We start from the raw sequence: 55,655 nt of genomic DNA on the forward strand, positions 1-55,655 counted from the left end.
CCGATGGTAATTTACACAGAGGTTGCAGGCTCGCAGCTTGAAACAGTTGTTCCCAAAATCTTTGTAGACCCCAACGACCCGACCCAGTCCTGCTTCTACAAAAAGGTTCGCTCTTTCTTAGACGCTGTGAAAGAAGGCGGAAAAGCGCCTGTTCCTACAAGCCAGATTCTTTACAACCAGGCAATTATCGATGGTATTGTAAAATCTGCTAAAATTGGCAAGGAAATTGCAATTGAACTTCCGGAGGTTTGATTGATATGGGAAACTTAAAAATTGGTTTGCAGCTGTATTCTGTGCGCGACGACATGGCGCAGGATATGTATGCCGCATTGAAAAAGGTTAAGGAAATCGGTTACGACTATGTTGAGTTTGCCGGCTACTTCGACCACAGCGCAGAGGAAGTAAGATCTATGCTGGACGAAATCGGCCTCACATGCGTTTCCGTTCACCAGGCTTATAACCTGTTTTTAGAAGAGGGGCAAAAGGCTGCCGACTATTTAAAAACCATTGGTGCAGACTATGCCGCAATTCCGTGGATGGCGGCGGAAGACCACAAGGGCTGTGACCACTATGACAACGTAATAGCAGACATTACAAAAGTGGGCCGGCTGTTAAAGGACAACGGCATTCAGCTTCTTTACCACAACCACGATTTTGAATTTCAGAAATATGACGACAAGTTCTTATTAGACTGGCTTTACGAGTCGGTTTCAGAGGATTTGCTCCAAACCGAGGTTGATACCTGCTGGGTGAAATATGCAGGCTACGACCCCTGTGAATATTTGAAGAAATATACCGGCAGAAGCCCGGTAGTGCATTTGAAGGACTTTACCTGCAAACGGTTTGCAGGCGGCCCTGCCTATGCGCTGATTGACGAAAACGGCAAGGAAATTAAAACCACAAGGGAAGACAATGGGTTTGAGTTCCGTCCCGTTGGCATGGGCCTGCAGGACTTCCCGGCGATCTTAAAAGCCGCCGAAGAAGCAGGAGCTGCCTATGCGATTGTTGAGCAGGATGCGTCGGTTGACCGTCCGCCAATGGAAGCAGCTAAGCTCAGCCGTGAATATTTAAAGAAAATCGGATATTAAAAACAGAACCGCCGGGCAATTTGCCCGGCGGTTTTTTTACTTCTTTTTGAAATCAATAATCAGCTTCCCGTCATGAAAGGATAAAAATTTGTTTTTCTCTTTCATCTGCCCGGTTTTTCTTTTTCCGGCAGGCACAATGTTGTTTCTGCGCCATACGCTGAGGATGATGCCGATAAGCGCCATCGTTACACAATAGTCCGCACCGCCGTAGGAAATGAGCGGAACGGAAAGGTCTGCAAAAGGAAACAAATTAAAATTCATTAAAATGCTGAACACAAATTTAATCGTCAGCACCAGGCAGGCAGAGAGGGAAAGGAAAAAACCAAATCTGTTTTTTACTTTGTTCACCGTTAAAAACAGCCGGATCAAAAACACGATTACCACAGCAACCAGAAAAAGTCCCGCAATCCAGCCGAATTTTGTAATAATGTTTACCAATACATATTCATTTGCGGCATTGGGCATAGTTCGGTCGATGGGCGCGCCTAAAATATCGAAATTTGTGGCGCCGATTGGCTTTGATGCCATGAGCCACTTCTGGGCCGTCATGGGCAGATATCCTGCGCCCAGCGGGTCGGCGTTATAGTCGATAAATGCCCAGAGTTTTGTCCTTAAATATTCCGGCATGAGAAAGAATCCAATCACTGCGGCGAGAAACAAAAACAGACAGCAAATAAAGATATATTGCTTTTTGTTTTGCAGCGTATTGCTTTTTAAAACCGCCACAGCTGCCGATACAAGGAGCATTACCGCAAAAATTAAAATGTTAATCATGGACGGATATAGGGCGGTGAGCACCATTGGCAAAGCGGCAAGCAAAAAAAGCTTGATAAAATCAGACCATCGCTCTGCCTGGCACAGCCACACAGACAGTGGAATAATGGTGAAGTGCAGAAGCCCCGCAGGTGAAAAACCATATCCTGCAAAATATACGACTCTGTGTGAGCCGTTTATCCGGGCGCCGAACAAGCCCAAAATCAATATAAGGTTAACGGCGGCATAGAAAAACCAGGATAATTTGAAAAGCTTTGTGTAGTCGAACATGGTAACGGAAAGAAGCACGGCTAAGCCCACACCGGAAAAGAATAAATAGCGGGGAAATTGAATTTGCCCGGAATCTTGACCGATGAAATACATGGCTGCCCCGCCGAAAAGCGCAATGAGAACCGTCAGCAGCAAAAGCGACCACTCAATTTGCGGACGGTGCTGTTTGTCCAGCCGCGTGCCGATTACATCTGCATCCCCCATGGCGGCAATGGCTTTGCCTAAAGCTTCGTCTTCGTTCAAGCCCTCAGACAGATAGGTGTCTTTTAATTCGTCAATATGCTCGGAAAGCTCCTGCCGGACTTCGCTGTGCACCGCCTTGCAAGAAATATGTAGACAGATTTGATCTAAAAAGGCGCTTATTTTATTCATAGCAGGCCCTCCTAAACGCGGTTATGCTGGAAACAGAGCCAATTATGGTGTTTACTGCATTGGAATAGGTTTTCCACTCTCTTTTTTTCTCAATTAACAGCTTTTTGCCCAGCGGCGTAATCTGATAATATTTTCTGCGCTTCCCGTTGTCTGCGTCAAACCAATAAGAGGCAATGGCGCTTTCATTTTCCAGACCGTGCAGCATGGGGTAGAGCGTGCCCTCCTTAAGCTCAAATATGTTTTCCGACTGCTTTTTCAGCTCTTGGGTTATCTGGTAGCCATACATATCCCTTTTCTCCAACAGCGACAAAATTAAAATGGAGGTGCTGCCTTTCATCAGTTCCTTGTTAATTTTCATGTGATCACTCCTATACATATAAATTCTATATACATAGATTTTCTATGTATTAAGTATAGCAGAATAAATATTTCTTGTCAAGAGAAAAATAAAAAAACTCCGGGCTTATATGCCCGGAGCTTTTTTTGGCGCTTACAGTAATGACTCATACAGTTTTATAATATCTTCCACACAGGTGTCCTTAGGGTTTCCCGGACGGCAGGCGTCGTCAAATGCAGACTGGGCCAGGAATGGAATGTCTTTGGGATTTACAATTTCTTTTAAATCAGCAGGAATGCCTACGTCTTTAGATAGCTGTTTCACTGCGTCAATTGCCGCTTTGCGATATTCCGAAGCGTCCATGGAATCCACGTTTTTCACACCCATAGCCCGGGCAATTTCCCGATATTTCTCGCCGGCGGCCTCTGCATTATATTCCATAACCGTAGGTAAAATGATAGCGTTCGCCACACCATGAGGCGTATCATACAGCGCGCCTAAGGGGTGCGCCATGGAATGAACAATGCCAAGCCCAACGTTGGAAAAGCCCATTCCGGCCACATACTGTCCCAGCGCCATGCCTTCCCGTCCCTCGGAGGTGTTTTCAACCGCTCCCCTTAAAGAGCGGGAAATGATTTCAATAGCCTTTAAGTGGAACATGTCGGAGAGCTCCCAGGCTCCCAAGGTGATGTAGCCCTCAATTGCGTGGGTAAGGGCATCCATGCCGGTAGCCGCGGTGAGGCCTTTCGGCATGGACTCCATCATGTCAGAGTCCACAAAGGCAACCACCGGAATATCGTGGGGGTCAACACAGACCATTTTACGGTTTTTTTCTGCATCAGTGATTACATAGTTAATGGTAACTTCAGCCGCTGTGCCCGCTGTGGTGGGAACGGCAAAAATGGGAATACATTTGTTCTTAGTGGGGGCAACCCCTTCCAGACTTCTCACGTCTGAAAATTCGGGGTTGGTAATAATAATGCCGATGGCCTTAGCCGTATCCATTGAGGAACCGCCGCCAATGGCAATGATATAGTCGGCCTGTGCTGCCTGAAATGCCTTAACTCCGTGCTGCACATTTTCAATGGTGGGGTTGGGCTTTATATCGCTGTAAACCTCATATGCGAGGCCTGCGCCCTCCAGAACATTCAGCACCTTTTTTGTCACGCCAAATTTGATAAGGTCCGGGTCGGAACATACAAAAGCCTTGTGAAATCCGCGGCCTTTGGCTTCTTGGGCAATTTCGTTAATTGCACCGGCGCCGTGATAGGATGTTTCGTTTAAAATAAATCTGTTTGCCATTTCACATTACTCCTTTATTATTTTATTGATAGTATATGCAGCTTTTCTGTTTCCAACCATATAGAGCCTGTGCTGTAAAGTTTTTCTTATGATACTGTGTTTTTCACAGGCCGCGTTATGTCTAAAATTTTGCTGACGTCAAACAAATCCTCCAGCTTGTCCGCGCTGTAATAAAGTTCACTGCCGCCGATTACCCGCCGGCCCTGGCGGAGATAGTCATTCCCCATGGTCACGCTGGACTGGTTTGAATTTGCCGGACAGAATATGTTAAACCCTTTTGTTTTTAAGTATTTAAACTTTTCGTTATCCTCTTTATATTCGCCGCTTTTCACAATGTCTGTCCCGCCGGCATATATTAAAATATTTGTACTGCCTACAATGGGTTCAACCTCGGTTTCCCAGCGGTCGGCGTCGGTTTTCAGCCTTTCCAAGCTGTTGTTGGCATATGATGTGTAGGCCCAGCTGTTGCTGGCAAAGGTGTAGCCCAGTTCTTTTAACCGGTTGGCCACGGTTTTTGCTTTCTCGATATCGCCTTCTTGATACCCCTCGCCATTTGGATTGGTGCGGTAGCCCAAAACGCCGTCATATCCAGTAACGGCCAGGGTTGCCCGGGCGCCTTGATAAGAAAAGTCCGGATGTTTATTGATAAAGTTTTCTAAAATCGGCACCAAATCGAAAGCACCGGTGGTAACAGTGCCGTTTTCGTCTGTATATTCGCAGGCCGGAAGCCCGTCTTCGCCGATAACGATTTTTGACGCAAACCCATCACCTTTTAAACTGGTGTAGTAAGAAACGTCTTCCTGAGAAAGAACAAGGGGCTTTTTGCCCTCGGGCAGATAGATATCGCAAAATTCAAAGCCGTCGCTGCTGCTTTTGGCGATGTCGTTTAAGTCCACCAAAACATATCCCCGGCTGTATAGACTGTCTAACATTTTCGAAAACTCCGTAACGGTAACCATATTGCGGTCATATTTATCCGCGCTTTCGTCTTTGTCGAAGGCTTTCGACGTGTCGTAAACAAGCGTGCGGAACGAAATGTGTGGAATTTTGGTGTTGTCTTCAAACTTTACCAGCTTTGCTTTCCCGTCCTCATATTTTAAAATCGCAGCCTTTAGTTCTTTCTTTTTTTCATATTTCTCGCCGTAGGATTGGATAATGTCAATGGCCTTGTCATAGTCGTAGCCCGCGGCGGCAAGGTCTGCACTGGAAACAAGCTGGGCAATGTCCGGCTTGTCCTTTTTACCGCCGCCAAACAAACCGGCGATGCCCCGCACCGCGGCGACAATACCTGTAATGACAAGTGTCAGCACAAGCAGAAAAGCCACAATGACAATGGAAAGGCGGGTGATAATCCGCTTTTTTCTGGCCTTACGCCGTTGAGCGGCAAGAGCGCGGCTACGCTCCGATTCACGGTTGGCGGTTTTTAAAATTCCCGCAATATCATCGTTATATTTTGTTTCTTTATATTTATCATCAAAGTCGTAAATACCTGTGTTGTTTAAATTTTCACCTTTGTTGTTTTCATCGAATGGTTCAGACATGGTTTAAGCCTCCCAAAATTTATCTTAAACTTTATTATATCAGAGGAAAGGGCAAAAAGCAACAAAGTGTGACGAAAAAAAGGCGGAACATTGTAAAAGTGCTGTAACGGCTTGAGAGGACTTCATGAAAAAGCCTTGATAAAACAAGAGGTTATCTTATATTTGAGTAAAAATTGTTGCATATTATATTATTTTACATACCGGATGCGCAGCAGGATATAGAAAATTACTGTGGGGATCACAGGAATGGTCCAGATTTGCAGTCCTTTCAAATACCATATGAGACATCCGCCGGCAATGCCTGACAGCCACGCGAAAAAGGGAATGGTGCTTTTAGGCGGCTCCAGTTTCTTGCGGAGCAGCATTTCTGCGACAGCCAGTCCCGCCAATAGCATGACGCTTAACACCAGCGAACGGGTAAAATGTGATAAATAATTCGACATTCTTGCCACACCAACGAGAATGGCCAGCCCTCCCATGAAAAACACCACTGTTTTATGGGAAAGGTTTCCACCCAAAAAGGTTCTTTTTACGAGACTCTGCAATGCAAGGCTGCCGTTATATAAATTTACGATCTGAGTAGTGTACGAACATAATGCCAACCAGATGATACTCGGAATTGCCATTTGCAAAAGTAAGATTCCATAGGTCAGGTTCTGCGCATCCATTGCACGGGCAATAAAAATACCGTACAGATTACCAAGTATAAGCGCAGCTGCATAGGCCAACACACACAATATAACGGAACGTCTGCTTTTCGCAAAACGGCAGATATCCGGCATAGTGGTGGCGGACATACAGAAATTTCCGACGATCAGCGTACATGCGGCGCCAAAAGACAGCTGAGCTTCCGGCTGGCCGTGCAGCAAAAAGCCAAAGCCGCCTTTTATGGTTCCGAGATGTATGATATTGTATATGGTCAAAACGATGATAATCGGGACAGCGATACCGCTGACAATAACCATGCCTTTCCAGCCGTTGCACGCTAAAAATATACTGATTGATAGGATGAACAGGGTAGTAATCACAGCCGGGAAAGGCCAGCTTGGGAAAAGGACAATGAAAATATTTGCCAGCCATTCCCCGTTTATGCCAACCCAGATGATCATTGCAAGTATAATCAATACGGAAAATACAGAAGCAACTTTACCGCCCAATATTTTTTGTATCAGATTTACACTGGTATAACCTGACTCGTAACCGGCCATACCCCAAAAAGCAGCAATAATGCATAAAACCACATTTCCGGTCAGGGAGGCAGCAATGGCATTCCAAAACGGCATGGCACTGCCCAGCTGAACGCCGATTGTTATCCCGGAGGTAGAAAGCGCAAAGCCGAACAGAATAAGCGCAAGCTTTGCGGTGGCTTTTCTTTTTTCTGAAGGAACAGGAGAAAAAGCATATTCATATGTTTCATTAAAAAAAGAAGTGATATTCTGAAATCCTTTCATATTTTACCTTCTCCCGTCATTCTGTTATGATCTGAATAGCATCTCTTCCTTGCTCTTTTACTGTATAAAGCGCCTTATCTGCCAATTGGAACGTTTCCTCGACAGAGCGGCTTCCGATGATTGCGCCTCCGATACTGAGCGTAGCAGGCAAAGAAGCGTTTTCATAGCTGCATTCTTTCATTGCTGTCTGCAAGGCCTCACATTTCTGCTCAATGGATTCCATATTTTCGGCAGCGTTTATGATATACAGCATAAATTCGTCGCCACCCCAACGGCAGAGAATGTCTTCTTTATAAAAAATACGTTTTAAATGGTATCCCATACACTTTAACACAGCATCGCCGCACTGATGTCCGTAAACATCATTGAAATGCTTAAAATGATCTACGTCTATCATCAGCAGCAAGTCGTTTGTGATGTCTGTTCCAGGCGTAAGCCGTTTCTTTATTTCCGACTCTGCACCGGCCCTGTTATAAAGCCCGGTGATATTGTCATACATGCCCAGCTTAATCAGCTGCTCTTTTTCCTGATATGCTTTTTCTGCATTGGTAAGAAAACCAAGTAAGCTAATCGGTCTGTGATAGGATTCTGCAGTAGAAACCACGGAGAAAGTCAAACGGAAGTGCTGCCATTTTCCGTTATTGAGCTTACAGGTCAATTCGACGTCATAGGCTTTCTGCTCCAGCCCATCGGAGAGCATTTTTTCAAATTGCTGATTGGTTAAGGATATTTCTTTGTCCGGTCTTTCCAAATAAGCGCTGAAATTGCTGATTTCAGAAGGCATGGCCAGTTTGTTTGCAGATTTACCGAACAGCGACAATTTGTCTGTCATATAGTCATATTTAAAGCCTGCCTCTCCCACGGTATCGGCAAACATTTGATAGCTTGCGGCGTATCCCTGTATGGAAACACTCTGACGGTTTTTAATCCGCATATAGATGACGATGCTCATAATTGTCAGAACAGAAATCGTTATAAGCACACAGATAATTTCAAAGGGGTAGGAATAAACAAAATCCCCTAGGCTTTTGCCGGAAATGGTTCGGTTATACGCCAGGCTTTCGTTGATATCATTTCTGTTGATGCCTGCAATGGTCTGGTTCAGCAGCGGTTTTAATACTGCACTTTCATTTGTGCAAATTCCAAACCTTAGCTGCACGCTGACATTGATGGGGATAGACACAAGTTCCCGGTTTGTATATCTCTGAGTATAACTGAGACCGGTATAAATATCGCAATACATGGCATCAACCTGTCCTGCACGGATCGCCGCCAGACATTCTGCCGGTGTGTGAAAGGGCTTATGTATAATGGAAGGATTTTGAGAAAGGATGGGATAGCCTTCTATTTCCGCTACCGTATATTTCGCTGCATCGCTCAAATCTGTATTTTTGCTGCGCAGCATCATCATTCCGGATTCTAAATAGGCGTCGGAAAGCTCTAACTGATAGGTGTTTTGTTCATCGGAATAGACTGCTGCTAAAACCGCAATATCAGCTTGACCGTTTTCTGCCATTTTTATGGCGTGCATATAGTCGTTTGCCTCAATATATTCTACTGTTAGGCCTGTTTCTTTCTCAAATCGTCTTATAATATCAACGGCAAGTCCCCGCGGCGCACCATATTTGCCGTCTAACGACGAAATGGGCTGCCAATCGTCTATCACAGCGGCCTTTACGGTTTTTTTTCGGGTAATATAGTCCTGTTCCTCCGGTGTAAAAGCTTCTCCGGCAATTCCATGTGCGTAGGTAATATTGCCTGCAAGTAAAACAACAAGTGCTGTCCAAACAGAAAGTATTTTTATTGTATCATATATTTTTCTGTTCATAACACCATCTGCCTTTCGCGATTGTTATTTGCAATAAGGTAACCGTACGCAAAACGTATCTCTTTTTATTATCAACATGAAGCGTATGATAATTTTTATCCGCAGCATATTGAAGTATTGTAATTATATCACTCATTTGTGCAAAAAGCAAGATTCTTATTTTTTCGTTTTGCAGGAAAGGCGAAATAATATAATTGCAGAACAGATAACTATGATAATAATTTTTATTGGAATTATTAGAGTTCATATTTAGATAGATTTATAAAATGGCATATAAATGAAAATAAAAAAATGTCTGAAAAAGCATTTTTCAGACATTTTTCATTGATTGGCAAAACAGATTATTCCGCCTGTAACATATTTTATTGATAGTCGCCCAAATAAGTTTTGTTTGCTTCAAACAGTTCGTCTGTCATCTGCTTAATTTCATCTAACGAGCACACGGCACTTGTTAAAGGATCCATGCAAACCGCCTGAAAAACCTTGCGCCTGTTTTTCTCCATTGCAGCTTCAACTACCAGGTTTTCCAAACGGGCGGTGGTGTTCACCAAAATTGCCAGATGGGCCGGAAGATTGCCCACATAAGTTTTGTGGTAGCCGGCCCGGTCAGCAAGCACAGGAATTTCCACACACGCGTCGCTTGGAAGATTGGGAATGCAGCCGTCGTTTATCACGTTTCCGTTAAATAGAAAAGGCGTGTGGTCGCCGATTCTGGCGTTAAAAATGTTTGCTGCATATTCTTCGCTTTTCTCCAATGAAATCTGATCCACCGGGTTCTCTTCAAGCCACTGGTCAATCTCGTCACGCCAGTGGCCCTCGCGCTCTAAGCGCAAATTTAGCGAAAAGGCATAAAGCCCGGGATTCCAGTTGGTGCTGTGGGTGCAATATGTTTCAATGAGATCCGGGCGCTTTCTAAACCATGGATTATATTCCGAGTTGTGGCCGGAGGATTCGGTTACATAATAATCTAAGTTTAAAAACATGTTATTTCTAACGATTTCCTTATTATAAAATTCTGTATTCTTTAATTTTTCACACAGAAGTGGGTAAAGGTCTTTGCCGCCTCTTTGCAGCTTTAAGTAAAAGGCCTGGTGGTTCACACCGGCGCACAGATAGTCAATTTCCTCTTTCGGAACCTCAAGCCATTCGGCCAGCATTTTCACCGTGCCCTGCACACTGTGGCACAGACCGGTAACCTCCACGTCTGTGTAGGTCTGCATGGCCTTGCACAGCATAGACATGGGATTTGTGTAGTTTAAAAACACTGCGTTGGGACAATATTTTTTTATATCCCCGCAAATTTCCAGCATTAAGGGAATGTTTCTTAGCGCTCTGAAAATTCCGGAAACGCTTCGGGTGTCGCCCACATTGATGTCCACCCCATATTTTTTGGGAATTTCAATGTCGTGCCGCCAAATGTCAATGCCGCCGTTAAACACGGTGCACAAAACACCGTCTGCTCCGGTTAACGCCTCTTCTCTGGATAAAGTTGTCGTAAGTTTTGCCGGTTTGTTCGATGCCGTTACAATTCTTTGGCAGCACTCACAAATTGCCTCAAGTCGCGCAGAGTCTGTGTCCATCAGGCAAAACTCCGCATCATGAAACGCCGGAAAGGTTAGAAGGTCGCGCACGATATTCCTTGTAAAAACAAAGCTTCCGGCGCCGATAAATGCAAATTTTTTCATGGTCTGTCACCCCTTTTTTTATTTAACTGCATCATATCACAGGAAGATGAAAAAAACAATGGAGCATTTTGCTAAATACCTGGACAATTATGCTAAAATGATGTATACTAACCCTGAGGTGGTTTTATGGCAGACGAAAAACTTTATATTGGCGAACAGCAAGATAAATTTAACCAAACATCCTCTGAATATCTTCATGTAAACAGCTGCGGAATTCAGCGGACAATGGGTGCTCCATACCGGGTAATACGCAAAAACGGGCGGGTGGACTATCACATTTTATATATTGTGACGGGAGAATGCCGCGCCTGTTACGGCGATAAAATTTATGTGCTTTCCCCCGGCGGCTTTGTTTTCTACGAGCCGGGGCACAAACAAGATTATCAGTTTGGAAAGGGCATTGACACAACCTCGTTCTGGGTGCACTTTCATGGCACAGGGGCACCCTCTGCCGTTGCAGACTGCGGCATTTCGCCCGGCCCTCATTTGAGGGCCAAAAACAGCAGTGCGGAACACTTTTTTCAGCTGATGGTGAAAACGTTTTATCCCGGCGGCAAAATTTTTAAAACACGCCTGAACGGGCTGCTGTTAATGCTGCTGTCTGAGCTGGGGGAAGCAAAGAAGCAAGCCGCTATTTTGGACAAAATTGCAGAGGCGGTAAGCTTTATCCATTTAAACTACTATCTTCCGATTGACATAAACATGCTAGCAAAAATGAGCAATTTGAGCCGCAGCAGGTTTTTGCATGTATTTAAAGAGCAAATGGGCACATCGCCGCTTCAGTATCAACAACGGTTTAAAATGGAAAAGGCCAAGGAGCTTCTTTCGGTTGGCAGCCTGTCCGTTTCCCAGGTGTCTGCCATGGTGGGATTTGATGACCCTTTTTATTTCAGCAGGGCGTTTAAAAACTGTGTCGGCATGCCCCCGTCTGCATTTCGGAAGGCGCACGGTGAGAAATAAAAAAAACGCCGGAGCAAATCAGCTCCGGCAGAGGAAGGGGTTACCTTAAAATTGTTTGTGATCTTCTGCCCGGCGCGTTTAATGACGGGCTGATGGTTTGGCCGCTTTGATTTGTGTTGGGAAACCCAGCATTTTGAGGAGCAGTTTGCATCTCGCTCTCTAAAACGGCTTCTCTTGCGTGCATAGGGTCTTTAAAAACGCGGATAAACAAAATGTTGTCAATGCACCCGGCGGTTAAATCACCGTTTACTTCTAAAACGATTGCATTTTCTGCAATTCCCACAATTTCGCCGATAACTTTTTCTTTCAGTCCTAAATTCGAGAAAATAATTTCTGCCGTACTGCCTACATTGCCACTTAAAAATCTGCGCATCACAATTTCCTTTCCTGGTTAATTTAGAATTTGTTTGCCTGAATGGTCTATGGTGTAATTGTCTTTATAAATCAGGTCTGAAGCTTTTACAAAGGTAAACCCATCGGCCTGAAGCTTTTCAATCACCTGCGGCAAAGCCTCCGGCGTGTTTTTGGCGCCGTTGTGGAACAGCATAACAGACCCGGGCTTCACCCGATTGGTAACGCGGGCGGTGATGTCAGCCGCAGAAAGATTTTTCCAGTCTAAACTGTCAACGTCCCACTGAAGCACAAACATGCTTTGGTTTTGCGCCTCTTTAATCACTGCGTTGTTATACTCGCCATAAGGTCCGCGGAACAAAATGGGGCGCGTGCCGGTTAAATTTTCTATTTTGTCATTGCATTTTGAAATTTCTTCTTTTATTTTTGTGTCGGAAAGCTGGTCAATGTGGGGGTGCGTGTCTGAATGGTTCATAATTTCGTGCCCCGCGTCATGAAATTTTTTTACTGATTCGGGATATTTTTCCACCCAGCTGCCCACCATGAAAAACGTAGCCGGCACGTTATATTTTTTTAAAATGTTAATTAAAACATCAGTATCGGCGTCGTCCCACGCGGCGTCGAAGGTGAGGGCACATACCTTTTCGTTCCCTTTTTCCACGCTGTAAATGGGCAAAAGCTTATCCCCGCCGTCATTCCACACGTCTGCGCTTTGCAGAGTGCCGATGGTAAGAATGCACACGGCGCAAAAAATCAGCGCCAGGTAAGACACCGCTCTTTTTTTGTTCATAACAAAAACTTTCATTTCTTCACACACCTTTTTTGAAAAGTAAAATAAAAATGTGCCATCAAATGACAGCACATTTTATCATTCGTATAGTTCATTTCTATTCGGTGTGGAAATGAATTATGCTTAATATTCTATTTTTCTTCCTGCCCTTTTGTCAAGCTTTGCTTTTACTGCAATGGGAAGGCCAAACAGGTTGATAAAGCCGGCAGAGTCCGCCTGGTTATAATCTTCGTCCTCGCCGAAGGAGGCCGTCAGCTCATCATAAAGCGTGTAGGGGCTTGTAACGCCTGCGTTTATGATGTTGCCCTTGTAAAGCTTTAGCTTTACATCGCCGGTAACGGTTTTCTGGGTTTCGTCAACAAAGGCGCAAATAGCCTTGCAAAGAGGCGTGAACCACTGGCCGTTGTAAACAATGTCCGCCATCTTCTGGCTTACCATTGCCTTAAAGTGCGTGGTTTCCTTGTCTAAGCAAATGGTTTCCAGCACTTCATGGGCGTGGTAAAGAATGGTGCCGCCTGGTGTTTCATACACGCCGCGGCTCTTCATGCCCACAAGCCTGTTTTCCACCACGTCGAAAATGCCAATGCCGTTTTTTCCGCCCAGTTCGTTCAACTTTTTAATCATTGAAACGCCGTCTAAGGCTTCGCCGTTTAACTTCACCGGAATGCCCTGTTCAAACGAAATGGTAACATAGGTGGGTTCGTCCGGCGCCTTTTCGGGGGAAACGCCCATCTCTAAAATTTTATCAAACATGGGCTCGTTGGCGGGGTCTTCTAAATCCAGCCCCTCGTGGGAGAGGTGCCAAAGGTTTTTATCCTTGGAATAGTTGGTTTCCCGGGTGATTTTTAAGGGAATATTGTGCGCCTCGGCATAGTCAATTTCGTCATCACGGGATTTAATATCCCAAATACGCCAGGGGGCGATGATGTCTAAATCCGGGTCGAACGCTTTTATGCCCAGCTCAAAACGCACCTGGTCGTTGCCCTTGCCGGTGCAGCCGTGGCAAATGGCGTCTGCGCCCTCTTTGTGGGCGATTTCTACCAGCCTTTTTGCAATGATGGGGCGGGCAAAAGACGTTCCCAAAAGATATCCCTCATATTTTGCGCCGGCCTTTAACGTGGGCCAGATAAAATCTTCTACAAATTCTTTATTTAAATCCTCTATGTAAAGTTTGCTAGCGCCGGTTTTAATGGCCTTTTCCTGCAATCCGTCCAGCTCGGTGCCCTGTCCCACATCCGCTGCCACGGCAATTACTTCGCAGCCATAGTTTTCTTTCAGCCACGGAATAATAATTGAGGTGTCCAGTCCGCCGGAATATGCCAAAACCACTTTGTTGTATTGTTTCATTTTTTTATTCTTCCTTTCAAGTTAAAAATCATTTTCTATTTATTATTATACAGTTTAAATTCAAATTGTCAAGGCTTTTTCCTGAGAAAATTGTATTTTTATGCATAATAACATGAATAATATGCATTTAAATTAACTGCTTGTGCATTTTTATGCAAAGGATCATTCAGTTGCGTCTTTTTTCCTTTTGTGATAAAATAGTAATAATTTGGAACTTATTTTATTTCGTTTCGTCTAAATTAGAGTAATGAAAAAAATTTGGAGGTACATAAAAATGAAAAAGTTATTTGCTTTGTGTTTGGCAGCCGTTTTGCTGCTGTCGTTGAGCATCCCTTGTTTAGCGGCAGAAACCATGCTTGCCCGCGGGGAAATCCCGCCTTTAAGAGAGAACAGCGTAGAGGCGGCGGGCTTAAAAAGGCTGGGCATTTTAAAAGGGACGGACAACGGTTTGGAATTAGAGCGCAATGTAACCCGGGCGGAAGCGGTGATGTTGATTTGGCGAACCACAGGCACAGCGTTTAACGACATTGGCTATCTAAAGCCGTCTTTTTCCGACATTAGCGGCCACTGGGCGGAGGACGCAATTGAAAAGTTTTACCATGCTGGATTTGTAGACGGCACCAGTAAAACTACCTTTGAGCCGGACCGGTTTGTGACGGGTCAGGAGTTTGTGAAAATTCTGCTCACGGTGATGGGCTATGAGGGCGTAACGCTGGAAAACGCTTATGAAAAGGGCAAGGAAATAGACTTTTTGTTAAACAACTTTACAAAAAGCGTGGTTTTTAACAACGAAACGCTTTTGCGCGGCGACACGGCCCGGCTGTGCTTCAGTGCCCTTACAGCAAAATTGCCGGAGGGGAAAATGCTTTACAAAAAGCTCATTGAAAACGGGCTGTATGAAGAAAGTGATTTTGTAGGTGTGCTCCACGGCGGAAGCCCGGCGGCATATCAGGAAAATTTCGTGGATAAGCTAAACGCTCAAATGCCGAAGGACAAAAATTACATGTTTTCTCCCTTGTCAATTAAGATGGCTTTCGCTATGGCGGCAAACGGCGCAGGCGGAGAAACAAAATCGCAGATTTTAAACACCCTGGAAATTGATGACTTAAACGCTTATAACCAGAAATCAAAAGAACTGATTGCACACTACAATCAATCGGAGCTTTTAAAATTTAACGTGGCAAATTCTATTTGGATTAACAAAGACAGAATGTCCCTTGACTTTACCGAAACCTTTAAAAAAACGGTTCAGGAGTTTTATAACGCCGAGGCAAATTCGGTGACAAACGACACGGCGTTAGCGGCCATTAACGGTTGGGTGGACCAGCAGACCAACGGAAAAATTAAAGAGATTATTACAACGAACGAAATTGAAGCGCTTTTGTTAAATGCAATTTATTTTAAAGGCACCTGGGAAAATGAATTTCATGAAAACGCTACGAAAAAAGATACATTTACCGACCGGAACGGACAGCAGTCCCAACTTGATTTTATGAACCGGACGGGCTATATGAAATATTATAAAAACGGTGATGTGGAGATTGTTGAACTGCCGTATAAAAACAGCGCGGCGCATTTAGATGAAAACGGCGAATATACAGGGGTTGACCGGTATGATTTTGACGTTTCCATGTATGCCGTAAAGGGAACTTACCGAGATGGGATACTGAAAGACTTAGCGGAAAACGAAAAGCTGAAATCGGAATTCGTAGCTTTAAGCATTCCCAAATTCAAAATTGAGTATGAAACAGAATTAAACAACTGCATGCAAAATTTGGGCATTAAAGACGCTTTTATTTATAAAACCGCCGATTTTGATCCAATGATTGAAAATGGTATGGGTGAATATTTTATTAAGGATTCTCTTCACAAAACCTATATTGAAATAGATGAAAAGGGTACCGAGGCCGCGGCGGTAACCTCAATTGGAATGGCAGGATCTTCACTTCCGCCGCAGCCGATCGACGTCAAATTCAACGAACCTTTCACCTTTGTAATTCGTGATAACATCAGCGGTGAAGTTTTGTTTTTGGGCGAATTCTCCTTTGCAAAATAAAGCCTATTTGAGAAAAGCGGTGGTTTCATGGAATTATTCCATCTGTTAGACATTTCAAAAAGCATCTCTGTTATGGAGGTGGGGAGACAGGAGTGTCCGCCGGGGCACGCTTGGTCGCTTTATCTGTTAGACCGCACGGTAATTCACTACGTTGAAAGCGGCAAGGGCACCTATGTTTGCAGCGGCAAGACCTTTCACCTAAAAAAAGGCGACGCATTTTACATCCCCACCCACACCCGGGGGCGCTATCAGGCGGATGAAGCCGACCCGTGGCGCTACACTTGGATTTATTTCGGCGGCAATACCGGCGATAAATTTTATGAGGATTTGGGACTATCAAAAGCAGCGCCCATTTACACCAGCAGCAATCCCGAGCTGGTGAATGAATCCATTGGCCGTTTGGAGCAGCAGGCAGCGGCCGGCGGCACCTACGCCGTTATGAGCGGCCTATACAGCGTTCTGGACGCAATGACGGTACATAATAGCAATAAGGCGTTGGGTAAAAGGAAAAGCGGGGAGGAATATGTCGCTGCCTGCAAAAGCTACATTATGTCCAAAAGCTGTGAAAAAATAACTGTAAGCGATTTGTGCGGTCTGGTGAAATTTGACAGAACGTATCTTTACCGTTTGTTTCAAGAACACTTTAAAATGGGGCCGAAGGAATATATTTTAAAAACAAAACTGGATATGGCCAGCCAGCTGCTGACGGAAAGCCCGCTTTCTGTTTCCGAAGTGGCGGGATTGGTGGGATATGAAGACCCCTTTGCGTTTTCTAAACAGTTTAAACAGCATTTTGGGGTTTCGCCGAAAGAGTATGGCGCAAAACATAAAAATTTAAAATAAAGGAAGGTAACACATGAAACGGTTTGAGGGACTTGTGCTGTGCAGCGATGTAGACGGCACGCTGATTGACGAACATAACAGCGTTCCAAAAGAAAATTTAGAGGCAATTCAATATTTCAGGGCCCACGGAGGGAAATTTACCCTTGCCACAGGCCGAATTCCTGAGGCGGTTACGCCGGTTTTGCACGGAATTACGCTGGACTTCCCCTGCATCTGCCATAATGGGTGCAGCATCTACGATTTTTACACAAACCGTTATATCGACACGGTGGAGCTTCCGAAGGAGGCACATAAAGCCGCAGAGCAAGTTTTGGAGCTGTCGCCGGACAGCGGCGTTGAGGTTATAACGCCTGAGGGCATTTTTGTGGTGAAGCAAACCTTCGCCACCGACAGGCACATTGCCTTTGAAAAAATTACAGCCCGGAGGGCGGACAGCTTAGAGGCGGTTCCCGCTCCATGGCTGAAAATTTTGTTTGCTCAGGAGCCGGACCAAACAGACCGTTTGAACGAACAAATGCGCAGCTCGGCCTATCATGCAAACTATACCATCATTAAAACGCACCAGTATTATTACGAAATATATCATAAAAACGCCAGCAAGGGAAACGCGCTTGAAACACTGTGCGCACACTTTAACATCGACTTAAAAAATGTGGCGGCCATCGGCGACAATGAAAACGATCTCTCTATGCTTTTAAAAGCCGGCATTAGCGCCGCTGCCGGCAACGCGCCGGGCAGCGTTAAAACGAAGGCTGGAATTGTGACCTGCGCCAACAGCCAGGGTGCTGTGGCGGATTTCATTTCAAAATTATAAAAGAAGCCTGCCGTATTGGCAGGCTTCTTTGTTTATTCCACATATACCCTTTTTATCATTCCGTACCCCGTGCCGCCTTTGGGCGTGGTTTTGGGATAATCGGGATTTACTTTCATGTGAACCTCGCGGGTGAGCAGGTTCAAATCGGTTATAGCTGTCCCCGCAAAACGGATATTTTTTAAATAAATTTCGTCCACCGAGCAAACTGCATCGGGGTCGAACACCTCGCCCCAGTCGTCAGGATTGTCAGACCCGTTTTTCCACACGGCAGAAAGCGGCCCTACGTTCATCAGCCGCAAATCAAGCTGCTCGCACTGTTGAACGGTGTTTTGAACGGAAATATCTTCTAAAAACAACCGCCTGCAGTCGGCACAAACTTCAAACAACCCCTTAACAGGCAAGCCGTGAAATCCGGCAGACGTTGCCTTTGCAAAGGTAATGTTTTGAAACAACACGTTTTCAACTTTTCCCACAGAGCCGGACACGTCATTAGCCCCTGTTTCAGCATTGGCAATGTTGGGCTGGGCATAGAGCTTAAAGGTATAAATGCCGGAAAGGTTTTCAATTACGCAGTTTCGAATGTCGCAGTCTGCCGCAGTTCCGTCATCAAACAGCTTTTGCCCGGGCAGAAGGCGAAACTCGTTGCCGCTGCCTGCCACATCTTCCACCACCAAATGTTCAATGGTGCCGAAGGTTATGGCCGACGTGTTCCAGTCCCATGCATTTAAGGCCACCATGTCGTCGCCCATTTTTTCGCCGCGGATGCGGCGGATACAGCCAAACGCAGCCGGACCGTTTACATGCACGCCGTCTCTATGATTATCGTTAAAATCAATATTTTCAATCATAAAATTTTTGCAGTTGCTTATCTGAATTCCATAGCTCGAATCGGTAAACCCTGCCGGGCCGCACAATTCAGAGTCGCAAATTATCATGTTTTTCAGCGCAATTTGCTCTACGCCGCAAAGAATGATTGCACCAATGGCGCCTTGTACGGATCCTTCCCTGTCGGTGTAACACCGCTGGTTTGTTCGAATGTGCCAAATACCGCCTTCAATGCTAATGTTTTTGTCGCGGCCGTTTTGGTCTGCCGGGCCATTTGCGCCGTCTTTTATGTGCTCGTTCCGCACAAGGCACATGTTTGATGTAGGACCTTGCAAAAAGACCTGTCGGCTATCCGCTTTCAAATGATTATTAGAGGAGAGCACAATGGGTTCGTCTAAAATAATGGGCTTGCCCAAATAGGGGATGGACACGTTGCAGTATTTATTTAGCGCTTGCTGAATGGCGTTCGCCGTAACTTCGCCGGAAACCTCGTGCCAGCCGCCGGTGATGCAGGGTTGTTCAATGCGGTTTAAAATTTCATTTTTTAAGATTCGGTTCATTTTTTAGTCCCCCTATTTATGATAGCTTTCGTTGTGATTAATTTTAAAGGCGCGGAAAATTTGCTCCAGCAAAATGACCCGCATCAGTTGGTGAGGAAAGGTCATTTTCGAAAACGATAGCTTTAAATTGCTTTTTGCCTTAATGTCGTGCATAAGCCCCAGGCTTCCGCCAATGACAAAGGTGAAGGTGGAGGCACCGCCGATACAGGCGTGGTTAAACGTTTCAGCAAATTCTTCGCTTGAGAGCTGCTTTCCCTCCACACAGAGTGAGATGAGCATGTCGGTGTTTTTCATCGCCGCCAAAATCCGCCCGCCCTCTTTTTTTAGAACCGCTTCGCGCTCGCTTTCTGAGGGCCTGTCGCTCATGGGTTCGTCAGGCACTTCAATAATATTTAGTTTGCAAAAGCGGGAAAGCCGTTTTTCAAATTCGGCGCAGGCTTTTTTTAAAAAGTCCTCTTTTATTTTTCCCACCGCAATGATGTTAATGTTCATATTGTCGCCTCAATCCAAAATTTTGGAATTACGTTTAAGGATACGTCGCACCCAACGGTAATGCCATTTTCCGCCAAAACGCGGCTTACGCAGGAATATGCCAAATCGGGCAGGTTGTTTTTATCGGACAAATGCCCCAGCCAAAAAGCCCTGGTGCCGCACTTAGCCAAAGCGGCGCAGAGCTGGCCGCACATATCGTTGGAAAGGTGCCCGCCCTCGCCTAAAATCCGCTTTTTTAACGGGTAGGGATATGGCCCGCGCCGGAGCATATCCACATCGTGGTTCGACTCCACAATCACCGTGTCGCAGCCGGTGAGGTTTTGCATAATCTCGTCGGTGATAATGCCCGAGTCGGTAGCAATTCCAAATTTCGATTCTCCGTCTGTTACGGTGTAGCTCACCGCCCCGTCTGCATCGTGGGGGATAGAAAAGGCGTGAACGGTCAGCGTATTAACGGTTATATCGTCACCCGGGGTAATTTCCCGGAGGTTGTGCTCGCGCACCATGCCGATTTGCCGCGCACCCTTTGCAAACGTTTCGGCAGTGGCATATAGCGGCAGGCCAAATTTTCTGGACAATGTCCCAGCTGCGGCAATGTGGTCGATATGGGCGTGGGTAATGAAAATACCGGAAAGGTGCGTGCCGTCGGTTCCGAGCCGGGAAAGGCACTTTTCAATGTAGCCTTTGGTCGCGCCGCAGTCGATTAATATATTTGTATGGTCGTCGGTGATAAACGTTGAATTGCCCGACGAGCTGCTTAAAAAAGATTGAAATTTAACCATTTTGACTCCATTTCTTTAAAATTTAACTCAATTTCTATTATACAGCGTTCCTAACTTCCTTGCAAGACAAAATACGCAGTTTTCCGACTTTTTTGCCAAGCTGGGCCATTTAAACCTTGACAGAATAGTAAAATTGTACTAAAATATAAGTAAGGGATATTATTTTTTTTTGCCAGAGGCTTTTTTTAAAAAAAGCCAAATGGGGAGGGTTTTTAAAATGGAATATAATATAGGGGATAAAATTGTTTATCCTATGCATGGCGCCGGTGTAATCGAGGCGATTGAAGACAGGGAGATCATGGGCGCAAAGCAGACATACTATATTATGCGTATGCCAATTGGGGATATGAAAGTTATGATACCCACCTGCAACGCGGACGAAATCGGAATTCGCGACGTGATTGACAAGGACGAGGCGGACAAGGTGATTGCAAGCTTTCGCTCCTGTTCAACCGAGATGGACTCTAACTGGAATAAACGCTACCGCGAAAACGTGGCGCGGATTAAAAGCGGCAACATTTATGAGGTTGTCCGCGTTGTGAAAAATTTGATGTTTCGGGAAAAAAGCCGCGGGCTTTCCACTGGGGAACGGAAAATGTTAAACGGCGCAAAACAGATTTTGGTCAGCGAGCTGGTGGTGGCGAAAGCCATTAAACAGAGCGAAGTTGAAAACATTATGAACGAAATTGTAAACGCAGAACTTACATAAAAACAGAATTTGGAGGGGCTGTATGGCGAACAAATTGCAGGTTAAAATTTGCGGACAGGAATACACCTTGGTTTCAGACGACAGCCGGGAATATATGCTGGAAATGGCGGACTATGTTGACCGGAAAATGGTTGCGGTGAAAAACCAGAACAACCGCCTGAGCACTTCTATGGCGGCTATTTTGGTCGCCCTAAACGTGGCGGACGACATGAAGCATGCCGAGGCCAAAGCCAAAGAAGCCTTAAACAGCCAGGCGGCGGAAATTGCCCTTTTAAAAAAGAAGCTGGACGAGTCTGCAAAGAAACTCGCAGAGCTGCAAACAAATTTGTCCGGCACGGCGGGTGCCCCGCGGCAGCAGCCAAGACAAGGCTCCAAAAAATAACAATTGGATATTTGACGCATCTGAAACGCGCGGCTTTCCCTTATAATAAATTTGTGCGCGTTTCGGGTGTCTTTTTTTTATTTGTCAGCCTTGTGTGACTACGACTTTTTTTCTGTGTGCAGACGGACACAATGTGCCTCCTCCATAATGGAGACCGCTAAGGAGAACCCATAGCGGAAGGCTTCTTGCTTTTCAAAGCGTGCCATGTGCAGGCAGACCACCATCATATCCCAATAAAAATCTACAAATTCTTTGCCCAAAGTTTCTGCCCATTGATTGAGCATTTCATCTACCAGCTTGTCCTTTTTCCAATATTCTATGTCGTGCGGTTCAATGTTGTGGGCTGGGTCTAAGTCTCCGTTGAACAGTTGTTCTAAAATATTCAATAAAAATCACCCTTTGTTGACAAGGTTTTCCCCAAATGGTATAATGAAGTCACCACAACCAATTTTATCATTCGGGGACGTTTAACCCTTTTTACAATTATATTATATTCGCCTTTGTACGAAAAGTCAAGTAAAATTTCGCCGTTCGGCGAAATTTGGCAATTTAACCAAAAAAGGAGTTGAATAATTGTGTATGATGCACAAATATGTCTTAAAAGAATTCAAGTTATGCGGAACAAAAAGGGATTTCGTTTTAATGATGCTATGTTGAAAGATGCAAATATGAGCCCAACTGCAATTGATAATATTCGACGCGGGAAAACACCATCAATTGAAAAACTGATGTGTCTTGCTAAATATTTTAATTGCTCAATAGATTATTTAGTTGGGCTGACAGATAATCCTGAGGTTAACCGTTAATATAAAGGAGATAAGAAGTATCAAAATGTATAGTGCACAAGTTTGTCTGGAAAGAATTCGTATTATGCAGAAAAAGAAAGGATTTCGCTATGTTAGCACAATGCTGAGAGATGCAGATATTCCCGTTTCGACAATTGATAATATTAAGCAGGGGAAAAGACCGTCAATTGACAGAATAATGGAACTCGCTGATTATTTTGATTGCTCCATTGATTACCTGGTAGGGCGGACGGACAATCCTGATATGAACCGTAAATAAAAAAGCAGGGCACAAGCCCTGCTTTTTTTTATTTCAACTATACTAAATCAGAAAACAAATCGTCCATAGAATAGAATCCAACGGATTTTTTGCTTAAGAATTTTGCCGCGCGCACCGCGCCCTGTGCAAACACATCTCTCGACTGGGCGCTGTGGGAGAGGCTAATCACCTCGTCAGGCCCGGCAAACAACACTTCATGCTCGCCGACAATTGTGCCGCCGCGCACCGCGTGCAGGCCAATTTCCTGCTTTTCCCGCGGCTTTCTTACGCTGTGCCGCTCATAAACATATTCCGGCTTGTTCGAAAGGCTTTCCGCAATTCCGTCGGCAATGGCAAGCGCCGTGCCACTGGGCGCGTCAATCTTTTTGTTGTGGTGCTTTTCAATAATTTCAATGTCAAAGCTGCCTTCTAAAATTTTCGCGGCCTGCTTCGCCAGCCGAATTAACAAATTAATTCCTAACGACATGTTGGCCGAGAAAAACACCGGAATAATTTTTGAAGCATCAGAAAGTTCCTTTTTCTGGTCTTCGGTCAGCCCTGTGGTTGCCACAACAATGGGCAGGTCGTTTCTTTTGGCAAAGCTTAACAGCTTGTTTAAGTTCGCCGGGTGCGAAAAATCAATAATCACATCAGCGTCAACCGACACCGAAGAATAGTCGCTGTAAACAGGATAGCCGCAGTCGCCGCCGGCAATGTCGAAGCCGCAGACAATCTCCGCGTCCTCTGTTTCCGCCACAATGGCGGATATGGCCTTTCCCATACGGCCCAAACAGCCGCTTAAAATAATTTTCGTCATTCGCCGCGCCTCCTAAATTAAGCCGCGGTCTGCCATAGCAGATTTCAGCTTTGCAAGGTTTGCGTCGTCCATTTCGCACAGCGGCAGGCGCAGCGGGCCGGCGTTAAAGCCCATCAGGTTCATTGCGGTTTTTACCGGAATGGGGTTCACTTCGCAGAATAGCGCGTGAATTAAGTCTAAATATTCCATTTGCAGCGCTAAGCTGCCTTTCGTGTCGCCGTCAAAAAATTTCTGGCACAGGTCGTGGGTTTCTTTCGGCGCAATGTTCGACAAAACGGAAATAACGCCCTTGCCGCCTAAAGAAAGCAGGGGAACAACCATGTCGTCGTTGCCGGAATAAACGTCTAACTCGGGGCAGGTGTGCACCAAATCGGTTAAATATTCAATTGAGCCGCTGGCTTCTTTTACACCAACAATCCGTTCGTCTTTTGCAAGCTCTTTTAATGTGTCCAACTTGAACTGCATGCCTGTCCTGCCGGGGATATTATACAAAATAATCGGCAGGTTCACTTTTTCCATCACCTTGTCAAAGTGCATCATCAGGCCTTTTTGTGTGCATTTGTTGTAGTAGGGCGTTACAATTAAAAGCCCGTCGGCACCTAAATTTTGAGCCTCCTGGCTCAGCTCCACGCAATGTGCCGTGTCGTTGCTGCCCGTTCCTGCAATAATTGGAATTCTGCCGGCTGTTTTTTTCACGGCAAATTCAATCACGCTCAGGTGCTCTTTGTCCGGCATGGTGGCCGCTTCGCCTGTGGTGCCGCAAATAATGAGCGCGTCAACGCTGTTTTCAATTTGAAATTCTATAATATTGCCCAGTGCTTCAAAGTTCACGCCGTTTTCCGTAAACGGGGTAATCAGCGCGGTGCCGGCACCGGTAAATAGTGTTTTTTTGCTCATATGAACCCTCCTCAACTCATGAAAGCTCGCCGTTTGCTTCCATTTCAATAAATTTCTGGGCGATTTGAACCGCATTGGTTGCCGCGCCCTTTCTGATATTGTCGGCAACAACCCAAAGGTTTACGCCGTTATCAATGCTTTCGTCCCGGCGAATTCTGCCCACATAGGTTTCGTTTGTGCCTGCTGCCGTGCATGCCATAGGATAAATGCAGTTGTCAATATCGTCCTGCACCACTAAACCCGGAGCGGCCTCTAAGCACGCTCTTAACTCTTCTAAATCAAAGGGCTTTTTCAGTTCTACGTTAATGGCTTCGCTGTGACAGTCGAACACAGGAACGCGGACGGTGGTAGCCGTAATTTTCATCTCGTCATCGCCCAAAATTTTTCTGGTTTCGTTCACCATTTTCATTTCCTCTTTGGTATAGCCGTTGGGCAGGAACACGTCAATCTGCGGCAGGCAGTTTGAGAAAATGGGGTGGTTAAACTTTTGCGGAGGCTCGCCGTTAATGCCGTTTTTTAAATCGTTATAGCCGCCGAGACCAGCGCCGGAAACGGCCTGATAGGTAGAATATACAATCCGCTTAATGCCATATTTCAACTGAAGCGGACGCAGCGCCACCATTGCCTGAATGGTGGAGCAGTTGGGGTTTGCAATGATTCCCTTATGTTTTTTAATATCTTCAGGATTTACCTCAGGCACAACCAGGGGCACCTCAGGGTCCATGCGCCACGCGCTGGAGTTATCTATCACCAAACATCCTTTTGAAGCCGCAATGGGCGCAAATTTTTCGCTGGTGGCGCCGCCTGCGGAAAACAGTGCAATGTCCATTCCATCAAAGGAATTTTCGTTCAATTCTTTCACTTCATATTCTTTGCCCATGAGGGTAAGCTTTTTGCCTGCGCTGCGTTTCGAAGCGTACAGCGTATAGCTTTCGGCGGGGAGCTTCACTTCTTCCAAAACCTTCAAAAACGTTCTTCCAACCATGCCCGTTGCGCCGACAACGGCAATGTTATACTTTTTCATTATATTAAAAACCTCCTGTAAAAAATTCGTGCTTTACTATAAAAAAACCAAACTTCAAAATAGAAGTCTGGCGTTATCAACATTAAATCAATTTTAATGCAGATAGCACTCCACCGCGTAATCACACGGTGACAGTTGCATGGCTGTTCGCCATACACCCAAAAACGGCCCTGCGAACAAACCGCTTTTTCGGCACTTTTTCCTTTCGACCCGAATTCACAGAAAAATTCGCGTTCTCCCTCGGGCTACTGATAAAAAGTGCACCTCTATCAACATACTCATAGTATCATTAATTTCAGCCGTTGTCAACAGCATTTTAAATAAATTATGAAATTTTTTCAAAAACACCTTGATTAAAGCACAAATAGCATGTATAATTATATAGAAATATCAAAAACATATTGGTAAATATTGAAAGGAGAATTATTTCATGGAGAACGCTGGTATGGGTGGATGGATGGGAACCATCCTTTGGCTCGTTATCATGATTGGTCTTTTTTATTTTATGCTGATTAGACCGCAGAAGAAAAAGGAAAAGGAAACAAAGGCAATGCTGGAGGCCGTTAAGGTGGGCGACAGTGTTACTACAATCGGCGGTATTGTCGGCAAAATTTTAAAAATTAAGGATGATAAGGTTTGCATCGAAATCGGTGACAGAACGCACAAGCACCCAATGACGATTAAGCGTGAAGCAATCGCAACGGTTGTGCCCTGCACAAAAAGTCCTAAAAAACAAAAGATAGAAGAAATTCCGGAAGACATTGACGATGCAGATGATACGGAAACAGAAACCAATTCGGAAGAATAATTTTTTTTCATAATTTTTCTTTCGGAATTGATTTTTTGAAGGAAAGAAAAGTTGCACGATAAATAATCGATTTGCTTTCTTTGGAAATTTATCGTATAAATCGCCCGCCTGCCGAATATGCTTTAACAAGATAAATCGGCAGGAGGTTTGTTTATGTATAGTGAAAACATTAAAACAATGGATACCGCAGGTGGGCTTCGGGCCGCTGCGGGCGGATTTGCGCGGGGTATTATCACAGCGGCGGTGTTCACACTCGTTGTGTTTGCACTGTTTGCATGTATTTTGGCATACACCGCGGTTTCAGAGAGCGCAATTCCCATTATTTCGACGGCAGTTCAAGCGGCAGGCGCGCTGATTGCGGGCTTTTGCACGGCGAAAAGGTCAGGCAGCCGCGGCTTTTTGTCAGGTTTAGTGGCAGGGCTTGGATATATATTAATTATCTGGTTCATTGCATCGCTGGCCGGGGACGGGTTTTATGTGGGAAAACACTTTTTGTCCATGCTGGGGTTTTCTGCCTTAGGCGGCGCTATTGGCGGCGTTATGGGCGTGAACTTAAAAAGCGGCAGGAGCAACAAGCGCAAACGGTAATGTTTTTTATACGAATGATACAATGTGAAATTTGTATTGGGCGGAGCTGTGCGTAACTTACGGCTCCGCCCCTGTTTTTATCCATATCGGGAAGGAAGTAACACATGTTTAAGGTTGCAATCGACGGCCCCGGCGGCGCCGGAAAAAGCACAATTTCAAAGGCCGCAGCAAAGCAAAAAGGGTTTGTTTATATCGACACCGGCGCAATGTACCGCGCGGCGGCGCTTTTTTGCATGCGGCAGGGTATTGATATTCAAAACAGTCCCGAACAGGCAGCGGCAGCGGTTGACACAATTTCAATTGACATTGACTATCAGCAGGACGGGCAGCATATCTATTTAAACGGCGAGGACGTATCGGAACAAATCCGCTCGCCCGAGGTTTCTATGGGTGCGTCTGAGGTTTCGGCAATCGGCAAAGTTCGCGAGCGGCTGGTGGCCTTTCAACGGGAGCTGGCAGCGTCGAAAAACGTGATTATGGACGGCCGGGACATCGGAACAAAAGTGCTTCCCGACGCGCAGGTGAAAATTTTTCTCACCGCTTCGGCCGAGGTCCGCGCAAAACGGCGCTATGACGAGCTTGTGGCAAAGGGTGATGACGTGTCGTTTCACGAGGTACTGAAAGACATTGAAAAGCGGGACAGAAACGACGAAACCAGGGCGGTTTCGCCGCTGAAGCCTGCGGAAGACAGTGTTTTGCTCGACACCAGCGCGCTAAGCTTTGCGGAGTCTTTGCAAGCGGTTGTTGACATCATTGATAAAAAATTAAAGAATTAACTGAAAGGATGTTTTATTGTTGTTATCCTTTTTAAAATTTTTGGTACATATTTTTTGCCAGGTTGTTTTTTTCGTAAAGCTTATCGGAAAAGAAAACCTGCCCAGTGAAGGACCTGTTATTCTGGCGGTGAACCACACCAGTCTGTGGGACCCGCCGGTGCTGATTGCATCGGTTCCGCGCCACATGCGTGTAATGGCGAAAAAAGAGTTGTTCGACCATAAAATGCTCAGCCCCATTTTAAAAATAGCGGACGCATTTCCGGTATCCCGGGGGTCAAACGACATCGGTGCGATTAAAACCGCGCTGCAAACGCTGAAAGAAGGCGACATGTTCACCATTTTCCCCTCTGGAAAACGAGTGCTGGCAAATGAATCGTCTGAGGCAAAGGCAGGCGTTGCGCTGATTGCGGCGCGCAGTGGTGCACCGGTTATTCCCGTGGCTATGCGGGGGGGGTATAAGCCGTTTCATCAGGTGAAAATATATTTCGGCCAGCCAGTCACCATGAAGCCTGTCAACGGCAAAAAACCGACTGGGGACGAGCTGAAAGCCTTTGCAGATGAGATTATGGAGAAAATTGAGTCCTTGGGAGTGTGATAAAAATGGAACTTCGGGTAGCCAAAACAGCGGGCTTTTGCTTTGGCGTTGCCAGAGCGCTGGATATGGTGGAGGCCTGTGCGGCGGAGCCGGATAAAACATATCACACCTTAGGTCCCATCATTCACAACAAACACGTTGTGGACGAGCTGGCGCAGCGGGGAATTTCCCCTGTTGACGCGGTGGACATGGTGGGCCAAAGCGAAAACCTCATTGTCCGCACCCACGGCGTGGGCAAATCGGTTTACGATGAAATGGAAAGCCGCGGCATTGGCGTTGTGGACGTGACGTGTCCTTTTGTTAAAAAAATTCACAATATTGTAGAGAAACACCATCGGGAAGGGTATGCCATTGTAATTGTCGGCGACAAGAATCACCCCGAGGTGCGGGGGATTAACGGCTGGTGTGAAAACGCTGCGGTAATTTTAGCCACCGAAGAGGAGGCAAAAAAAGCAAAATTTGGTGAAAAACCGGTTTGCGTGGTGTCGCAAACCACATTTGTACAAAATATTTTCAAAAAAATTGTATTTTTTTTAAAAAAAACTTGCAATGATATAGTGATATTTGATACAATATGTAGTGCGACTGAAGAAAGGCAAAAGGAAGCTTATGAGCTGGCAAAAGCCTCGGACGTGATGTTGGTCCTGGGCGGGCGCAACAGTTCAAATACCCAGAAGCTTTACTCCATATGCAAAAGTGTGTGTGATAATACGTTTCTATTAGAGCATATCGGAGAGCTGGATTCAGCCTGCAATTTTGACTCAAAGAAAGTCGGAATTACTGCGGGGGCGTCCACTCCCGCGGTCATAATAAAGGAGGCAATTTGTAAGATGGAAAATTTTGAAAGCTTTGAATCCCTGGTTGAGGAGTCTTTAAAGACTTTAAATACCGGTGACGTCGTGAAAGGAACGGTCATTGAAGTTCGGCCAAACGAGGTTATCGTAGACTTGGGCGCAAAGCAAGACGGATTTATTCCCGCTGCCGAAATTTCTGACGACCCTATGGTAACGACATCTGATGTTGTAAAACCCGGCGATGAAATTGAGGTATTCGTTGTCCGCGTGAACGATGCGGACGGCAATATCATTCTTTCTAAAAGAAAGCTTGATTCAGCAAAAACTTGGGAAAATGTGAAGAAAGCATTTGAAGACGGAACCGTTTTGGAAGGCAAAGTTACCGAAACAGTGAACAAGGGCATGATTGTGGTTTACAAAGGCTACAAGGTGTTTGTTCCCGAATCTCAGGCAAGCGAACGCCGCATGTCTGACCTTTCCGGCTTCGTTGGCAAGGTTGTTGCTTTCAAAATCATTGATATAAATGACAGGAGGAAACGCTTGGTCGGCTCTGTGAGGGCTGTTTTAGAGGCACAGAGAAAAGAACTGGAAGAAAAGTTCTGGGCAGATGCGGCTGTTGGCAACATTTACACCGGCGTGGTGAAATCTTTAACCAACTTCGGTGCGTTTGTGGACATTGGCGGCGTTGACGGCTTGGTACATATCTCTGAGCTGAGCTGGTCGCACATTAAGCATCCGTCTGAGGTGCTTTCCGAAGGCGATTCCATTCAGGTTTATATCAAGGATATTAACGAAGAAACAAAGAAAATTTCTTTAGGCTTTAAAAAAGCTGAGGACAACCCCTGGGAAATTGTGAAGTCTAAAATCGAAGTGGGCGGCACAACCACAGTGAAAATTGTGAGAATTATGCCTTATGGCGCATTTGCGGAAATCATTCCCGGCGTTGACGGTTTGATTCACATTTCTCAAATTGCAAATCGCAGAATCGACAAGCCCCAGGACGAGCTCTCTTTAGGTCAGGAAGTTGAAGTGAAAGTTACGGACATTGACTGGGATAACAAAAAAATTGCCCTTTCTATCCGTGCGCTTATCCAGCCTGAAGAAGAACAGGCGGAAGCCCCAGTTTCTGCTGTGTCGGCAGAAGAACCGGCGGCGGAGCCGGAGGCAGAAGAAGCTCCTGTGGAAGAAGTTCCTGCTGAAGAAACGGCAACAGAAGAATAAGAAAACGAAATTAGCAGCGCAAATTTATTTTGCGCTGCTTTGTTTTTGGGAAAGTTTTGTGAAATAGGAGTGCGTGAAATATGAAAAATGAATTGAATTTTAATCATATCCACCCTTTTATGGCGGTCCGCCGGGAACAGTTTGCTGATTTACAGAAAAAAGCGGAACAATCTCCTTGGAAGGAAATGAAACAGGATGCGCGAAAGCGGTTTTATGAGTTGCAGTTTAACCCAGACGATTGTTTCATTCTTCGCTGTAACAGTGTGTGCGATATAGCAGACGCTGCGGCACTTCTTTATATCTTGGAACCACCGTTGAGAAAGCAATGCGTTCAAAAGCTGCTGGATATCATTGGGTTTTGGCAGCCGGAGGTTCCGGGCAATCTTTATGACGAGATGTATCACTCCGCCGGAGACCACTGGATTGGAGCAATTCCTCCAGGGGCGGCGTTTGTAAACTGCCTCTTGGCGCTGGACATTATTTATGACGACCTTACAAAAGAACAGCGTTTATTTTGTGAACAGACGTTAGAAACCATTGCGGAAAATTATATTCAAAACGATGAAAACCATATGGTGGCAATTTTAGGCGTCAGAGGGTTATGGGCGCTGTATCAAGGGCAAAAAGAGCAGCTGTTTCAGGCGTGGGAGTCTTGGAAAGAGCTGTTTATGGGCTACATCACAGAAGACGGCGCAGGCGTAATGAGCATAGACTATTCGGTTGACCGCTTTGTTCGGGGAAATCGTGTTTCAAAAATTATTTTGCCTATTGTAATGGACTTTACAGGACTGGACAAGTCCTTTTACCAAAACCAGAAAGTAATTCACTTCACCGAATGGGCGTTGGGCTATACCTATACTCCAGCGAAAAACATGTGGTTGATTGGGGATACATTGTTAACAACCGGAGTAAAAGAGGCAGAATCACTATTTTTGGTTTACGGTGCAGCAAAGTATTCAAAAAAAGCAGCAGAGTTTGCAGCGTGGCTTATGAAAGACAGGCCTCCTCGGGGAAAGCTGTTAAATTACCTTTTGTTAAAAGAAGATTTTAAAAAACCACGCGCACCGAAAAGTCAGATTTTAAAAGACGGCGGTGCATGGTTTTATGAAGATATAGAGAATAAAGATTCCCTGGCGGGAGTTTTATGGAACAGCACAATTTTTGACGGACACGGACATAAAGAAATAAATTCTGTCAACATTGCTGCCTATGGTCGCCGTCTATACGTCAATGCCGGTTACAGCGGCTGGGGCAGCGGCGCAGAAGGTTTTACTTGGAATTATATTAACCAGCGTGCGCTTTCCGCAAACACTGTTTTGGTGGATTACGACTATCACACTGTATTTGATCCTGAAGAAAAAAATGACCATCAGTTAAAGAGCGGTGCGGGTATTGTTGAAGGCTTTTCATCTGAGAAGCTGTGCTATGCTTTGGGTGATTCAGGCAGTGCACTGCCCAATGCAGTTCACAGACGTGGTTTTGTTATGGTGGCCGGTGAAAATGACGCATCTGGATATTTCCTTTTGTTGGACAGCGTCGATGCGGGAAATAAAATGACTGTAGTGCACCGCCCCTTTTCAGATGCGTACAAAATAGAAAAGAAGGACACAGAATATGTATGGAAAGTAGAAAATGCTGGTCTTTCTGTTTTTCTTGCTACACCGCCCTCTGACACAGAAATGATTGACGGAATTGTTGCAGACCGTATTTCCATATTGAACAAGAATTTTCAGCAGCAGCATATCGGCTTTAAAATAAAAAGCCTGCTGGCAAGCTATTCCGCCGGAACAATGGCGGCGACAGTCTTATTTCCTTTTGATGAGACGCATAAAAAGCCCATTCTGCAAAGAACAAAAGCGGGAGCAAAATTAATTTATTCCCATCAGGAGGATTTATTGCTGACAACAAATTGCGGTGATGGAGAAACAAGATTTAACGGCGCAGCGGCGATTGTCCGCAGAACAGGCAGCGGCTGTAAGTGGTTTTTTGCGCAGCATGCGACAGATTTTAACTGCATGGGGAGTGGATTTCATTCCACCTGCCCGATGTCTGTATTTTTTGACGGAACAGCAGGAATGTATACGGCGCAAGCCGATACGGAATTTACATTGTTTGTAAATTCAGGTGAAAGGGTTCTTATTGGTGCAAAACAGTCAAAAGTATTGGAAAAGGATAGTGGAAAAATTTCATTTTTGTTGCCTGCTGGCACAAATTCTATAAGAATCGTAAAATAAAAAAGCGGGTTTTGTACCCGCTTTTTTATGATTCATCTATACTTGTTTCCTCAGTTAGAGGCATTTCCTGCTCTTTTTCTTTTAGTAAATCACGAATTTGTGTAAGCAGTTCTTCCGTGGTTGGTCCTTTTTCGATTTCTTCGATAATTTCCTGCTTTCTTTCCAGTTTCTTTCTTGCGGTATTAATCAGTTTGACAAACAGAAAAATAGAGAACGCGATGATTAAAAAATCGAGAATGTTTTGAAGGAACATGCCGTAGTTAATGGAGTTAACCGTGCCGTCTGCCGCAGTGGACAGAACAAACTTTAAATCTTTTAAATCAATTCCAGAGGTAAGCATTCCGATTAATGGCGTGATGACGTCGCCCACCAGCGAGGTGACAATTTTTCCGAAAGCGCCGCCAATGACAACACCAACGGCCATGTCGATGACGTTTCCCTTAAATGCGAACTCTTTAAATTCTTTCCACATGTTTTATCCCCTCCGTTTTCGTTCAAAATGCAGTTATCTTTCTCCTGAATATTCTAAATTTGCGCGGCGCGCCTGAGCGTGTTGAAATTTGCGTTTAATTTTATAAAGCTTGCCGTCTTTTTTTAGCCGTGCCCCGGTTTGCTGAAAGTGAAAGGGTACACCTGCCTCTATGCACTGACGCCGTATGTCCAGCACCCAGTCGAAATCGCACACCCGGGCGTTTTCGCCGGATTCGCCGCCCACGGCAACCTGTTTTATCCCATTTAAGTAAGGCGTTAAGTCCATTGCAGAAAGCAGCGGCGAGCAAATAATCAGCTTTCGCTGAATGGGCAGATTGGTAAAAATTTCAAGGCGCTTTTTTGCCTGTTCCGCGTTTTCCACCGAACATCCCACGGTGACATTTTTGTAGCCTTCGCCCCAGTCTGGGGGAACACAGTCTAAAAACCGGTGGGGACGTTTGGTAAAAAACATGAAGTGAAGGTCTTGCCTTTGCCGCATCATGTCCCAAGCCTGAGGACGCCAAACATCTGCTGCGTCCAATAAAAAGTCTGACGTAAAGCAGGTGTAAACCAATTCGCCGGGCGCAACTTTATAGCTTCCGTCCCGTTTCTTTTTTACAGGCAAATCAAAGCTGGCGGTTTGTTTTACCTCTGATGCGTCCCGGTCATATTTTGCATCGGAACGGTAAACGTAACAGTTTTCACAGCCTGCACTTACTTTTTTGCACCCGTGCCAAAGGTTCCAATTAACCGACATATCAAAGGGGCGTAGGTCTGAAAATCAAATGGAAAATGTTGCCCTCGATGTCGCGGAAGAAAAAGGTTTTAATGCCCTTGGGCGAAACCGCAACATCGGTAACAACCTCCACTTTTTCCACTTTTAATTTTTCCACCATTTCGTCAAAGCCGTCTTCTGTAACAGACAGGGCAAAGTGGCGAATTCCCCATTCTTTCGGTTCTGTGGGGCGGCAGTCGCCGCTGCATGCGATTATCTCCAGCATCGAACCGTCGGCAGCCTTTACAAAATAAGTGCCTTTGCCGTTGTCATAAACAATTTCAAATCCAAACAGCTTAACATACCAGTCGGTTAAGGCTTTTGAGTCTTTTGCCAAAACCGCAATGTGTTCAATTCCTGTTATCATTTGATCTCCTTCCTTTCGTCATAATTTAACAAAATACATTATATAATTATTTAAGGAAGTTGTCAAACCTATTTATGCAGAATTGGGGATATTTTTTTGTATAAAAGGAGTGTTAAAACCGAAAGCACAACACCTTTCACCAAATTAAACGGCAAAATGGTAAACAACACAAGATTCATCTTTACGCTAAACGGCGCGCTGGGCATGTAGAGCGGGAGCATGATGAACAAATTGGCTAAAACGCCTGCCGCCGCCAAAGCCAGCGTTGCAAAAATTAAGGACAGTACGGCGCCCTGAAACGTTTTGTTGTGTTTATAAACCATTCCGGCAACGAAACAAAGGGTGCCGGTCATCACAAAATTTGCCAGCTCTCCCACCAGGCCGGTGGAGGTCATGGTGCAGTGAAGCAGGTTTTTAATCAATTCAGTGAGCACGCCTGCCAGAGGGCCGTAGGCAAATGCAATAATCAGCGCAGGCAGGTCTGAAATTTCCACGTCTAAAAATCCGCCAACTTTCAGGCCTGTCAATGTGCCGATGACCTGCAGCAGGAATGCCGCGGCGGAAAATACACCTACAAAGGCATAAAGACGGGTTTTGTTTGTTTTCGTGTTTTGTTGTAACATGTTTCTTCGACCTTTCATAAAAAAATAAGCGCCCTGAAAACAGGGCGCGAAAAAACGCAATAAAAAAATGGTTTTTTTGCTTCTTCCATCCGGACTTGCAACTGAAAAAGCGCATGCATATGCGCCATTGCTTACCGTCGGCTTCGGAATCGCACCGATATCAACAACCAGTTCTGGTTGCTCGCGGGCTAAGCGCAAATGCGCCATTACCGCCGGTCGGGAATTTCACCCTGCCCTGAAGTACGTTTTTTATTATACTACATCTTTTTTTAAAATGCAACTAGTGCACAAAATTTTTTTATTCTTCTTTTTCCCCTCTTAACAACTCGCTTTGGCGGGTGGTGATCAGCGCGTTAATAATTTCATCCAAATCGCCGTTTAACACCGCGTCTAACCTGTGGAGCGTCAGACCAATCCGGTGGTCGGTCACCCTGCCTTGCGGGTAGTTATAGGTTCTGATTCTCTCGCTTCTGTCACCCGTGCCAACCTGGCTTTTGCGTTCCTGAGCAATTTGTTCGTGCTGTTGGCTCTGCACCAGATCGTAAAGCCTGGAGCGGAGAATTTTCATTGCCTTGTCTTTGTTTTTGTGCTGAGACTTTTCGTCCTGACAGGAAACCACCAGCCCGGTGGGAAGGTGTGTTATGCGCACCGCAGAGTCGGTTGTATTAACGCACTGGCCGCCGGGGCCGCCTGCACGGAATACGTCGATTCTAAGGTCGTTTGCGTCGATGTACACTTCCACATCCTCAACCTCAGGCAGCACTGCTACCGTAACCGTGGAGGTATGAATTCTGCCGCCGGACTCTGTGGAGGGAATTCTTTGCACTCGGTGAACGCCGCTTTCAAATTTTAATTTTGAATATGCGCCCGCTCCGCCTATACTGAAAGAGATTTCTTTAAAGCCGCCGATGTCGGTGGGGTTCGAGCTTAAGATTTCTGTTTTCCAGCGGTTCGCTTCGGCATACATGGAATACATTCTGAAGAGGTCGCCTGCAAACAACGCCGCCTCCTCGCCGCCGGCGCCGCCGCGGATTTCAACAATAACGCTTTTGTCGTCGTTGGGATCTTTGGGCAGAAGCAGAATTTTCAGCTCTTCGTTAATTGCTTCAATTTTTTGTTTGCTTTCTTTAATTTCTTCTTCGGCAAGTTCTTTCAGTTCCTTGTCCGTCTCGGAGTCTGAAATGAGCTCTTCGTTCTCTTGAATCGTTTCATTCAAAGCTTTAAATTCCCGGTATTTTTCTACAATGGGACTAATGTCCGACTGTTCTTTGCAAAGTTTGGCAAAGACTGCCTGGTCGGAAATAACGTCCGGGTCTGCAATTTTTTTGCTCAGTTCGTCGTAGCGGTCTTCTATAAACGACAATTTTTCTAACATAAATGCACCTCAAATTAATTTATACCATTATTATATAACAATATCCAGAAAAATGCAACGTTTATAATACGGGAGTTTTGATTTGTATAAAGTTCCTAAATTTTAAATTATTTCCTTGACATTTTTAAATAATTTCTATATAATTATAATGATAATGGCAAAGGGGTATACCCCTTTGTTGTATGTATAATATACATACAACAACTTAACTCTAGCCGGGAAATAATTTATCATAAAATTTTAAATCAGGAGGGAGAAAAAAATGAAGCAAACAAAAAAAATGGTTTCCTTATGTTTGTCGTTGGTGTTCTTAGCGATCAGCATGTGCATGCCGCTAAGTGTCGGCGCCGAAAACACTTATACGACAGAAACAGGCGGAACCCTGACAAGACTTATTCCAACGACAAAGTCTTTTGAAGCCAACGAAACAAAAACGTTCGACTTTACGGTGGACACCACCGCAGAGTATGCGCTGTTTATGGATTCGACAGACAGTAACAAAGTCGGAACGGCAACCACCTTTGCAATCACGGAAAAGGACAGCAGCACGGCAGTTCCGTTCACTGTTCGCGAAAAAGATTCTGATGCAAGTGTAATGACTTCGGTTGAAAGCTACAGCTATGTTCATCCTTCACGCTACGGCAATACAGAAGGCTTTCAGTATGAAAGGGTAGGCAATATCTCTGAACTAAAAGCAACACTTACAGCAGGTACAAACTACACGCTGTCAGTTTCAAGAGAAGCGACACTTTCGACTTTAAATTATGTTGACCTTAGGTGTTTAACCATTCCCATTACCGGCGGAAAACAGGCAATTGCCTCGGAGGATGCAACGGTCTTTACTACCACAACGCCGGCGCATGTAAACGAGCAGCTTAATTATGGCAATACTGCCTTGCCCGAGGGTTATTCCTTAATTGGCGACTACACTGATACCAGCGTATTTGCGTCCTCAAATCGCAATGTGCCAAGGTATATTCATATTTCAAAAGATACTTATGCAGAATATAAGCTGGACATTCAAAAAGAAGGCTGGTATCGCGTTTACTACAACACAAGCACGTGGGTAGACACAAAAACTGTCACAGCAGGCGATAAATATTCATTTAAAGTTCCGTTCTCGGTAGACGGCGAAGAGAAGGAAACCTTAGTCTGGAGCTTCACGGCCACGGCAGACGGACAAAGTCCTGAAACACGTCTTTTAAAGACTTTACCGGTTCAATTTAACAAAGGAGAGCATACCATAAAATTCGGGAATGCAACAGCAGGCTCTTACGCATATCATATTTTAATGGAAGAGTTGCCGGATTATGACCCAGAAGAAGACGCAACAGTTGTAATGGACACTGTTCCGGTAAAAGTGGACAGCACCCTCTCCCGTTTTGAGCCGGAAACGCCCATTACTCTGTCTTCCACAGGAAAAAGCTATGTGTTTACCTTTACTCCGGAGGCAACGGGCGAATATGCGTTTTTCTATAATAATACGGGCTCTGCTGGAAGCCAGCCCATGACGATTTCGGTTAGCGAAGCAGGTGGCGATAAGGTTTTTGAGAACACCTGCAATACCAAGGGAGTTGTGTTTGAACGGTTTGGTGACAATTCATATCAGGCAGCGCCTATGGAAGCAGGCAAGACCTATACCATTACGCTGACCGGCACCGGCACTGCCATTACAATGGAATATTTTGATTTGAGGTGTGTTAATCCGCTGACGACCCCGGCTGAAGGAAAATTTGCTATCTCCCCTTCAGACTATGTGGTAACGTCCATCGGAAGCTCCCACATGAGCCAACAGTTTACATCGCAAAACTATAAAAATACGGAGTATCCCATGATAGGCGATTATTACAGCGATAAGCTTGCATCTCCAAGGGACAGGGTAACCGCAATTCACAACGGAAATGGTTCGTATATTACCTATGCGCTTAATGTAACAACTGCGGGATATTTTACCCTGACACTCCCAAATGTTGTAACCTATCCGGGGGATGCAAAAGCAGAATCTATTCGCCTCAGCGTTAATGGAGAAGTTTATGACGAACAGGGCTGGACGGGCACCGCAACAGACCTTACCTTTAAGCCTTTTTACCTGTATGCAGGTGTGAACCGCATTACCTTGACCAATTTGACTGTTCCGTTTGACAAGGGCGACGGCACACAAAGTGAAGGCAAAGAGGTGGGCGCTTATATTAAGTCGTTGTTGTTCGACCAAGTGCCGGGCAAGCCCGAACCAACTGCAATTTCCGGTGATACAAAGGTTGATTCAAAAATTCCCTTGAATTCAATGGAAACATCAACGGGCAGCGTTACAAAAAATGATGCAGACGGCAGCTATTCGTTTAAAGCGGGTGCTTCTGTGGAATACAAGGTAAACGTAAACGAAGCGGGAACCTATGTGGTTTATATTGACGGCAAAGCACCCCAGAACGGCGTTGACGTGCTTGTTGACGGCACCTCAAAGCTTGGCGCAACCTATAAAACCACGGGCCAGAAAGAAACGGTAAATGCAAGCTTCTCTAGCAGACAGGTGAAAAAGCTTTCTGTTCCTGTTGAACTGGAAGCGGGCGAACACACCATTACGCTGAACTTTGCAAACGGCAGTAAATGGGACGAGACTGAAAACAAGGCGGTTGACATTACAGAAGCCGACGACTATACCATGGTTGTATATTCAGCATGGATGAGAAGAGTTGATCTCACAGCAAGTGCAAGTGAAGAAATGTTCCTGCGCTCTTGGGATTTTACGGCCGTAAGCTTCCTCCAAGAAGATAAAGGCAGCAGCAGCTCTGCCGGTTGGTGCTTCCCCCATCAGTATGGACAGGGCGGCCCCTACACAGTTGGCAGCTTCACCGATTGCCGCAGCGTGGTATTCATTAACGGTGTGGATGTAACCTATAAAGTGAACATTCCCGCAGATGGTTACTACAATTTCTCAACCTTTATTAACTGTTCCGCGGCAACCAATACTTGCACCATGAACCTTAACGGAGGCACGTATTCCTGTGACGTTACAACAGACGGAAGCGGGCCAGTTAAATCAACCTTTGAACCTGTGTTCTTAACCGCAGGCGTCTATGATGTGAACTTTAAAGCGCCAGCAAGCCCGACAGGAACAATGCGGTTATACGGCATGAGTGTTACTGCGAAAGAAATGGGCGATTATGTAGCCGTGGGTGCTGACAGTGCGTCTGTAAGCGTTGCCTTTGATAAAGCTTATACGGGCAGCGTTATCACGGCATTCTACAGCGCTTCTAACGAGCTTGTGGGCATTCAGACAGATGTAATTACAGATGCTGCAAGCTACCGTGCAGACATTGCGCTCACCGACACGCCGGTTACGGCAAAAGTGTTTGTTTGGGGAGACTTGACAAACGTTATTCCGCTTAGAACATCTATTGATTTTGCCGCAGGCACCGATTCTTGGATTGTAAAATAAAATTTAATTAAGCAGTAAAAAACCCTTCGGAAATTTTTCCGAAGGGTTTTTATTTTCTTAAATTAATTTTTCTAAAAATGCTTTTGCTTCTAAAATATCTTTTATCTGTTCCGGGCCTGAAATTTCCCGCTCAATGGTCAGTGCGCCGCTGTAGCCAAGTTCTTTTAGTCTGTCGATCAGCGCAGGAAAGTCAACTTTTCCCTGGCCGATGGGTACCTCTTCACCTAAGTTTTGTCCGTCAGTAGGATAGAGGCCGTCTTTTGCGTGAACACCTCGCACAAATTTGCCGAACACGTCCAGCGCGTCCACCGGATTTGCCTTGCCGTATAAAATTAGATTTGCAGAATCTAAATTGATGCCTAAGTTTCCGGTTCCCACCGCCTCAATTACCCGGCGCAGGGCCACAGGCGTTTCCTGCCCGGTTTCAAACAGGAGATACTGTCCGTTCGATTTCATATACTCCGCCACTGCGCGGATAGCGGCAACAACCTCATGAAACTCTGTTGTACCGGGATTTTCCGGTAAAAATCCCATATGAGTTGCAATGTCGGTTACGCCGATTTTCTTTGCAAAATCAGACCCTAACATTAAATTTTTCATTCGTGTGAAGCGGAACGCTGCGGGCACAAGGCCTAAGGTAAGCGGTCCTTCAGAAAAATTCCACTTTGCCGGTCCTTCCCAGCCGCACCACAAAGCGGTAATTTCAACTTGGTGGTTTTTCTTTGCCTGGTTTACCAGTTCTGCCATTTCATCGGTTTTCAGCCGGTCGTCCCACATGCTGAGCTGGCAGGTTGAAAACCCATTTTCACGCAGACGGCGGAATTCTGTGTCGATGTCTGCGCTTAACGTAACAAAAACGCCTAATTTCATGCTGGTTCCTCCTTTGTTAATTACATTCCGGTGTCAGCGGCCCGGCCAGATCTTTTAAATAAAACAGCTTTCCAGGAAGCGTGGGCATAAAGGTTGATGGAATGTGAATGTCCGGCCCGTGGTGCAGGGTGGTTAAAAAGCTCATGCCCTGCCAGCCCATACCGCGGCCCAAAACGCCGTCAGCGCCGCCGATGCAAAAGTCCGCCTGTAAAAACAGACCCGGCCCAATGGTGTTGGCCCGGCAGGGAACTAATGTGGTGCGGCTTTTAAAGCTGGTAATTGCATTTTGCTCAATGGTCAGCGGATGAAGTTTAGCCCCCAATCGGTGGGTGGCCTGTTTCCAGCCGTTTTCGTCGGCAAAGTCTGCAGCAAAGTGAGGCTCCCAAAAGGCAATGTGACACATGCGCCCGATTCCATACACCAAAATCAGTTTCGCACCCTCACCTTTCAGCGACTCAATTTTTTGCGCATAGGCAGGAAGGTTTTCTTTCGTGGCAAAATTGCGCTGCGTTTCCGGCACGGTAAACTCGCCTAAGGGCGTGAAAAACGCCTCTTTCATGGCATATTCAAACGATGCAGGGTTATCAGGCGGCAGAGTATTGCCATCGCCGTCTGCCCACTCGTCCATGTTAAAAGTGAAAACATGGGAGCAGGAGACCTGCCATGCCTTTAAAAAATATACCGCCCAGCGATACATTCCCATGGGACCCACGGGCAAAATCAGGGCAATTTTTTCGTTTCTGTCCCGTGCTTCCTTAATTTTTAGTGCAATTTCATGACCCATAAAGGTATCAAATTCATAAATATCGCGGCATTCCACCGGCGTAAAATCCGGATTCCAAAAAGGTTCTTCTGTAACGCCCTTTTCACAGCAGGCGTCAATTTTTTTTAAGTCCCAGCCTTCCGGGTAAAAGTTTTCTAACAGAGAACCTTTCACGGTGCTTAAAAAGTCCATTTCTTCATCCTCCTAAAATTGTTTACGGTAAATAACGTTTTGTTGCAAGCTTGGGCCAGGCCAGGCATTGGATAAAGCCCTCTGCGAATTGCACGCCGCACTGAAGCCCGCGGTAGCGTGCACAGGTTTTCACAAATTCAGCAAAGTCAATGCCGTCGTGTTCCCGCATCCATTTCATCTGGCTTACATGACATTCCAGCATGTTCATTTTCAGCTCAATGAAGTCTGAAACATCTACATATTCTGTAGGGATAAAGTTCACCCCGGCCAAATTGTCCATATAAAAAATAGGTGTAACGTTTGCCTTGCCGGCTACAGCTGTTTGATAGTGGGGCACGCTGGCGGCAAAGGCAGCGTCAAACACCAGGCGGCTCACCGCCACGTGGTCAGGCATATAGTCGCTGGGCGCGTGGGTAATGATAAAGTCGGGGTTGGTCGTGCGGATTACGTCTGTCACTAAATCCCGCTGCTGCTTGCTTCCTTCATAAACCATCAAATCACCTACGTCGCAGGTGACTACGTGAATGCTGGCCAAACCGCCTGCTTTTTCCGCCTCCAGCTTCCGCATATCCCTCAGCTCGTCAGGCGCTATCACCTCGTGACCAAGGTTTCCGTTGGCAACGTGGCAAACCGTTACCGTGTCGCCTCTGGCTGCACATTTCGCCAGGGTTCCTGCACAGCCAATTTCTATATCGTCCGGATGGCAGCCAATTGCAAGCACATTCATTTTATATTCCTTCTTTCATTGCGTTTTTTATTTCTTTATGTTATACTAATTAAAAAAGAATCGCAATACATTTTTTTATGCCAAACATACACTTTTGTATCTTGTTTTTAAAGGATGTGTACATTTTATGAAAGCAGTTTATGTAAAACACCAAATTGCAAACCTGATTCCTATCAGCAAAATTGTAACCATTCACTATTTTGAATTTGAAAAGGACTTTGTGTCGTCAGGCGAGAGCCACGACTTTTGGGAGTTTGTTTATATTGACAAAGGCGAAGCCATTGTAACGGCGGGAAAGCAAAAGTTCATTTTAAAGCAGGGAGAGGGATATTTTCACAAGCCAAACGAGTTTCATGCGTTAAGTGCAAATTCCGTCACAGCACTCAATGTGTTTATTGTGTCTTTTGTCTGCAACGCAAAAAGCATGGACTTTTTTAAATCGAAAAAAATAAAAGTTCAGCAAAAGTGGAAGGGGTTCATCACCGCTATCATTGAAGAGGGCAGAAAAACCTTCGACCTTCCCTTCAACAATCCGGACTTAAAGGGCCTTACTCTGCGGGAGAACGCGGTTATCGGCGGTCAGCAAATGATTCGGACATATTTAGAACAGTTTTTAATTTCTGTTCTAAGAAGCGAAACCAAAGAGGCGGAAACAAGAATTTTTCCCACCAGGGAAACCATGGAAAACCATCTTGTCTGCGAAATTATAAAAATTATAGAAGGCGCGCTTTACACCCAGCTTTCTGTGACGGATATCTGTGAAAAGCTCTCCTACAGCAAGGCCTATCTTTCTAAAATTTTTAAAGCTTACTGCGGATATTCCATGGGTGAATATCTGATTCTGCTGAAAATAGAAAAGGCAAAACAGCTCATTCGGGAAAAGGAATTTAACTTTACCCAAATATCCGACATGCTGGCATTTTCCAATCCACTGTATTTTTCGAGGGTATTTAGACGTGTTACGGGGATGTCCCCCAGGGAGTATTTAAATTCTGTAAAAATAAATTAAAATACAAAAATATATGTTTTTGATACGATATGATATTCTAAAAAAGCGCAGCTTGCTGTAAAGTAAAAGAAAACTTGAAATTACGGAGGCGTTTTTACAATGTTAAAAATAGGATTAATCGGCTGCGGCGGCATGGGGAGCGTTCATGCCAACAGCTGGATTGCGTTAGGCGATAAGGTGCAGCTTGCGGCAATTGCAGACCCTCAGCCGGAGAAAGCCAAAGAATTCTGCGAAAAAACTGGTGCGAAGCTTTATCCCGACGGAGAAGCCCTTTTGGCGAACGAGCAGCAGTTAGACATTATTGATGTTTGCGTACCTACGTTTTTGCACACACGTTATGCGGTGGCTGCCATGGAAAAGGGCATGAACGTGTTCTGTGAAAAGCCCCTTTGCTTAAACCGGGAAGAGGCCGAGCTGCTGCTTGCAACAAAGGAGAAAACCGGCATGAAGTTCCAGGTGGGACAGGTTATCCGCTTTTGGGACGAATATTGTTATGTAAAACATGCGGCGGAAAGCGGCGAATTTGGCAAGGTGCTGTCCGGCGTGTTTACAAGGCTTTCCCCCAATCCCAAGTGGTCTTGGGAGAACTGGTTTAACGACTACACCAGAAGCGGAACCATGGCGTTAGACCTTCATGTTCACGATGTAGACTTTATCCGTTATCTGATGGGCAGAGAGCCGGACGGTTTTCACACCGACTGCATAAGGGACGCTGACGGCGTAATTCAGCAGATTTTTACAAGCTTTCAATATGGCGATGCGGTTTTTACAGCGGAAGGCTGCTGGGATTACCCGGATTGTTTCCCGTTTTCCATGGCGTTCCGCGTGAAGTTTGAAAAGGCCACTATTACTTATAAAAGCGACGAAAAGCTGATGGTGTATCCCGTGGCCGGCGAAGCTTATGAGCCGGAGCTTGATAAAATGAAAGCGGAAGACAAAGAAAGCGGCATAAACGTGTCCAACCAGGGGGCATACACAAACGAATTGCGCTTTTTTGCGGACTTTGTATCGACAGGCGCGAAGCAGGAAATTGCGCCGCTGTCTGAAGGCGTCAAATCCGTTCTTTTAGCCTTAAAAGAAATCGATGTTGCAGGCGGAGCAAAAATTTGAAAAAAGTGTTGACAAGTGTAAAATTTAGTGCTATAATTTAGTAGAATAAATTGAATAAATAAAGACAAGGAAGAGAAGGAGTAAATTTCTTTATCTGTGCATAGAGAGAAGCGGACGGTGGAAGCGCTTTCACAGAGGGATTTTGAAGTAGTCTCGGAGTTGCGGACTGAACAAAGCGAACGGAACGTGGTTGCTTTTATTAGGCTCCGACGGAACAGTTTCCGCCGTAAAAAGGGAAAGCGGCATCGCGTTTGTTTGCTGTGTCGGTTGAGGTATAGTTGTAACGCTTCTATACGAAATTAGGTGGTATCACGAGTCATTCGTCCTAATGAAAGGATGAATGACTTTTTTTATTGGAATTTCACTTGTGAAGGAGATTATACATATGGAGCTTTTAGACAATTACATGCCGCAAACATCCTTTTCCAGCTATGAGGAGTTTGCGGAAAAATTCAAAATCAACGTGCCGGAAAACTTCGATTTTGCACGGGATATTGTAGATCAATGGGCACAGCTCGAACCGGAAAAGAAAGCCCTTGTTTACTGTGACGACAATGGTTTTGAACGTACGTTTACGTTCACCGAGGTTTCGGAGCGTTCTAAGCGCATGGCACAATATTTTGTATCATTGGGCATTGGGCCGGGAGACCGTGTAATTACCCTGCTGCGCCGCAGATGGGAATATTGGATTATTGCCGTGGCCCTGCACAGAATGGGAGCGGTGCTGGTGCCTGCCTCGATTCAGCTCACCACAAAGGACATCTCTTATCGCATTGAAAGCGCCGAGGCAAAAATGCTTATCGCCATTGACGATGAGTTTGTCCGCGCACAGATTGCGCCGCTTTATGATAAATGTGAAACCTTAAAGCATATTCTGATTGTCGGCGACAATCCAGTTTCCGATTATCACGATTTTAACAGCGAATATCCGAATTTTGATTTATACGACCAGCCGGTGAACAGAACGAACGACGACGAAATGGTAATTTATTTTACCTCCGGCACGTCGGGATATCCGAAAATGGCCATTCACAACCGCACATACCCCTTAGGCCACATCACCACGGCAAAATATATGCAGCGCGTGTTAAACAACGGCCTGCACTTAACCCAGGCGGACAGCGGCTGGGCAAAATTCGGTTGGGGCAACATCTACGGACAGTGGATTTGCGGAACGGCAATTTTTGGCTACGACCCCATTCGGTTCGATGCAGGGCACTTTTTAGAAACCATTCAGAAACACAGACCCACCACGATCTGCGTGCCGCCCACCATGTACCGTTTGATGCTGCATCACGGAATTGAGGCGAAGCAGTTTGAATCTGTTACATGGTTTGCAACGGCGGGGGAGCCGCTGTCTGACGAAGTGAACAGGGAATGGAAAAACATAACAGGGCAGGACATTCACGTTGGGTTTGGCCAGAGTGAAGGCTCGCCCATCTGCTGCACTTTTGAATGGCTGGAGGTACGCCCCGGCTCCATGGGCAGGCCGTCGCCCCTTTACGATGTAAGAATTTTAGCCGCAGACGGCGGATATTGCGATGCCGGCGAGGAGGGCGAAATTGTTATCATTCCGGCAGAAAAACAGGTGGGGCTTCTGTCAAAATATTCTTTAAACAAGGAGCAATTCCAGCCCTTGCAGGGCGGCGTTTACCACACCGGTGACATTGCCTATAAGGACACAGACGGCTACTTCTACTATGTCTGCCGCAACGACGATATGATTAAATCCTCAGGCTACCGCATAGGGCCCTATGAAATTGAAAGCGTGTTAAACACCCATCCTGCGGTTAAGGAAAGCGCAATTGTTGGCGTGCCGGACGAAATCCGCGGCCAGTTAATTTGTGCCATTATTGTTCTGCACGATGGATTTGCCCCGTCGGCTGAGCTGACAAAAGAGCTTCAGACGCACGTTAAAAAGAATACCGCGCCCTATAAATATCCCCGCGTGGTAAAATATTTTCACGATATCCCCAAGACAACATCGGGAAAAATTATGCGGAAGGACTTAAAAAAGCTGGCAGAAAGCATTGATTAATCAAAAAACACGGCACTTTTAAAGTGCCGTGTTTTTATGTAATTAATTTGGAAAGGGAATAAACTTCGTTTCCTTTTGAATTTATAAGTTTTTGGTCAATTTGAAACCCAACCTTTTTATGAAGTTGTATGCTGGCATAATTATCCGTCCGAACCTGTGCCCGCGCAGCTTGAAAGCCCAGTTGTTTCGCATGACTGAGAGCAGCCAAATAAGCCTGATAAGCAAAACCCCTGCGCCGGAAAGGAGGAAATATCTTTATGCCGCAGTGAACAATGTTTTCTGTCTGTTCGCGCAGACTGATCAATCCAACAGCCTGGCCTCCTGAGTCTATTGCAAGAAGTTCGAAATATTGCCCATTGAACGTCTTTGTCCTCCATTCGGCAATCATTCTACGAATGTCGCATTGCGTCATATCTGGATATTCTTTTTGTAGAACAGGAATATCCGAATCTGAAAATTCTCGAAGCGTGACCATATCTTAAATCCTCATTTTTATCACTTTTGCAGGCACGCCTGCCGCCACGCTGTAAGGCGGAACATCTTTTGTCACAACCGCGCCGGCAGCAATGACAGCGCCTTTTCCAATTGTGACGCCTGCGGTGATATTCACTCTGCCTGCAATCCACACGTCGTCATGAATGGTAATGGGAGCGGGCCGAATTCCCTGCTTGCAGATGGGTGTGTTTACATCGTCAAACACGTGGTTCCCTGCAATCATCATGGCGTTTGCGGCAATACGCACGTTGCTGCCAATGGTTACCTGTCCCTCTTTGCCATATCCCACAATGGTGCAGTTGGCATTCACCGAGCTTCCGCAGCCAATGGAAACGTCCCCCTGAATTGCCGTGTTGTAAGAAACCGAGGTGCCGGCGCCAATGGAAATTGTGTCGCCTTTTGGGTTTATTCTGCTTTCGGGGCTGATGCGGCAGGTTTTGTGAACCGTCACATTTTTGTGGCGCAGGGCCAAACGCCGCCCAAACCAGCAGCTTATTTTCTGACCTCTTGTTTTGTTCTGCTGGTATGACACGCCGCCGTCCAGCCAGGTCCAAATGCTCATAGTTCCACGCTCCCCATGTCAAGCTCATAAAGCTGGGAGTTTTCACCGCACATCACGTTAAACAAAAGCTTTGAGCCGTCGGCGTTAAACACAGGGTGGTGGCAGATAAAATGGCGGTTGCGGCCTGGGGGCACCGCCTCACGGTTTTTACAAGGGATGTGATAACATTTTTTTATTTCGTCGCTTCTTTTGTCAATAAACAAAAGCTGTCCCTGTCCGTCGGGCGTTTTGCGGCTGTCGGTCACAATCAAATTATAATCTGCCGGGCTGATGGACGGGTGTCCGCCGGTTTGGACTTTGCTGATTTTTGTGTAGCCTGTGCCGTCATAGTTTACCATGGCAAGACACATTTTCGTTTCGTCGCCGGGCACCGGGCCATATCCCAAAAGATGCTTCCCGTCCGGGTGCCAGCCCCAATGAACACCGGGGCGATTGTAGCTTAAATCCACCGCCATATGAAGTTCTGTAAAATCGCGGTTTGCAGTGAACACATAGCCAATGCGCGGCTCGCGCCGGACGTTTTTCACCGTGTGGTTGCCGAAGTAAAACAAACATTTGTCTCCCTGGCGGTTCCAGCGCAGACAGTAACACATTAGGGTAAGCCCGTCGTTCTGGCCGTAGATCTGTTTCATTTCCCGGTCGGTTTCCAAAAGTCGGTTTTTGTGAACGTGGCTGTTTAACACATCATTCACCGATAAGATCAGCTTTCTGGTGCCCTTGTCCATGTCATATTGAAACAGGCCGTGCTCATTCCGCGCCTGAAAGGGAAAGGGCGCGTCCTCCGGATGATATTCCAGCGTGCCGTAGCCTGCGGCATACAACATTCCCATAAAGCCCGAAACAATTGGGCCGCCGTCAGTCGGGGCGCCCTCCATGTCGCCTGCTACGCGTGTTTCCAGTCCGGTGGAAAGCTCTCTGCGCACAATATACGGCACGGTGTTTGTACCGCTCTGGTAATATACAAACCGGCAGTCGGGACTCCAGGTCTGCCAAAAACCCGTGTGGAAAAAGCTGGACGAATATTTGTTTTCGCCGAAGCTGTCCACAACTTTGCCATCGTTATCGGCAATATAAACCTTGCCCGTTTCCGTTTTAAAGTCTGCCGCTGCAAAAAGCAGCCTGCCGGAGCCGTCCGGCGCATATGGATTCAGCGTATAATAACTGTGCACGCTCCACTTGTCTAACGTTACCCGCCGTTTCATTTCCCTGTAAAGCATATCAATCCCCACGCTTTCATTGATTTCATAACTTCATTATATTCAACCGATTTTTAAAATTATATCGAAATATTGTCTAAAATTTTTATTATCTTGCGAAAACGGCGGACAACTACTTGCCGCCGTTTAAAACTTGATTTAATTTTTTCATTGTGTCTGTTTCCGGCTGATGATATGAAGCAAAGGGAAAAGGAATTCCCATGGTTTCATACTTTTGCGCGCACAGTTTGCGGAATGGCAAAAGTTCAACCTTTTGAACGCAGGTTTTGTCTGAAAGGAGCGATTTTAACCGCAAAATATTTTCTGCTGTGTCGTTTAAGCCGCTGACTACCACGTGACGGACCCAGCAGGGAATTTGCCGTTTTTCAAGCTCATCTAAAAATGAAAGGGGGGCGTTCATTCCGCAGCCGATGTGGGTGCGGTAAGAGTGGTCGTCGGTCATTTTTATGTCTAAAAGCACCAAGTCGCAGAAGTCAAGGAGTTTTAATGCCCCATCGGTTAAAATGCTGCCCGAGGTATCCAGTGCGGTGTGAATTCCGTTTTTCTTGCACAGTTTTAATAGCGCTGTCACAAATTCAGCCTGTAAAAGCGGCTCGCCGCCGGAAACCGTAACGCCCCCTTCAAGCCCAAAATAGTCTTTATACCTTAAAATTTTTTCTAAAATCTCCTCCGGGGTGAACTCGTTACAATCTCCCCGGCACACGTCAATATTGTGGCAATAGCCGCAGTGCAGATTGCAGCCGTGCAAAAATACCACAAACCGCACTCCCGGCCCGTCTAACGTGCCGAGGGACTGAAAGCTGTGAATTTTTCCGGTCATAGCTTGCCTCCGTAAGTTACAACGACATGTGGAACGTGCGGCTGATCACTTCTTTTTGCTGTTCCCGGGAAAGCTTGTGGAAGTTTACAGCGTAGCCCGAAACGCGAATGGTTAGGTTTGGATAGGCCGACGGGTCGTGATAAGCTTCCATCAGCTGTTCCTTTGTCATTACATTTACGTTAATGTGGTGGGCGCGTTTTGCAAAATATCCCTTTAAAATGGAAACCAGGTTGCCGTAGCGTTCCTCATCGGTTTTGCCCAGCGAGTCGGGCACAATGGAAAAGGTGTTGGAGATTCCGTCGCGGCATGCTTCATAGGGCAGCTTGGCCACAGAGTTTAACGAGGCCAATGCGCCGTTGGTTTCCCGGTTGTGCATAGGGTTCGCGCCGGGGGCGAACGGTTCGCCGCTTTTTCTGCCGTCAGGCGTTGCGGCGGTTTTTTTGCCATACACCACGTTAGACGTGATGGTGAGCACAGAAAGGGTGTGAATTGCCCCGCGGTAGGCCGGGGTTTTGCGCAGCTCGGAAATGGTTTCTTCCACCATTTGTTTTGCAATGAAATCTACGCGGTCGTCGTCATTTCCAAACTTGGGAAAATCGCCGGTAGTTTCAAAGTCTACAATATAGCCGTCTTCATTTCGAATCGGGCGCACCTTTGCATATTGAATGGCGCTCAGCGAGTCTGCCAAAACAGACAGACCGGCAACGCCAAAGGCCATAAAACGTTCCACATCGGTGTCGTGCAGGGCCATTTGAATTTTTTCGTAGGCATATTTGTCGTGCATGCAGTGAATGACGTTCATGGTGTTGACATAAAGCCTGCACAGCCATGCGCGGTAGCGGCGGAACCGCTCCATTACTTTATCATAGTCTAAGAATTCCTCAGGGTAAACGTCTTCTTTCGGCCCTAAGGAAATGCCGCTCATGGGGTCTGTTCCTCCGTTTAAGCTTAAAAGCAGCAGCTTTGGCAGGTTGCACCGCGCCCCAAAAAACTGCATCTGCTTGCCCACTTTCATGGCGGAAACACAGCAGGCAATGGCGTAGTCATCGCCATAAATGGGACGCATTACGTCGTCGTTTTCATATTGAATGGAATTGGTTTTCACAGACACCTTTGCGCAGAATTTTGAAAACCCTTCGGGCTGGCTGTTTGACCATAAAACCGTCAGGTTTGGTTCTGCCGACGGGCCTAAGTTAAACAGGGTGTTTAACATGCGAAAGCTGTTTTTGGTTACCAGCGTTCTGCCGTCTTCCCCCATGCCGCCCAAGCCTTCGGTAATCCACATGGGATCGCCGCCGAACAGCTCGTTATAGGCGGGGGTTCTTAAGTGCCTTGCCATGCGCAGTTTCATAACAAAATCGTCCATCAGTTCCTGGGCCTGTTCTTCGGTTAGAGAGCCGTTGTTTAAATCCCGTTCTATGTAAATATCTAAAAAGGTGCTTGTTCTGCCCAGGGACATTGCAGCGCCGTTTTGTTCTTTAATGGCGCCTAAGTATCCGAAATAGAGCCACTGAATGGCCTCTTTTGCAGTTTCAGCAGGACGGCTGATGTCAAACCCATAGGAGGCGGCCATGGTTTTTAAACGTTTTAAAAAGTCAATCTGGCGGAAAACTTCCTCCCGCAGTTTAATGGTGTCTTCCGTCATATCTTTTTGCGCCAAAAGGTTGTTATCCTTTTCTTTTTCTGAAATTAAACGGTCAACGCCGTAAAGCGCCACCCTGCGGTAGTCGCCGATAATTCTGCCGCGGCCATAGGCGTCGGGAAGGCCTGTGATTACGCCGCTTTTTCTTGCCCGGCGCATTTCGTCGGTGTACACGCGAAACACACCGTCGTTGTGGGTGGTTCTATATTGAAACTCAGTTTCAATTTTATCGGAAAGCTCATAGCCATAGCTTTTACAGGCCTCGCGGGACATGCGAATTCCACCGAACGGATTCACCGCGCGCTTTAGGGGAGCGTCGGTCTGAAGACCTACAATCAATTCGTTTTGCTTATCAAGATAGCCTGCGGGGAACGTGTCTAAAGACGACACGGTTTCTGTGTCTACATCTAAAACGCCGCCTTTTTCCCGTTCTTTTGCGAGTAAGTTATTTAATTTTTCGTTTAATTTTTTCGTTCTGTCTGTGGGGCCTGATAAAAAGTCTGCTCCGCCTGCATAAGGTGAATAGTTTTTCTGGATAAAATCACGCACGTCAATGGTGTCTTGCCAGTTTCCGGATTGAAAATCCCTCCATGCTTGAATCATGTTTGTTCCTCCTTTTTTTAAGTAAAAAAAACAGACTCACAAAATGTGAATCTGCCCAGACGGTCGGCTATTTTTTACTTTTGTGCTCCCCGTGGTAAACTCCACTCATCCGTCAGTCACACAAAAACTTGTATTACAAAAATTATGATACCATATATATTGTGCTTTGTCAAGAGATAGACAAAAGATTTTTGCAAATACATGTACAAAAACAAAGAGAAACCCAACAAATTTTTCTTGACATTTTCACAAAGGTTTGCTATAATATTTTTTGTGTGATTAAAGCACATGGAGAGGTGGCTGAGCTGGCCTAAGGCGCACGATTGGAAATCGTGTGAACGTTAATAGCGTTCCGAGGGTTCGAATCCCTCCCTCTCCGCCATAATATTGATAAACCGCTTTGTTAAGCGGTTTATTTTTGTTTATACACGTTTTTTACACGATTTTGTTTAAAACAGCGACCGCTCTTTCTTCTTCGCGGGGATACAGGTGTGAATATGTGTTCCATGTGATTTCAATGTTTGAATGTCCCAGACGGCGGGCAATTTCCTGAATGTTAATTCCCTCATTTGCCAATAACGAAGCATGAGAGTGACGGAAATCATGTATGCGAATTGTTTCAAGTCCAGCGTCTTTGGCAAACTGAATGTTTTTATTTGATATGCTCGAATCGCGCAGACATTTGATTCCGCCACACACTCTTAAATCTTCACTGAAACCTTTAAACTGTTTCTGACGTGCTTTGTGTTCGTCTAATATCTTAATAAGTGGGGTAGGCATTTGCAGCACCCTATATGAGGATTTGTTTTTCGGCGGAGTTTCACGGTCGCCGCCTTTCAATTTTTGTGCAATACTCCTGCGGACATGTATTTTATCTTCTTCAATATCAGTCCACTTTAAGGCGTTTATTTCGCCCTTTCTCATGCCTGTATAAAATGCGATATTAAAGAATACATAATAACCCCAATCAATTAAACTGACAGCATTTTTGCGTGCGCATTCAATGTATTTTTTAAACTGCTCTGGCGTATAATAACGCAGCTTGTCCTCATGGCTGCTTATATCATATGCATCTTTAAAATTTCCGGCGGAAACTAAAGGGTTTTTAATAATATATTCCATTCTGACAGCGTAATTCATCATGGCCCGGAATTCTCCAAAAATATTTTGACGTGTTTTAATTCCTAACCCTAAATTATTCATTGTCGTTTTCCAGTTCTGGATTACGACGTTATTCAGTTTATCAATTTTTACGTTTTCAACATATGGGAGTATATATCTTTCAATATTCCTTTTGGATTTATCAAGAGATGTTTCTCTTACTTCATGTTTTTTGGCTTCTATGTATTCCTCAAAAAGTAGCCCAACGGTATAGCGGGAAGCCGGGACGCTATCTTTAACCTCTTTCATTAATTTTGCTTCCAGAAACTTAGCTTCTGCGTTTCCATATGCAACGCGGTCTATTTGTCTGTTTTTGCCCATGTTGTCTACATAGTTTATGCGCACACGATATTTCTGTTGTCCGTCCTTTTTGCCGTCCATTTTGTAAATAGGCATAAAAAAATACACTCCTTATTAAAAAATAGGTTTGACTAATAAGAGTGTATATGATATACTATAAATAAGCTTTTGGGTGTATATCATTATGCACTCTTATCCATGCCCTTGTGCCTACTGCAATAGGCGCGGGGGCTTTTTTACTTTTGGTTTTATTTTAAAAGCGAGATAACGCCAAATATTGTTGCAATTATAATTATAGCAACTATGAAGAAAGGAGCAACCAGACAGCCACATGCAGCGTCATTTACTATTTGATTTGGTGTTTTTGCGCCACAGTGGGGACAAGCGTTAGCTGTTTTCGCTATATCAGCTCCGCAAGTTTTACATTTCGTCATTTTTGAAAATAGTTTTGTACCGCTCCCAACATCAGAATTAAGGTAATCTAATATTTTTGAACCTTGTTCCTTACTGATTATAGAACCGCAATTTTTACAAATTTTTGTAGATTGAGTAATTTCAGCTCCGCAGTATTTACAAAATCTTTTTTGTTCCTCGTTCATCATAATCCCCCTATTTTGTAGTTATTCACAATCCTTACACTTACGGTACCCGGCAGCGATGGCTTCATCAAGGTACATAGTAACGGCTGTTTTTGGTATATGATAGCAATTAGGGTCGGTGTGATACACGTCGCCCGATTCTGCTTTCCAGACGATTTGCTCTAATTCCTTTACTGTGACCTTTGGGGAGACAACAGGCTCTGCCTCTGTCACTTCGGTGATTGGTATCGTTATAATATCCGGCACATCTGATTTGCTATTTAGGTAAAATACAAACAAAGTGCAAACTACAACGATTGCGGTAAGGCCAAACATTGATATCAATTGTGGGATTTGGCGCTCTCCCGCCTGATTGGACTTTATATATCCGCTGTATTGTAAAATAAGTTGCTTTTCTATCGCAAGCAGTCGGCCTTGTCTATCTTCCTCCAGCAAACGGTATGCTTCTGCTGCTGACTTGCTGTCCAGTCCAGTAAGACGTGCCAAGACACAATCTGACATTCCGCCGATTTCGTGCAAAATGCATGGCGGCGCCACAGTGTAATATGCAAACGCCTCAGCTTCACGCTCCTGCTCTTCATTTTCCGCAAACCTTACTTTGCCGGAACGTTTATGCTTTGCTTTTATGTGTCCTAACTCATGGTAAATGGTATGTAGCTTTTTTCCATAGCTTAAATCGTCGGAATATAGGATAGCCGTGAAATCATCACAGACTACGGAAATCCCGTCATTCTGCCTCATACCCTCCAAAACCTCAGGCCATACATCAGCCGGAATCGCTCCCTGAATAGATTCAGCCGCCGAATAAGCAACTAAGATAATGTCCTGTTTTTCGAGTACAGTCTCCAACTGCTCAATTGGTATGTTTAATTCCTTAAATTGAGCCTCCAATAAAAACCTGTACGACAACATTTTAATGTTTTCCATAAAGCAAATTTCCCCCTTAAATAATTTTAAAAATCTAAAATTATTATAGCAAAAGATGTCGTTGCTTGTCGATAATTGGCAAACACTAAAATGTCATAATTTAGATTATTTAATTTTTAATCTCTAATTTCGTTTCTCATTGCTTTAATTACGCCTTCAAGAGCTGTAAACTCAGCTTGTGTTAATTCATAGATTTTTTCATTATATGCTAAAACACCTTTATCCTTTGGGATTGACGATTTCACGACTGACCCTTTTCCCTGTGAGCCGTGTATCGTGTAGGTGTTTGTTGCGCTACTTTTAATATCTGCTATTGCTCTTTTCTTTGCCAAAAAAGAACTAACTGGTGACTTGTTGCTTTCTTCTGATGATGGGTCAGGCTCCCAACCCATAAGATTGGAAGGTGTTGTTTGGAGGGCTTTCGCCAGTGGTTTTAGTACGCTAGACGGTAAATCATCAATCCAGTCGCTCTCGTATCTATATATAGTTGTACGGTTCTTGCCAACCTTATCAGCAAGTTCATCAACCGTCATGCGAAGTTCTAATCGACGCTGTTTAATCCTTTGACCCGTTGTCACTACAAATCACCTCAAAGATAGTCTAACATATATTTTGCAAAAATGCAACTACAAAAATCACCAAAAAAACACTATTGCATTTGTGCAACTTTTTGAAAATTTTTACTTGACATATTGTTGCATGTGTGCAATAATAATGATGTGGCACACATGCAACTTTAGCTGAGAAGGTGAAAAAAATGAATGTACCAAAACTTAAAAGAAAAATAGCGGAAAAAAATTATAACATTTCAACACTCTCTAAAACTATCGGTATTGATAAAAGCACTTTTTACAGAAAAACACGTTCAAATTCCCCAGGCTTTTCCATTAGAGAGGTTAAAATGATTTCAAACGCATTAGAATTGACAGGGGACGAAATTAATAGTATTTTTTTTGTATAAAATATTGCATAAGTGCGACTTGATTTATGAACCCAACCGCAGGAGGTGAGGAATGTGGAATATATTTCAGAGAGAATAACAAATATAGCAGATTTGGAAGAACTTGTTGATGAGTGTTGCACGATGGTTCGCGTATTACAAACTGAAAGTCCTCATAATGAGAACTTTCAGTCATTGATTGATACTTTAAATCAAATACAAAATTTTAAACCAATAATTGATATATTAACCGATGGTTACTCACAATAAGTTATT

Annotated in this window: 56 protein-coding genes, 1 tRNA gene, 3 riboswitches and 1 other annotated feature (1 of these 61 cut by a window edge); of the genes, 23 read left to right on the top strand and 34 right to left on the bottom strand. The window is 45.2% G+C overall.

Annotated elements, in window-relative coordinates:
* Positions 1-252, top strand: the end of a protein-coding gene (locus WIG73_RS09280; RefSeq protein WP_177678140.1) for a Gfo/Idh/MocA family oxidoreductase. It extends 930 nt beyond the left edge of the window; 252 of the gene's 1,182 nt are visible here — the last part of the coding sequence; its start codon lies beyond the left edge, outside the window; its stop codon occupies positions 250-252.
* A 5-nt stretch (positions 253-257) separates the two neighbouring features.
* Positions 258-1,088, top strand: a complete 831-nt coding sequence (locus WIG73_RS09285) for a TIM barrel protein (protein WP_337400276.1) — start codon at positions 258-260, stop codon at positions 1,086-1,088.
* 36 nt (positions 1,089-1,124) lie between these two features.
* On the opposite strand, the gene WIG73_RS09290 is transcribed toward WIG73_RS09285, so the two are convergent.
* The 7 genes from WIG73_RS09290 to melA form a co-directional block, all read right to left on the bottom strand.
* On the bottom strand, positions 1,125-2,504 hold the full coding sequence (locus WIG73_RS09290; protein WP_337400277.1) for an FtsW/RodA/SpoVE family cell cycle protein: 1,380 nt from the start codon (positions 2,502-2,504) through the stop codon (positions 1,125-1,127).
* Positions 2,497-2,862, bottom strand: coding sequence for a helix-turn-helix transcriptional regulator (locus WIG73_RS09295; protein WP_337400278.1), 366 nt, complete (start codon positions 2,860-2,862; stop codon positions 2,497-2,499). Before WIG73_RS09295 ends, WIG73_RS09290 begins: the two co-directional genes overlap by 8 nt.
* Positions 2,863-2,994: 132 nt before the next feature.
* Complete coding sequence (fucO, locus tag WIG73_RS09300) at positions 2,995-4,143, bottom strand: lactaldehyde reductase (protein ID WP_337400279.1); 1,149 nt, start codon at positions 4,141-4,143, stop codon at positions 2,995-2,997.
* A gap of 86 nt (positions 4,144-4,229) precedes the next feature.
* A complete protein-coding gene (locus WIG73_RS09305) occupies positions 4,230-5,684 on the bottom strand; it encodes a polysaccharide deacetylase (protein ID WP_337400280.1) in 1,455 nt (484 codons plus the stop codon).
* A 188-nt stretch (positions 5,685-5,872) separates the two neighbouring features.
* A complete protein-coding gene (locus tag WIG73_RS09310) occupies positions 5,873-7,135 on the bottom strand; it encodes a cytosine permease (protein WP_337400281.1) in 1,263 nt (420 codons plus the stop codon).
* 16 nt (positions 7,136-7,151) lie between these two features.
* On the bottom strand, positions 7,152-8,963 hold the full coding sequence (locus WIG73_RS09315; protein WP_337400283.1) for a GGDEF domain-containing protein: 1,812 nt from the start codon (positions 8,961-8,963) through the stop codon (positions 7,152-7,154).
* Positions 8,964-9,325: 362 nt separating this feature from the next.
* Entirely contained in the window at positions 9,326-10,648 is a 1,323-nt protein-coding gene (gene melA / locus WIG73_RS09320) for an alpha-galactosidase (protein WP_337400284.1), read from the bottom strand.
* 126 nt (positions 10,649-10,774) lie between these two features.
* Here melA and WIG73_RS09325 point away from each other — a divergent pair, with 126 nt between their 5' ends.
* Entirely contained in the window at positions 10,775-11,608 is an 834-nt protein-coding gene (locus tag WIG73_RS09325; RefSeq protein WP_337400285.1) for an AraC family transcriptional regulator, read from the top strand.
* Positions 11,609-11,648: 40 nt separating this feature from the next.
* On the opposite strand, the gene WIG73_RS09330 is transcribed toward WIG73_RS09325, so the two are convergent.
* From WIG73_RS09330 to WIG73_RS09340, 3 genes are all read right to left on the bottom strand, one after another.
* Positions 11,649-11,981 carry a hypothetical protein gene (locus WIG73_RS09330; protein ID WP_337400286.1) on the bottom strand — a complete coding sequence of 111 codons (333 nt, stop codon included), beginning with the start codon at positions 11,979-11,981 and terminating at the stop codon, positions 11,649-11,651.
* 18 nt (positions 11,982-11,999) lie between these two features.
* On the bottom strand, positions 12,000-12,749 hold the full coding sequence (locus WIG73_RS09335; RefSeq protein WP_337400287.1) for a polysaccharide deacetylase family protein: 750 nt from the start codon (positions 12,747-12,749) through the stop codon (positions 12,000-12,002).
* Positions 12,750-12,872: 123 nt separating this feature from the next.
* A complete protein-coding gene (locus WIG73_RS09340) occupies positions 12,873-14,096 on the bottom strand; it encodes an argininosuccinate synthase (protein WP_177677360.1) in 1,224 nt (407 codons plus the stop codon).
* 274 nt (positions 14,097-14,370) lie between these two features.
* Here WIG73_RS09340 and WIG73_RS09345 point away from each other — a divergent pair, with 274 nt between their 5' ends.
* The 3 genes from WIG73_RS09345 to WIG73_RS09355 are packed head-to-tail and all read left to right on the top strand — an operon-like array spanning position 14,371 to position 17,809.
* Complete coding sequence (locus WIG73_RS09345) at positions 14,371-16,152, top strand: serpin family protein (protein ID WP_337400288.1); 1,782 nt, start codon at positions 14,371-14,373, stop codon at positions 16,150-16,152.
* Positions 16,153-16,179: 27 nt separating this feature from the next.
* Entirely contained in the window at positions 16,180-16,995 is an 816-nt protein-coding gene (locus WIG73_RS09350; RefSeq protein WP_337400289.1) for an AraC family transcriptional regulator, read from the top strand.
* A 13-nt stretch (positions 16,996-17,008) separates the two neighbouring features.
* Positions 17,009-17,809 carry a Cof-type HAD-IIB family hydrolase gene (locus tag WIG73_RS09355; protein ID WP_337400291.1) on the top strand — a complete coding sequence of 267 codons (801 nt, stop codon included), beginning with the start codon at positions 17,009-17,011 and terminating at the stop codon, positions 17,807-17,809.
* Between the two features lie 32 nt (positions 17,810-17,841).
* Here the strand turns inward: WIG73_RS09355 and WIG73_RS09360 are convergent, their stop codons facing one another.
* Genes WIG73_RS09360 through WIG73_RS09370 form a run of 3 tightly spaced genes read right to left on the bottom strand, consistent with a single transcriptional unit; the run spans position 17,842 to position 20,468 of the window.
* Entirely contained in the window at positions 17,842-19,194 is a 1,353-nt protein-coding gene (locus WIG73_RS09360) for a hypothetical protein (RefSeq protein WP_337400293.1), read from the bottom strand.
* A gap of 12 nt (positions 19,195-19,206) precedes the next feature.
* Entirely contained in the window at positions 19,207-19,686 is a 480-nt protein-coding gene (gene rlmH / locus WIG73_RS09365) for a 23S rRNA (pseudouridine(1915)-N(3))-methyltransferase RlmH (RefSeq protein WP_249312788.1), read from the bottom strand.
* Complete coding sequence (locus tag WIG73_RS09370) at positions 19,683-20,468, bottom strand: MBL fold metallo-hydrolase (protein ID WP_249312789.1); 786 nt, start codon at positions 20,466-20,468, stop codon at positions 19,683-19,685. The genes rlmH and WIG73_RS09370 overlap by 4 nt, the downstream gene beginning before the upstream one ends.
* 217 nt (positions 20,469-20,685) lie before the next feature.
* On the opposite strand from WIG73_RS09370, the gene WIG73_RS09375 reads away from it, so the two are divergent.
* Positions 20,686-21,177, top strand: a complete 492-nt coding sequence (locus WIG73_RS09375) for a CarD family transcriptional regulator (RefSeq protein WP_177680170.1) — start codon at positions 20,686-20,688, stop codon at positions 21,175-21,177.
* 22 nt (positions 21,178-21,199) lie between these two features.
* Complete coding sequence (locus WIG73_RS09380; RefSeq protein WP_177680169.1) at positions 21,200-21,559, top strand: cell division protein ZapA; 360 nt, start codon at positions 21,200-21,202, stop codon at positions 21,557-21,559.
* 98 nt (positions 21,560-21,657) lie between these two features.
* On the opposite strand, the gene WIG73_RS09385 is transcribed toward WIG73_RS09380, so the two are convergent.
* The gene (locus WIG73_RS09385; protein ID WP_249312790.1) at positions 21,658-21,945 is read right to left on the bottom strand and encodes a DUF6809 family protein; all 288 of its coding nucleotides are present in this window, start codon (positions 21,943-21,945) and stop codon (positions 21,658-21,660) included.
* 189 nt (positions 21,946-22,134) lie between these two features.
* Here WIG73_RS09385 and WIG73_RS09390 point away from each other — a divergent pair, with 189 nt between their 5' ends.
* Both WIG73_RS09390 and WIG73_RS09395 read left to right on the top strand, forming a co-directional pair.
* Positions 22,135-22,365, top strand: coding sequence for a helix-turn-helix transcriptional regulator (locus WIG73_RS09390; RefSeq protein WP_249312791.1), 231 nt, complete (start codon positions 22,135-22,137; stop codon positions 22,363-22,365).
* Positions 22,366-22,429: 64 nt separating this feature from the next.
* Positions 22,430-22,624 (top strand): helix-turn-helix transcriptional regulator, encoded by a 195-nt coding sequence (locus WIG73_RS09395; RefSeq protein WP_249312792.1) that lies wholly within the window; start codon positions 22,430-22,432, stop codon positions 22,622-22,624.
* A gap of 37 nt (positions 22,625-22,661) precedes the next feature.
* Here WIG73_RS09395 and dapB read toward each other — a convergent pair whose 3' ends face one another.
* Genes dapB through WIG73_RS09410 form a run of 3 tightly spaced genes read right to left on the bottom strand, consistent with a single transcriptional unit; the run spans position 22,662 to position 25,341 of the window.
* Positions 22,662-23,420 carry a 4-hydroxy-tetrahydrodipicolinate reductase gene (dapB, locus tag WIG73_RS09400; protein WP_337400295.1) on the bottom strand — a complete coding sequence of 253 codons (759 nt, stop codon included), beginning with the start codon at positions 23,418-23,420 and terminating at the stop codon, positions 22,662-22,664.
* A 12-nt stretch (positions 23,421-23,432) separates the two neighbouring features.
* A complete protein-coding gene (gene dapA / locus WIG73_RS09405; RefSeq protein WP_337400296.1) occupies positions 23,433-24,317 on the bottom strand; it encodes a 4-hydroxy-tetrahydrodipicolinate synthase in 885 nt (294 codons plus the stop codon).
* A 16-nt stretch (positions 24,318-24,333) separates the two neighbouring features.
* The gene (locus WIG73_RS09410; RefSeq protein WP_337400297.1) at positions 24,334-25,341 is read right to left on the bottom strand and encodes an aspartate-semialdehyde dehydrogenase; all 1,008 of its coding nucleotides are present in this window, start codon (positions 25,339-25,341) and stop codon (positions 24,334-24,336) included.
* 95 nt (positions 25,342-25,436) lie between these two features.
* Positions 25,437-25,618: riboswitch (Lysine riboswitch) on the bottom strand.
* 153 nt (positions 25,619-25,771) lie between these two features.
* Here WIG73_RS09410 and yajC point away from each other — a divergent pair.
* From yajC to WIG73_RS09440, 6 genes are all read left to right on the top strand, one after another.
* Entirely contained in the window at positions 25,772-26,149 is a 378-nt protein-coding gene (yajC, locus tag WIG73_RS09415) for a preprotein translocase subunit YajC (protein WP_249312796.1), read from the top strand.
* A gap of 153 nt (positions 26,150-26,302) precedes the next feature.
* A complete protein-coding gene (locus WIG73_RS09420) occupies positions 26,303-26,737 on the top strand; it encodes a TIGR04086 family membrane protein (protein WP_337400298.1) in 435 nt (144 codons plus the stop codon).
* Positions 26,738-26,841: 104 nt separating this feature from the next.
* Positions 26,842-27,513: a (d)CMP kinase gene (gene cmk / locus WIG73_RS09425; RefSeq protein WP_337400299.1), complete on the top strand. Its 672-nt coding sequence runs from the start codon at positions 26,842-26,844 to the stop codon at positions 27,511-27,513.
* 19 nt (positions 27,514-27,532) lie between these two features.
* A complete protein-coding gene (locus WIG73_RS09430; protein ID WP_249312799.1) occupies positions 27,533-28,108 on the top strand; it encodes a lysophospholipid acyltransferase family protein in 576 nt (191 codons plus the stop codon).
* A gap of 5 nt (positions 28,109-28,113) precedes the next feature.
* Positions 28,114-30,123 (top strand): bifunctional 4-hydroxy-3-methylbut-2-enyl diphosphate reductase/30S ribosomal protein S1, encoded by a 2,010-nt coding sequence (locus tag WIG73_RS09435; RefSeq protein ID WP_337400300.1) that lies wholly within the window; start codon positions 28,114-28,116, stop codon positions 30,121-30,123.
* 80 nt (positions 30,124-30,203) lie between these two features.
* Positions 30,204-32,357: a hypothetical protein gene (locus WIG73_RS09440; RefSeq protein ID WP_337400301.1), complete on the top strand. Its 2,154-nt coding sequence runs from the start codon at positions 30,204-30,206 to the stop codon at positions 32,355-32,357.
* A gap of 25 nt (positions 32,358-32,382) precedes the next feature.
* On the opposite strand, the gene mscL is transcribed toward WIG73_RS09440, so the two are convergent.
* From mscL to prfA, 5 genes are all read right to left on the bottom strand, one after another.
* A complete protein-coding gene (gene mscL, locus WIG73_RS09445) occupies positions 32,383-32,829 on the bottom strand; it encodes a large-conductance mechanosensitive channel protein MscL (protein WP_337400302.1) in 447 nt (148 codons plus the stop codon).
* Positions 32,830-32,862: 33 nt separating this feature from the next.
* Complete coding sequence (locus tag WIG73_RS09450) at positions 32,863-33,585, bottom strand: DUF5131 family protein (RefSeq protein WP_337400303.1); 723 nt, start codon at positions 33,583-33,585, stop codon at positions 32,863-32,865.
* Position 33,586: 1 nt separating this feature from the next.
* Complete coding sequence (locus tag WIG73_RS09455) at positions 33,587-33,970, bottom strand: VOC family protein (protein WP_249312804.1); 384 nt, start codon at positions 33,968-33,970, stop codon at positions 33,587-33,589.
* Between the two features lie 68 nt (positions 33,971-34,038).
* Positions 34,039-34,593, bottom strand: a complete 555-nt coding sequence (locus WIG73_RS09460) for an ECF transporter S component (protein ID WP_249312805.1) — start codon at positions 34,591-34,593, stop codon at positions 34,039-34,041.
* A 73-nt stretch (positions 34,594-34,666) separates the two neighbouring features.
* A riboswitch (FMN riboswitch) is annotated at positions 34,667-34,840 on the bottom strand.
* A 51-nt stretch (positions 34,841-34,891) separates the two neighbouring features.
* Positions 34,892-35,968, bottom strand: a complete 1,077-nt coding sequence (prfA, locus tag WIG73_RS09465; RefSeq protein WP_337400304.1) for a peptide chain release factor 1 — start codon at positions 35,966-35,968, stop codon at positions 34,892-34,894.
* Positions 35,969-36,230: 262 nt separating this feature from the next.
* Here prfA and WIG73_RS09470 point away from each other — a divergent pair, with 262 nt between their 5' ends.
* Positions 36,231-39,404 (top strand): hypothetical protein, encoded by a 3,174-nt coding sequence (locus WIG73_RS09470; protein ID WP_337400305.1) that lies wholly within the window; start codon positions 36,231-36,233, stop codon positions 39,402-39,404.
* Positions 39,405-39,461: 57 nt separating this feature from the next.
* Here WIG73_RS09470 and WIG73_RS09475 read toward each other — a convergent pair whose 3' ends face one another.
* From WIG73_RS09475 to WIG73_RS09485, 3 genes are read right to left on the bottom strand one after another with little or no spacing between them, the layout of a single operon-like run.
* Positions 39,462-40,274, bottom strand: coding sequence for a sugar phosphate isomerase/epimerase family protein (locus tag WIG73_RS09475; RefSeq protein WP_337400307.1), 813 nt, complete (start codon positions 40,272-40,274; stop codon positions 39,462-39,464).
* A 16-nt stretch (positions 40,275-40,290) separates the two neighbouring features.
* Positions 40,291-41,229, bottom strand: a complete 939-nt coding sequence (locus WIG73_RS09480) for a hypothetical protein (RefSeq protein WP_337400308.1) — start codon at positions 41,227-41,229, stop codon at positions 40,291-40,293.
* A 22-nt stretch (positions 41,230-41,251) separates the two neighbouring features.
* Positions 41,252-41,956: a PIG-L deacetylase family protein gene (locus WIG73_RS09485; protein ID WP_337400309.1), complete on the bottom strand. Its 705-nt coding sequence runs from the start codon at positions 41,954-41,956 to the stop codon at positions 41,252-41,254.
* A 127-nt stretch (positions 41,957-42,083) separates the two neighbouring features.
* Between WIG73_RS09485 and WIG73_RS09490 the strand changes: the two genes are divergently transcribed.
* The 3 genes from WIG73_RS09490 to WIG73_RS09500 all read left to right on the top strand — a co-directional run bounded on the left by WIG73_RS09490 (position 42,084) and on the right by WIG73_RS09500 (position 46,113).
* Positions 42,084-42,965: an AraC family transcriptional regulator gene (locus tag WIG73_RS09490; RefSeq protein WP_337400310.1), complete on the top strand. Its 882-nt coding sequence runs from the start codon at positions 42,084-42,086 to the stop codon at positions 42,963-42,965.
* Between the two features lie 99 nt (positions 42,966-43,064).
* Positions 43,065-44,075 carry a Gfo/Idh/MocA family oxidoreductase gene (locus WIG73_RS09495; RefSeq protein WP_337400311.1) on the top strand — a complete coding sequence of 337 codons (1,011 nt, stop codon included), beginning with the start codon at positions 43,065-43,067 and terminating at the stop codon, positions 44,073-44,075.
* Positions 44,076-44,133: 58 nt separating this feature from the next.
* Positions 44,134-44,406: a binding site (T-box leader), on the top strand.
* Positions 44,407-44,460: 54 nt separating this feature from the next.
* Positions 44,461-46,113, top strand: a complete 1,653-nt coding sequence (locus WIG73_RS09500) for an AMP-binding protein (RefSeq protein ID WP_337400312.1) — start codon at positions 44,461-44,463, stop codon at positions 46,111-46,113.
* A gap of 34 nt (positions 46,114-46,147) precedes the next feature.
* On the opposite strand, the gene WIG73_RS09505 is transcribed toward WIG73_RS09500, so the two are convergent.
* The 5 genes from WIG73_RS09505 to pflB all read right to left on the bottom strand — a co-directional run bounded on the left by WIG73_RS09505 (position 46,148) and on the right by pflB (position 51,452).
* Positions 46,148-46,588, bottom strand: coding sequence for a GNAT family N-acetyltransferase (locus tag WIG73_RS09505; RefSeq protein ID WP_337400313.1), 441 nt, complete (start codon positions 46,586-46,588; stop codon positions 46,148-46,150).
* A 3-nt stretch (positions 46,589-46,591) separates the two neighbouring features.
* Positions 46,592-47,170, bottom strand: a complete 579-nt coding sequence (locus tag WIG73_RS09510; protein ID WP_337400314.1) for an acyltransferase — start codon at positions 47,168-47,170, stop codon at positions 46,592-46,594.
* Positions 47,167-48,387: a hypothetical protein gene (locus WIG73_RS09515; protein ID WP_337400315.1), complete on the bottom strand. Its 1,221-nt coding sequence runs from the start codon at positions 48,385-48,387 to the stop codon at positions 47,167-47,169. Before WIG73_RS09515 ends, WIG73_RS09510 begins: the two co-directional genes overlap by 4 nt.
* Positions 48,388-48,499: 112 nt before the next feature.
* Positions 48,500-49,207, bottom strand: coding sequence for a pyruvate formate-lyase-activating protein (gene pflA, locus WIG73_RS09520; RefSeq protein WP_337400316.1), 708 nt, complete (start codon positions 49,205-49,207; stop codon positions 48,500-48,502).
* A gap of 16 nt (positions 49,208-49,223) precedes the next feature.
* Positions 49,224-51,452 (bottom strand): formate C-acetyltransferase, encoded by a 2,229-nt coding sequence (gene pflB / locus WIG73_RS09525; RefSeq protein ID WP_337400317.1) that lies wholly within the window; start codon positions 51,450-51,452, stop codon positions 49,224-49,226.
* 46 nt (positions 51,453-51,498) lie between these two features.
* Positions 51,499-51,582, bottom strand: a riboswitch (ZMP/ZTP riboswitch).
* A 160-nt stretch (positions 51,583-51,742) separates the two neighbouring features.
* Here pflB and WIG73_RS09530 point away from each other — a divergent pair.
* Positions 51,743-51,834 (top strand) — tRNA-Ser (locus WIG73_RS09530).
* 53 nt (positions 51,835-51,887) lie between these two features.
* Here the strand turns inward: WIG73_RS09530 and WIG73_RS09535 are convergent.
* From WIG73_RS09535 to WIG73_RS09550, 4 genes are all read right to left on the bottom strand, one after another.
* The gene (locus WIG73_RS09535; RefSeq protein WP_337400318.1) at positions 51,888-53,009 is read right to left on the bottom strand and encodes a site-specific integrase; all 1,122 of its coding nucleotides are present in this window, start codon (positions 53,007-53,009) and stop codon (positions 51,888-51,890) included.
* Positions 53,010-53,161: 152 nt separating this feature from the next.
* Complete coding sequence (locus WIG73_RS09540; RefSeq protein WP_337400319.1) at positions 53,162-53,512, bottom strand: zinc ribbon domain-containing protein; 351 nt, start codon at positions 53,510-53,512, stop codon at positions 53,162-53,164.
* Between the two features lie 21 nt (positions 53,513-53,533).
* Positions 53,534-54,439: an ImmA/IrrE family metallo-endopeptidase gene (locus WIG73_RS09545; RefSeq protein WP_337400320.1), complete on the bottom strand. Its 906-nt coding sequence runs from the start codon at positions 54,437-54,439 to the stop codon at positions 53,534-53,536.
* Positions 54,440-54,555: 116 nt separating this feature from the next.
* Complete coding sequence (locus tag WIG73_RS09550; protein ID WP_337400321.1) at positions 54,556-55,017, bottom strand: helix-turn-helix transcriptional regulator; 462 nt, start codon at positions 55,015-55,017, stop codon at positions 54,556-54,558.
* Positions 55,018-55,196: 179 nt separating this feature from the next.
* Here WIG73_RS09550 and WIG73_RS09555 point away from each other — a divergent pair, with 179 nt between their 5' ends.
* Together WIG73_RS09555 and WIG73_RS09560 are read left to right on the top strand one after the other, a co-directional pair.
* Positions 55,197-55,400 carry a helix-turn-helix transcriptional regulator gene (locus WIG73_RS09555; RefSeq protein WP_337400322.1) on the top strand — a complete coding sequence of 68 codons (204 nt, stop codon included), beginning with the start codon at positions 55,197-55,199 and terminating at the stop codon, positions 55,398-55,400.
* A gap of 54 nt (positions 55,401-55,454) precedes the next feature.
* Positions 55,455-55,649, top strand: a complete 195-nt coding sequence (locus tag WIG73_RS09560; RefSeq protein ID WP_337400323.1) for a hypothetical protein — start codon at positions 55,455-55,457, stop codon at positions 55,647-55,649.
* Positions 55,650-55,655 lie beyond the last annotated feature (6 nt).

This window comes from Congzhengia sp. (assembly GCF_037235575.1).
Lineage (GTDB): Bacteria > Bacillota > Clostridia > UBA1381 > UBA9506 > Congzhengia > Congzhengia minquanensis.

What these genes read in the sequence shown, in the direction of transcription:
- WIG73_RS09285 (WP_337400276.1), top strand. Translation starts at nt 258, where the DNA reads ATGGGAAACTTAAAAATTGGTTTGCAGCTGTATTCTGTGCGCGACGAC.
- WIG73_RS09290 (WP_337400277.1), bottom strand. Translation starts at nt 2,504, where the DNA reads ATGAATAAAATAAGCGCCTTTTTAGATCAAATCTGTCTACATATTTCT.
- WIG73_RS09295 (WP_337400278.1), bottom strand. Translation starts at nt 2,862, where the DNA reads ATGAAAATTAACAAGGAACTGATGAAAGGCAGCACCTCCATTTTAATT.
- fucO (WP_337400279.1), bottom strand. Translation starts at nt 4,143, where the DNA reads ATGGCAAACAGATTTATTTTAAACGAAACATCCTATCACGGCGCCGGT.
- WIG73_RS09305 (WP_337400280.1), bottom strand. Translation starts at nt 5,684, where the DNA reads ATGTCTGAACCATTCGATGAAAACAACAAAGGTGAAAATTTAAACAAC.
- WIG73_RS09310 (WP_337400281.1), bottom strand. Translation starts at nt 7,135, where the DNA reads ATGAAAGGATTTCAGAATATCACTTCTTTTTTTAATGAAACATATGAA.
- WIG73_RS09315 (WP_337400283.1), bottom strand. Translation starts at nt 8,963, where the DNA reads ATGAACAGAAAAATATATGATACAATAAAAATACTTTCTGTTTGGACA.
- melA (WP_337400284.1), bottom strand. Translation starts at nt 10,648, where the DNA reads ATGAAAAAATTTGCATTTATCGGCGCCGGAAGCTTTGTTTTTACAAGG.
- WIG73_RS09325 (WP_337400285.1), top strand. Translation starts at nt 10,775, where the DNA reads ATGGCAGACGAAAAACTTTATATTGGCGAACAGCAAGATAAATTTAAC.
- WIG73_RS09330 (WP_337400286.1), bottom strand. Translation starts at nt 11,981, where the DNA reads ATGCGCAGATTTTTAAGTGGCAATGTAGGCAGTACGGCAGAAATTATT.
- WIG73_RS09335 (WP_337400287.1), bottom strand. Translation starts at nt 12,749, where the DNA reads ATGAACAAAAAAAGAGCGGTGTCTTACCTGGCGCTGATTTTTTGCGCC.
- WIG73_RS09340 (WP_177677360.1), bottom strand. Translation starts at nt 14,096, where the DNA reads ATGAAACAATACAACAAAGTGGTTTTGGCATATTCCGGCGGACTGGAC.
- WIG73_RS09345 (WP_337400288.1), top strand. Translation starts at nt 14,371, where the DNA reads ATGAAAAAGTTATTTGCTTTGTGTTTGGCAGCCGTTTTGCTGCTGTCG.
- WIG73_RS09350 (WP_337400289.1), top strand. Translation starts at nt 16,180, where the DNA reads ATGGAATTATTCCATCTGTTAGACATTTCAAAAAGCATCTCTGTTATG.
- WIG73_RS09355 (WP_337400291.1), top strand. Translation starts at nt 17,009, where the DNA reads ATGAAACGGTTTGAGGGACTTGTGCTGTGCAGCGATGTAGACGGCACG.
- WIG73_RS09360 (WP_337400293.1), bottom strand. Translation starts at nt 19,194, where the DNA reads ATGAACCGAATCTTAAAAAATGAAATTTTAAACCGCATTGAACAACCC.
- rlmH (WP_249312788.1), bottom strand. Translation starts at nt 19,686, where the DNA reads ATGAACATTAACATCATTGCGGTGGGAAAAATAAAAGAGGACTTTTTA.
- WIG73_RS09370 (WP_249312789.1), bottom strand. Translation starts at nt 20,468, where the DNA reads ATGGTTAAATTTCAATCTTTTTTAAGCAGCTCGTCGGGCAATTCAACG.
- WIG73_RS09375 (WP_177680170.1), top strand. Translation starts at nt 20,686, where the DNA reads ATGGAATATAATATAGGGGATAAAATTGTTTATCCTATGCATGGCGCC.
- WIG73_RS09380 (WP_177680169.1), top strand. Translation starts at nt 21,200, where the DNA reads ATGGCGAACAAATTGCAGGTTAAAATTTGCGGACAGGAATACACCTTG.
- WIG73_RS09395 (WP_249312792.1), top strand. Translation starts at nt 22,430, where the DNA reads ATGCAGAAAAAGAAAGGATTTCGCTATGTTAGCACAATGCTGAGAGAT.
- dapB (WP_337400295.1), bottom strand. Translation starts at nt 23,420, where the DNA reads ATGACGAAAATTATTTTAAGCGGCTGTTTGGGCCGTATGGGAAAGGCC.
- dapA (WP_337400296.1), bottom strand. Translation starts at nt 24,317, where the DNA reads ATGAGCAAAAAAACACTATTTACCGGTGCCGGCACCGCGCTGATTACC.
- WIG73_RS09410 (WP_337400297.1), bottom strand. Translation starts at nt 25,341, where the DNA reads ATGAAAAAGTATAACATTGCCGTTGTCGGCGCAACGGGCATGGTTGGA.
- yajC (WP_249312796.1), top strand. Translation starts at nt 25,772, where the DNA reads ATGGAGAACGCTGGTATGGGTGGATGGATGGGAACCATCCTTTGGCTC.
- WIG73_RS09420 (WP_337400298.1), top strand. Translation starts at nt 26,303, where the DNA reads ATGTATAGTGAAAACATTAAAACAATGGATACCGCAGGTGGGCTTCGG.
- cmk (WP_337400299.1), top strand. Translation starts at nt 26,842, where the DNA reads ATGTTTAAGGTTGCAATCGACGGCCCCGGCGGCGCCGGAAAAAGCACA.
- WIG73_RS09435 (WP_337400300.1), top strand. Translation starts at nt 28,114, where the DNA reads ATGGAACTTCGGGTAGCCAAAACAGCGGGCTTTTGCTTTGGCGTTGCC.
- WIG73_RS09440 (WP_337400301.1), top strand. Translation starts at nt 30,204, where the DNA reads ATGAAAAATGAATTGAATTTTAATCATATCCACCCTTTTATGGCGGTC.
- mscL (WP_337400302.1), bottom strand. Translation starts at nt 32,829, where the DNA reads ATGTGGAAAGAATTTAAAGAGTTCGCATTTAAGGGAAACGTCATCGAC.
- WIG73_RS09450 (WP_337400303.1), bottom strand. Translation starts at nt 33,585, where the DNA reads ATGTCGGTTAATTGGAACCTTTGGCACGGGTGCAAAAAAGTAAGTGCA.
- WIG73_RS09455 (WP_249312804.1), bottom strand. Translation starts at nt 33,970, where the DNA reads ATGATAACAGGAATTGAACACATTGCGGTTTTGGCAAAAGACTCAAAA.
- WIG73_RS09460 (WP_249312805.1), bottom strand. Translation starts at nt 34,593, where the DNA reads ATGTTACAACAAAACACGAAAACAAACAAAACCCGTCTTTATGCCTTT.
- prfA (WP_337400304.1), bottom strand. Translation starts at nt 35,968, where the DNA reads ATGTTAGAAAAATTGTCGTTTATAGAAGACCGCTACGACGAACTGAGC.
- WIG73_RS09470 (WP_337400305.1), top strand. Translation starts at nt 36,231, where the DNA reads ATGAAGCAAACAAAAAAAATGGTTTCCTTATGTTTGTCGTTGGTGTTC.
- WIG73_RS09475 (WP_337400307.1), bottom strand. Translation starts at nt 40,274, where the DNA reads ATGAAATTAGGCGTTTTTGTTACGTTAAGCGCAGACATCGACACAGAA.
- WIG73_RS09480 (WP_337400308.1), bottom strand. Translation starts at nt 41,229, where the DNA reads ATGGACTTTTTAAGCACCGTGAAAGGTTCTCTGTTAGAAAACTTTTAC.
- WIG73_RS09485 (WP_337400309.1), bottom strand. Translation starts at nt 41,956, where the DNA reads ATGAATGTGCTTGCAATTGGCTGCCATCCGGACGATATAGAAATTGGC.
- WIG73_RS09490 (WP_337400310.1), top strand. Translation starts at nt 42,084, where the DNA reads ATGAAAGCAGTTTATGTAAAACACCAAATTGCAAACCTGATTCCTATC.
- WIG73_RS09495 (WP_337400311.1), top strand. Translation starts at nt 43,065, where the DNA reads ATGTTAAAAATAGGATTAATCGGCTGCGGCGGCATGGGGAGCGTTCAT.
- WIG73_RS09500 (WP_337400312.1), top strand. Translation starts at nt 44,461, where the DNA reads ATGGAGCTTTTAGACAATTACATGCCGCAAACATCCTTTTCCAGCTAT.
- WIG73_RS09505 (WP_337400313.1), bottom strand. Translation starts at nt 46,588, where the DNA reads ATGGTCACGCTTCGAGAATTTTCAGATTCGGATATTCCTGTTCTACAA.
- WIG73_RS09510 (WP_337400314.1), bottom strand. Translation starts at nt 47,170, where the DNA reads ATGAGCATTTGGACCTGGCTGGACGGCGGCGTGTCATACCAGCAGAAC.
- WIG73_RS09515 (WP_337400315.1), bottom strand. Translation starts at nt 48,387, where the DNA reads ATGCTTTACAGGGAAATGAAACGGCGGGTAACGTTAGACAAGTGGAGC.
- pflA (WP_337400316.1), bottom strand. Translation starts at nt 49,207, where the DNA reads ATGACCGGAAAAATTCACAGCTTTCAGTCCCTCGGCACGTTAGACGGG.
- pflB (WP_337400317.1), bottom strand. Translation starts at nt 51,452, where the DNA reads ATGATTCAAGCATGGAGGGATTTTCAATCCGGAAACTGGCAAGACACC.
- WIG73_RS09535 (WP_337400318.1), bottom strand. Translation starts at nt 53,009, where the DNA reads ATGCCTATTTACAAAATGGACGGCAAAAAGGACGGACAACAGAAATAT.
- WIG73_RS09540 (WP_337400319.1), bottom strand. Translation starts at nt 53,512, where the DNA reads ATGAACGAGGAACAAAAAAGATTTTGTAAATACTGCGGAGCTGAAATT.
- WIG73_RS09545 (WP_337400320.1), bottom strand. Translation starts at nt 54,439, where the DNA reads ATGGAAAACATTAAAATGTTGTCGTACAGGTTTTTATTGGAGGCTCAA.
- WIG73_RS09555 (WP_337400322.1), top strand. Translation starts at nt 55,197, where the DNA reads ATGAATGTACCAAAACTTAAAAGAAAAATAGCGGAAAAAAATTATAAC.